58 protein-coding genes (2 of these 58 cut by a window edge) are annotated in these 56,488 nt (G+C 72.6%); 33 read left to right on the forward strand and 25 right to left on the reverse strand.

Annotation, left to right across the window (positions count from 1 at the left end; all coding sequences use genetic code 11):
• The 7 genes from QCD66_RS23165 to QCD66_RS23195 form a co-directional block, all read right to left on the reverse strand.
• Positions 1-172 carry the beginning of a phosphate ABC transporter substrate-binding protein PstS gene (locus QCD66_RS23165; protein ID WP_375736851.1) on the reverse strand. The gene continues 1,463 nt to the left of window position 1, outside the view, so 172 of the gene's 1,635 nt are visible here — the first part of the coding sequence; its start codon is at positions 170-172; the stop codon falls past the left edge of the window.
• Positions 165-1,418: a phosphate ABC transporter permease PstA gene (gene pstA, locus QCD66_RS23170; RefSeq protein ID WP_364212574.1), complete on the reverse strand. Its 1,254-nt coding sequence runs from the start codon at positions 1,416-1,418 to the stop codon at positions 165-167. The genes QCD66_RS23165 and pstA overlap by 8 nt, the downstream gene beginning before the upstream one ends.
• A 1-nt stretch (position 1,419) precedes the next feature.
• A complete protein-coding gene (gene pstC, locus QCD66_RS23175) occupies positions 1,420-2,502 on the reverse strand; it encodes a phosphate ABC transporter permease subunit PstC (protein WP_375735412.1) in 1,083 nt (360 codons plus the stop codon).
• Positions 2,499-2,993, reverse strand: a complete 495-nt coding sequence (locus QCD66_RS23180; protein ID WP_364212577.1) for a hypothetical protein — start codon at positions 2,991-2,993, stop codon at positions 2,499-2,501. The genes pstC and QCD66_RS23180 overlap by 4 nt, the downstream gene beginning before the upstream one ends.
• 181 nt (positions 2,994-3,174) lie before the next feature.
• Positions 3,175-3,951 (reverse strand): hypothetical protein, encoded by a 777-nt coding sequence (locus QCD66_RS23185; protein ID WP_375735413.1) that lies wholly within the window; start codon positions 3,949-3,951, stop codon positions 3,175-3,177.
• Between the two features lie 85 nt (positions 3,952-4,036).
• Positions 4,037-4,729 carry a response regulator transcription factor gene (locus tag QCD66_RS23190; protein ID WP_364212583.1) on the reverse strand — a complete coding sequence of 231 codons (693 nt, stop codon included), beginning with the start codon at positions 4,727-4,729 and terminating at the stop codon, positions 4,037-4,039.
• Complete coding sequence (locus QCD66_RS23195) at positions 4,726-5,904, reverse strand: histidine kinase (protein ID WP_364212586.1); 1,179 nt, start codon at positions 5,902-5,904, stop codon at positions 4,726-4,728. The genes QCD66_RS23190 and QCD66_RS23195 overlap by 4 nt, the downstream gene beginning before the upstream one ends.
• Before the next feature lie 130 nt (positions 5,905-6,034).
• Here QCD66_RS23195 and QCD66_RS23200 point away from each other — a divergent pair, with 130 nt between their 5' ends.
• The gene (locus QCD66_RS23200) at positions 6,035-6,712 is read left to right on the forward strand and encodes a class I SAM-dependent methyltransferase (RefSeq protein ID WP_375735414.1); all 678 of its coding nucleotides are present in this window, start codon (positions 6,035-6,037) and stop codon (positions 6,710-6,712) included.
• A 100-nt stretch (positions 6,713-6,812) separates the two neighbouring features.
• Here the strand turns inward: QCD66_RS23200 and QCD66_RS23205 are convergent, their stop codons facing one another.
• Entirely contained in the window at positions 6,813-6,995 is a 183-nt protein-coding gene (locus QCD66_RS23205) for a hypothetical protein (protein ID WP_364212591.1), read from the reverse strand.
• A gap of 166 nt (positions 6,996-7,161) precedes the next feature.
• On the opposite strand from QCD66_RS23205, the gene QCD66_RS23210 reads away from it, so the two are divergent.
• From QCD66_RS23210 to QCD66_RS23220, 3 genes are all read left to right on the forward strand, one after another.
• Complete coding sequence (locus tag QCD66_RS23210) at positions 7,162-8,223, forward strand: hypothetical protein (protein WP_364212594.1); 1,062 nt, start codon at positions 7,162-7,164, stop codon at positions 8,221-8,223.
• Between the two features lie 164 nt (positions 8,224-8,387).
• Positions 8,388-10,268 (forward strand): AMP-binding protein, encoded by a 1,881-nt coding sequence (locus tag QCD66_RS23215; RefSeq protein WP_375735415.1) that lies wholly within the window; start codon positions 8,388-8,390, stop codon positions 10,266-10,268.
• Positions 10,261-10,536, forward strand: coding sequence for an acyl carrier protein (locus tag QCD66_RS23220; protein WP_364212600.1), 276 nt, complete (start codon positions 10,261-10,263; stop codon positions 10,534-10,536). Before QCD66_RS23215 ends, QCD66_RS23220 begins: the two co-directional genes overlap by 8 nt.
• A gap of 5 nt (positions 10,537-10,541) precedes the next feature.
• Here the strand turns inward: QCD66_RS23220 and QCD66_RS23225 are convergent, their stop codons facing one another.
• A complete protein-coding gene (locus QCD66_RS23225; protein ID WP_375735416.1) occupies positions 10,542-12,248 on the reverse strand; it encodes a condensation domain-containing protein in 1,707 nt (568 codons plus the stop codon).
• 152 nt (positions 12,249-12,400) lie between these two features.
• On the opposite strand from QCD66_RS23225, the gene QCD66_RS23230 reads away from it, so the two are divergent.
• The 6 genes from QCD66_RS23230 (at position 12,401) to QCD66_RS23255 (ending at position 20,292) form a co-directional block, all read left to right on the forward strand.
• Entirely contained in the window at positions 12,401-13,528 is a 1,128-nt protein-coding gene (locus tag QCD66_RS23230; RefSeq protein WP_375735434.1) for an SRPBCC family protein, read from the forward strand.
• On the forward strand, positions 13,525-14,946 hold the full coding sequence (locus tag QCD66_RS23235) for a flavin monoamine oxidase family protein (protein WP_375735417.1): 1,422 nt from the start codon (positions 13,525-13,527) through the stop codon (positions 14,944-14,946). The genes QCD66_RS23230 and QCD66_RS23235 overlap by 4 nt, the downstream gene beginning before the upstream one ends.
• Positions 14,943-15,830, forward strand: coding sequence for an LLM class flavin-dependent oxidoreductase (locus QCD66_RS23240; RefSeq protein WP_375735418.1), 888 nt, complete (start codon positions 14,943-14,945; stop codon positions 15,828-15,830). Before QCD66_RS23235 ends, QCD66_RS23240 begins: the two co-directional genes overlap by 4 nt.
• Positions 15,831-15,894: 64 nt before the next feature.
• A complete protein-coding gene (locus QCD66_RS23245; RefSeq protein ID WP_375735419.1) occupies positions 15,895-17,820 on the forward strand; it encodes an ATP-binding cassette domain-containing protein in 1,926 nt (641 codons plus the stop codon).
• Positions 17,817-19,673 (forward strand): ATP-binding cassette domain-containing protein, encoded by a 1,857-nt coding sequence (locus tag QCD66_RS23250; protein WP_375735420.1) that lies wholly within the window; start codon positions 17,817-17,819, stop codon positions 19,671-19,673. The genes QCD66_RS23245 and QCD66_RS23250 overlap by 4 nt, the downstream gene beginning before the upstream one ends.
• Positions 19,674-19,743: 70 nt before the next feature.
• A complete protein-coding gene (locus tag QCD66_RS23255) occupies positions 19,744-20,292 on the forward strand; it encodes an AAA family ATPase (RefSeq protein WP_375735421.1) in 549 nt (182 codons plus the stop codon).
• 130 nt (positions 20,293-20,422) lie between these two features.
• Here the strand turns inward: QCD66_RS23255 and QCD66_RS23260 are convergent, their stop codons facing one another.
• Positions 20,423-21,418, reverse strand: coding sequence for an NAD(P)-dependent alcohol dehydrogenase (locus QCD66_RS23260; RefSeq protein ID WP_375735422.1), 996 nt, complete (start codon positions 21,416-21,418; stop codon positions 20,423-20,425).
• A gap of 254 nt (positions 21,419-21,672) precedes the next feature.
• Between QCD66_RS23260 and QCD66_RS23265 the strand changes: the two genes are divergently transcribed.
• Positions 21,673-22,551 carry a helix-turn-helix transcriptional regulator gene (locus tag QCD66_RS23265; protein ID WP_364212621.1) on the forward strand — a complete coding sequence of 293 codons (879 nt, stop codon included), beginning with the start codon at positions 21,673-21,675 and terminating at the stop codon, positions 22,549-22,551.
• Between the two features lie 24 nt (positions 22,552-22,575).
• On the opposite strand, the gene QCD66_RS23270 is transcribed toward QCD66_RS23265, so the two are convergent.
• From QCD66_RS23270 to QCD66_RS23280, 3 genes are read right to left on the reverse strand one after another with little or no spacing between them, the layout of a single operon-like run.
• On the reverse strand, positions 22,576-23,334 hold the full coding sequence (locus tag QCD66_RS23270) for a hypothetical protein (RefSeq protein ID WP_375735423.1): 759 nt from the start codon (positions 23,332-23,334) through the stop codon (positions 22,576-22,578).
• 5 nt (positions 23,335-23,339) lie between these two features.
• Positions 23,340-23,846: a SigE family RNA polymerase sigma factor gene (locus QCD66_RS23275; RefSeq protein ID WP_375735424.1), complete on the reverse strand. Its 507-nt coding sequence runs from the start codon at positions 23,844-23,846 to the stop codon at positions 23,340-23,342.
• Between the two features lie 4 nt (positions 23,847-23,850).
• Complete coding sequence (locus QCD66_RS23280; RefSeq protein WP_375735425.1) at positions 23,851-24,096, reverse strand: hypothetical protein; 246 nt, start codon at positions 24,094-24,096, stop codon at positions 23,851-23,853.
• A 308-nt stretch (positions 24,097-24,404) separates the two neighbouring features.
• Here QCD66_RS23280 and QCD66_RS23285 point away from each other — a divergent pair, with 308 nt between their 5' ends.
• Complete coding sequence (locus QCD66_RS23285) at positions 24,405-26,015, forward strand: glycosyltransferase (protein WP_375735426.1); 1,611 nt, start codon at positions 24,405-24,407, stop codon at positions 26,013-26,015.
• A 27-nt stretch (positions 26,016-26,042) separates the two neighbouring features.
• Here QCD66_RS23285 and QCD66_RS23290 read toward each other — a convergent pair whose 3' ends face one another.
• The gene (locus QCD66_RS23290; RefSeq protein WP_375735427.1) at positions 26,043-27,026 is read right to left on the reverse strand and encodes a glycosyltransferase family 2 protein; all 984 of its coding nucleotides are present in this window, start codon (positions 27,024-27,026) and stop codon (positions 26,043-26,045) included.
• Positions 27,027-27,270: 244 nt separating this feature from the next.
• On the opposite strand from QCD66_RS23290, the gene QCD66_RS23295 reads away from it, so the two are divergent.
• Complete coding sequence (locus QCD66_RS23295; protein ID WP_375735428.1) at positions 27,271-28,221, forward strand: TIGR03557 family F420-dependent LLM class oxidoreductase; 951 nt, start codon at positions 27,271-27,273, stop codon at positions 28,219-28,221.
• 115 nt (positions 28,222-28,336) lie between these two features.
• Positions 28,337-29,521 (forward strand): zinc-dependent alcohol dehydrogenase, encoded by a 1,185-nt coding sequence (locus tag QCD66_RS23300; RefSeq protein WP_375735429.1) that lies wholly within the window; start codon positions 28,337-28,339, stop codon positions 29,519-29,521.
• On the opposite strand, the gene QCD66_RS23305 is transcribed toward QCD66_RS23300, so the two are convergent.
• The 4 genes from QCD66_RS23305 to QCD66_RS23320 all read right to left on the reverse strand — a co-directional run bounded on the left by QCD66_RS23305 (position 29,522) and on the right by QCD66_RS23320 (position 32,757).
• Entirely contained in the window at positions 29,522-30,370 is an 849-nt protein-coding gene (locus QCD66_RS23305) for an SDR family oxidoreductase (protein WP_364212639.1), read from the reverse strand.
• A 57-nt stretch (positions 30,371-30,427) separates the two neighbouring features.
• Entirely contained in the window at positions 30,428-30,904 is a 477-nt protein-coding gene (locus QCD66_RS23310; RefSeq protein ID WP_364212641.1) for a hemerythrin domain-containing protein, read from the reverse strand.
• 183 nt (positions 30,905-31,087) lie between these two features.
• Positions 31,088-32,041 (reverse strand): cation diffusion facilitator family transporter, encoded by a 954-nt coding sequence (locus tag QCD66_RS23315; RefSeq protein ID WP_375735430.1) that lies wholly within the window; start codon positions 32,039-32,041, stop codon positions 31,088-31,090.
• Positions 32,038-32,757 (reverse strand): transporter substrate-binding domain-containing protein, encoded by a 720-nt coding sequence (locus QCD66_RS23320; protein ID WP_364212647.1) that lies wholly within the window; start codon positions 32,755-32,757, stop codon positions 32,038-32,040. The genes QCD66_RS23315 and QCD66_RS23320 overlap by 4 nt, the downstream gene beginning before the upstream one ends.
• A gap of 419 nt (positions 32,758-33,176) precedes the next feature.
• On the opposite strand from QCD66_RS23320, the gene QCD66_RS23325 reads away from it, so the two are divergent.
• Both QCD66_RS23325 and QCD66_RS23330 read left to right on the forward strand, forming a co-directional pair.
• The gene (locus QCD66_RS23325) at positions 33,177-34,529 is read left to right on the forward strand and encodes a glutamine synthetase family protein (RefSeq protein WP_407566782.1); all 1,353 of its coding nucleotides are present in this window, start codon (positions 33,177-33,179) and stop codon (positions 34,527-34,529) included.
• Positions 34,517-35,311, forward strand: coding sequence for a DUF6885 family protein (locus tag QCD66_RS23330; protein WP_375735431.1), 795 nt, complete (start codon positions 34,517-34,519; stop codon positions 35,309-35,311). The genes QCD66_RS23325 and QCD66_RS23330 overlap by 13 nt, the downstream gene beginning before the upstream one ends.
• Positions 35,312-35,331: 20 nt before the next feature.
• Here the strand turns inward: QCD66_RS23330 and QCD66_RS23335 are convergent, their stop codons facing one another.
• The 3 genes from QCD66_RS23335 to QCD66_RS23345 all read right to left on the reverse strand — a co-directional run bounded on the left by QCD66_RS23335 (position 35,332) and on the right by QCD66_RS23345 (position 37,786).
• On the reverse strand, positions 35,332-36,537 hold the full coding sequence (locus QCD66_RS23335) for a cytochrome P450 (protein ID WP_375735432.1): 1,206 nt from the start codon (positions 36,535-36,537) through the stop codon (positions 35,332-35,334).
• 57 nt (positions 36,538-36,594) lie between these two features.
• On the reverse strand, positions 36,595-36,906 hold the full coding sequence (locus tag QCD66_RS23340; RefSeq protein ID WP_357539245.1) for a TraR/DksA C4-type zinc finger protein: 312 nt from the start codon (positions 36,904-36,906) through the stop codon (positions 36,595-36,597).
• A gap of 76 nt (positions 36,907-36,982) precedes the next feature.
• Entirely contained in the window at positions 36,983-37,786 is an 804-nt protein-coding gene (locus QCD66_RS23345) for a cell shape-determining protein MreB (protein ID WP_375735433.1), read from the reverse strand.
• A gap of 468 nt (positions 37,787-38,254) precedes the next feature.
• On the opposite strand from QCD66_RS23345, the gene QCD66_RS23350 reads away from it, so the two are divergent.
• The 3 genes from QCD66_RS23350 (at position 38,255) to QCD66_RS23360 (ending at position 39,679) form a co-directional block, all read left to right on the forward strand.
• Positions 38,255-38,458 (forward strand): hypothetical protein, encoded by a 204-nt coding sequence (locus tag QCD66_RS23350; protein WP_364212663.1) that lies wholly within the window; start codon positions 38,255-38,257, stop codon positions 38,456-38,458.
• 183 nt (positions 38,459-38,641) lie between these two features.
• Entirely contained in the window at positions 38,642-39,403 is a 762-nt protein-coding gene (locus tag QCD66_RS23355) for a rod shape-determining protein (RefSeq protein WP_375737286.1), read from the forward strand.
• Positions 39,404-39,436: 33 nt separating this feature from the next.
• Positions 39,437-39,679: a potassium transporter TrkA gene (locus QCD66_RS23360; protein ID WP_357539248.1), complete on the forward strand. Its 243-nt coding sequence runs from the start codon at positions 39,437-39,439 to the stop codon at positions 39,677-39,679.
• 28 nt (positions 39,680-39,707) lie between these two features.
• Here QCD66_RS23360 and QCD66_RS23365 read toward each other — a convergent pair whose 3' ends face one another.
• A complete protein-coding gene (locus QCD66_RS23365) occupies positions 39,708-40,922 on the reverse strand; it encodes a PucR family transcriptional regulator (protein WP_375737285.1) in 1,215 nt (404 codons plus the stop codon).
• Positions 40,923-41,358: 436 nt separating this feature from the next.
• Between QCD66_RS23365 and QCD66_RS23370 the strand changes: the two genes are divergently transcribed.
• The 10 genes from QCD66_RS23370 (at position 41,359) to QCD66_RS23415 (ending at position 52,162) form a co-directional block, all read left to right on the forward strand.
• On the forward strand, positions 41,359-42,513 hold the full coding sequence (locus QCD66_RS23370; protein ID WP_407566783.1) for a dipeptidase: 1,155 nt from the start codon (positions 41,359-41,361) through the stop codon (positions 42,511-42,513).
• On the forward strand, positions 42,510-44,135 hold the full coding sequence (locus QCD66_RS23375) for an ABC transporter substrate-binding protein (protein ID WP_375737036.1): 1,626 nt from the start codon (positions 42,510-42,512) through the stop codon (positions 44,133-44,135). Before QCD66_RS23370 ends, QCD66_RS23375 begins: the two co-directional genes overlap by 4 nt.
• A gap of 30 nt (positions 44,136-44,165) precedes the next feature.
• On the forward strand, positions 44,166-45,119 hold the full coding sequence (locus QCD66_RS23380; RefSeq protein ID WP_357539252.1) for an ABC transporter permease: 954 nt from the start codon (positions 44,166-44,168) through the stop codon (positions 45,117-45,119).
• A 115-nt stretch (positions 45,120-45,234) separates the two neighbouring features.
• A complete protein-coding gene (locus tag QCD66_RS23385; RefSeq protein ID WP_357539253.1) occupies positions 45,235-46,116 on the forward strand; it encodes an ABC transporter permease in 882 nt (293 codons plus the stop codon).
• Between the two features lie 3 nt (positions 46,117-46,119).
• Positions 46,120-47,301: a Xaa-Pro peptidase family protein gene (locus QCD66_RS23390; protein ID WP_364212682.1), complete on the forward strand. Its 1,182-nt coding sequence runs from the start codon at positions 46,120-46,122 to the stop codon at positions 47,299-47,301.
• Positions 47,298-48,134, forward strand: a complete 837-nt coding sequence (locus QCD66_RS23395) for an alpha/beta hydrolase (RefSeq protein ID WP_364212685.1) — start codon at positions 47,298-47,300, stop codon at positions 48,132-48,134. Before QCD66_RS23390 ends, QCD66_RS23395 begins: the two co-directional genes overlap by 4 nt.
• Positions 48,131-49,114 carry an ABC transporter ATP-binding protein gene (locus tag QCD66_RS23400; protein ID WP_364212688.1) on the forward strand — a complete coding sequence of 328 codons (984 nt, stop codon included), beginning with the start codon at positions 48,131-48,133 and terminating at the stop codon, positions 49,112-49,114. The genes QCD66_RS23395 and QCD66_RS23400 overlap by 4 nt, the downstream gene beginning before the upstream one ends.
• Positions 49,098-50,087, forward strand: coding sequence for a dipeptide ABC transporter ATP-binding protein (locus QCD66_RS23405; RefSeq protein ID WP_364212691.1), 990 nt, complete (start codon positions 49,098-49,100; stop codon positions 50,085-50,087). Before QCD66_RS23400 ends, QCD66_RS23405 begins: the two co-directional genes overlap by 17 nt.
• Positions 50,088-50,121: 34 nt before the next feature.
• Entirely contained in the window at positions 50,122-51,324 is a 1,203-nt protein-coding gene (locus tag QCD66_RS23410; protein WP_357539258.1) for a membrane dipeptidase, read from the forward strand.
• A gap of 88 nt (positions 51,325-51,412) precedes the next feature.
• Complete coding sequence (locus QCD66_RS23415; RefSeq protein WP_364212697.1) at positions 51,413-52,162, forward strand: GntR family transcriptional regulator; 750 nt, start codon at positions 51,413-51,415, stop codon at positions 52,160-52,162.
• A gap of 84 nt (positions 52,163-52,246) precedes the next feature.
• On the opposite strand, the gene QCD66_RS23420 is transcribed toward QCD66_RS23415, so the two are convergent.
• Together QCD66_RS23420 and QCD66_RS23425 are read right to left on the reverse strand one after the other, a co-directional pair.
• Entirely contained in the window at positions 52,247-52,906 is a 660-nt protein-coding gene (locus tag QCD66_RS23420) for a hypothetical protein (RefSeq protein ID WP_364212700.1), read from the reverse strand.
• An 85-nt stretch (positions 52,907-52,991) separates the two neighbouring features.
• Positions 52,992-53,255: a helix-turn-helix domain-containing protein gene (locus tag QCD66_RS23425; RefSeq protein ID WP_364212703.1), complete on the reverse strand. Its 264-nt coding sequence runs from the start codon at positions 53,253-53,255 to the stop codon at positions 52,992-52,994.
• A gap of 95 nt (positions 53,256-53,350) precedes the next feature.
• On the opposite strand from QCD66_RS23425, the gene QCD66_RS23430 reads away from it, so the two are divergent.
• Positions 53,351-54,094 (forward strand): SDR family NAD(P)-dependent oxidoreductase, encoded by a 744-nt coding sequence (locus QCD66_RS23430; RefSeq protein ID WP_375734624.1) that lies wholly within the window; start codon positions 53,351-53,353, stop codon positions 54,092-54,094.
• 108 nt (positions 54,095-54,202) lie between these two features.
• On the opposite strand, the gene QCD66_RS23435 is transcribed toward QCD66_RS23430, so the two are convergent.
• Positions 54,203-54,637: a DUF6766 family protein gene (locus QCD66_RS23435; protein ID WP_375734622.1), complete on the reverse strand. Its 435-nt coding sequence runs from the start codon at positions 54,635-54,637 to the stop codon at positions 54,203-54,205.
• A gap of 198 nt (positions 54,638-54,835) precedes the next feature.
• On the opposite strand from QCD66_RS23435, the gene QCD66_RS23440 reads away from it, so the two are divergent.
• The 3 genes from QCD66_RS23440 to QCD66_RS23450 all read left to right on the forward strand — a co-directional run.
• Complete coding sequence (locus QCD66_RS23440) at positions 54,836-55,297, forward strand: DUF6098 family protein (RefSeq protein ID WP_375734621.1); 462 nt, start codon at positions 54,836-54,838, stop codon at positions 55,295-55,297.
• Positions 55,298-55,485: 188 nt separating this feature from the next.
• Positions 55,486-56,121 (forward strand): hypothetical protein, encoded by a 636-nt coding sequence (locus QCD66_RS23445; protein ID WP_364212712.1) that lies wholly within the window; start codon positions 55,486-55,488, stop codon positions 56,119-56,121.
• Positions 56,121-56,488, forward strand: partial view of a phage holin family protein gene (locus QCD66_RS23450; RefSeq protein ID WP_364212715.1) — the 5' portion only. The gene runs 46 nt beyond the window's last position; 368 of the gene's 414 nt are visible here — the first part of the coding sequence; the start codon lies at positions 56,121-56,123; its stop codon lies off the right edge, out of view. Before QCD66_RS23445 ends, QCD66_RS23450 begins: the two co-directional genes overlap by 1 nt.

Raw genomic sequence — 56,488 nt, forward strand, 5'->3', positions numbered from 1 at the left:
TGCCGCGCTGCTCGACGTTGCGCCGCCAGTTGTCGAGCGCGTTGGCGCTCCACGACGAGCCGGTGCCGCTGATCTGCACCAGGGTCGGGGCGGCCCGGGCGGGCACCGGCGCCGCCGCCAGCACGACCATGACCGCCGCGAGGGCGGCCAGGAGGGAACGGCTGCTACGCATCACTTACCTCGCTGTCACTTGCGTGGACTCCGGGTGCCTGACGGGCCCGGGCGCGGGCGGCGAACCGGGCCGCGTCGCGGCGGGACGCCCGGGCCCGGGCGCGGGCCGCGCGGCGGCCGAGCTGGCCGGGCGCCCGCCCGCCGACCAGTCGGGCGATCGCGAACAGGATCAGGACCAGCCCCATCAGTACGGCGGCCGCCCCGAAGCCGCGCGCGATCATCGCCTCGTCCGGGCGACGTACGGCGTCGAAGACGAACAGCGGCAGCGACGTCTGGGGGCCGCTGGTGGGGTTGGCGTTGGTGTAGGCGGCGAAGCCGGCGGTGAGCAGGACCGGGGACGTCTCGCCGATGCCGCGTGCGGTGCCGAGGATGACCGCCGTGGTCAGGCCGGAGCGGGCGGTCGGCACGACCACGTGCCAGATGGTCCGCCACTGCGAGGCGCCCAGCGCGAGCGACGCCTCCCGCAGGGTGCCGGGCACCAGCCTGATCACCACGTCGGCGGCCCGGATCATGATCGGCAGCATCATCACGCCGAGCGCGAGCGACGCGGCGAACCCGGACTTGCCCATCCCGAGGGCGAGGACGACGGTGGCGTAGACGAACAGCCCGGCGACGACCGACGGCAGCGCGGTCATCGCCTCGGCGATCGTGCGGACCAGCCGGCTGAACGGGCCGGGGAGTTCGCTGAGGAAGACCGCGCAGACCAGGCCCAGCGGTACGGTGACCGCGAGCGCGATGGCGATCTGCATGAGGGTGCCGATGATCGCGTGCCGGATCCCGCCGACGCTCAGCGGCTGCAACGGCCCGGCCCGCCCCATGTCGTCGGCGAAGAAGTTGAGGTAGACGAGGGCCTCGCGGCCCCGCCACAGGGTGAACACGACGACCACGACCAGCGCCAGCAGCATCAGGGCGGCGAGGCTGTGCACCACGGCGGCCGCGAGCCGGTCGCGGACCGTCGGCCCGCTCTCGTCGAACGAGACGAGCAGGGTGTAGAAGCCGAGGAACGCCAGGTAGGACACGACCACGAAGCCGAGTACGCCGTCGAACGGCGCCAGCCGGGTGAACAGCAGGGCGGTCAGGCTCACGCCGGCGACGGCGGCACCGGCCAGCGCGAAGCCGTCGGTGCGGCGCGGCCGTCCGATCACCCGGCGCCGCTCGGGGACGTCGGGGCGGGGTTCGGCGGCCGGCAGCACCGTCGACCCCGGCACGGCCGGTCCGGCCTTGGTCAGATCAGGCGATGTCGACACGTCACACCTCGCTCGCGGCGCCGGAGCGGCTGCGGCTGATGACGATCGACGCCACGAAGTTGACCACGAGGGTCATCAGGAACAGCACCAGACCGGCGGCCATCAGGGCGGCGATCCCCAGGGCGGTCGAGTCGCCGTACCGCAGCGCGATCAGCGCGGAGATCGAGCCGGCACCGTTCTGCAGGATGTGCGGCTGCACGACGAAGACCATCGACACGATGAGGTAGACGGCGATCGTCTCGCCCAGCGCCCGGCCGAGCCCGAGCATGGTGCCGCCGATCATGCCGCCACGGCCGAACGGCAACACGACCGACCGGATCATGCCCCAGCGGGTCGCGCCGAGGGCGTACGCGCCCTCCCGCTCGCCGACCGGTGCCTGGGAGAACACCTCGCGCATGACCGAGGTGATGATCGGGGCGACCATCATCGCCACGACGACACCCGCGATGAACGTCGACGAGGTCAGCGCGGTCGGGCTCGCCACCGGGTCACGCGGGTCGTAACCGTCCACCTTGAACAGTGGTATCCAGCCGAGGTAGGTGGCCAGCCAGCGGGGCAGCCCCTCCCCCTGGTCACCGGCGACCAGCAACCGTGGCTGGAGCAGGAAGAAGCCCCAGATGCCGTAGACGACGCTCGGCACGGCGGCCATCAGGTCGACCAGGTTGACCAGCAGCGGCCGGATCCGCCGGGGCGCGTACTCGGAGATGTAGAGGGCGGCACCGGTCGCCAGCGGCACCGAGATGGCGATCGCCACCAGGGCGATGAGCACCGTGCCGGTCAGCACCCCGGCGACGCCGAAGTTGTTGCCCGCCGGGTCCCAGTCCTGCACGGTCAGGAACCGCCAGCCGGCCACCTCGATCGCCGGCCACGCCTGGATGGTCAGGAAGAGCCCGACGAGCACCATGATGAACAGCACCGCCGCGCCCCCGGCCCGGGCGATGCCGCGGAACACCAGGTCGGACGCGCCGCGCCGCTGCACGATGCGGCGGGGGCCGGGGGCGCCGTCCGGCTGGTCGGCGGGCGGGCCCGCGACGGTGGGCGGCGGCGGGGCGGCGTCGGGTCCGCGCAGCGTCGTGGTCGTCACCGGGGTGTCCTGGTCGGCTGCCCGGGGCGGGACACCGGGCGGATGCCCGTCGGCGGGGTACGTCCCGACCACTGCGGCCGGAGGTCGTCGTCGCGGCCGCGCCGGCCGTCCCGTCCGGTGCCGCGGGTCCCGTCGACGATCGCGGCCTGCGGGACGGCCTCGAGGAACCGCTCGACGTTGTAGGCGCACTCCCGGCCGCGCAGGTACGACCGGCTGGAGACGGCGACGACGGCCCGGTCGAGTTCGGCCCACCAGCACCACTGGCCGTTCTGCTCTACAGTGGACTCGTTCACCCGCAGCCGGTCGTGTCCCTGTTGGAGACACACCACGGCGTCCCGGCACTCGCCGTACGTCGGATGACAGCCGCTGCCCCGCCCGAGCGGGCGGTTGTTCGGCGACACCAGCATCCAGAAGACGCCGGCCTGCGGACCGTCCCCGTCGATCCCCCGCTGCGGCGGCACGGCGAAGAACACGAAACGTGATCGCTGCATCCTGATGCCTTTCCTGGCCCGTACCGAGGCACGTATCGCCCGGCTCCCCAACTCGGCCCCCGCCGTCGGTCAGCGTGCGCAGGCTCGATGACCGGACCAGCAGACCGGGACTCACGCCAGACATGCGCAAGGTGAACAGAAAGTACGCGGACATCAACCATCCGTATGACCGATGCCCCGCTTACGGATGACCTCCGGATCGGGAACGGGGGTGGTTCGCACCGCCCGTCCGGGCGGCCGCCGCGGCCGGCCGGGTCGCCAGCCACCCGACTCCCACCAGCGCCAGCACACCGACGACACCCGCCAGCCACCACAGGCTCACCCCGAGGGAGGCCGACCCGGTGCGGGCCACGGGTAGCGGCGTGGGAGCGCCCGGCGCCGCCTCCGTGCCGGGGCCGGCTTCCGGTACGACGTCCGGCGCCGACGGTTGCGGTCCGGCCGACGGCGACGCCGCCCCCGCCGGGTTCGCGGTGGCCGCCGCTGCCGCCGTACCGCCGCCCGGGCTGAGGCGCCAGCCGCTGCCGGCGACGGTGATCGAGGTGACGAACCGGCCCGGATGCTGCCCCTGCGTCTGGCTGAAGCACTCCGCCACCACCCACCACTCGCCGGCCTGCGGAGCGGTGCCGCCGAGGGCGGTCATGAAGGACCGGTTCGGCGTGGCGGTCACCGCCGCCCGGTCGTAGCCGCCGGAGGTGAGAGGGCGGGCGAGATTGGTGTACGGCCCACCGGGCCGGCCGATGCGCAACAACGCGTCGGAGCCGTACCCGGCCGGGCAGGACGCCGACGTCACACCGGAGGCGAAGACGGGAGTGGTGTCGACGGACCCGCTGCCCGGGTCGAGCCGGACGGTCCCCAGGAACACGGTCTGGTCCGGCGCGGTCCGCGCGACCGGATACACGGCCGCACCAACCGCCAGGACGGCGTGGACGAACAGGCGAAGGACTCGGATTGGCTTCACCAGACGGTCGTACGGACGACCGGCGACGGCACGTCCACGCCGGACCACGCGCCAGACGGACAACGGGTGAACGGGAGCCGGACCCCTACGGTGCGCCCGCTTCCGGCACCGGGTTGAACTCGTCGTCGACCAGGCCGAGCCGGTGCGCCAGCACCGCCGCCTGCACCCGGTTACGCAACTCCAGCTTCTCCATCACGGCGGACACGTGCGTCTTGACGGTGGTGACCCCCAGGTGCAGCCGCACACCGATCTCGGCGTTCGACAGCCCGGCGCCGACCAGGGCCAGCACCTCCCGCTCCCGGGCGCTGAGCGACCGCAGCGCCGCCCACGACCGGTCGGGCCCCCGTTCCCGGTCGTGGGCGGCGAGCGCCCGGCGCAGGACGCGGGCCAGCACCGGCGGCGCCAGCAACGTCTCGCCCCGCGCCGCCCGGCGCACCGCGTCCACCAGTTCCTCCGGGGCGCCGTCCTTCACCAGGTAGCCGATCGCGCCCGCGCCGATCGCCCCGTAGATGTTGACGTCGTCGGCGAAGGTGGTCAGCACCAGCACCCGGGCGGACGGCTGCCGGTCCAGGATGCGTCGGGTCGCCTCGATGCCGTCCGTCCGGGGCATCCGGAGGTCCATGAGGATCACGTCGGGCCGCAGGCGCTCGGCGAGGCGTACGGCCTCGTGGCCGTCGCCGGCCTCGCCCACCACCTCGAAGCCGCCGGCCGTCTGCAACAACAGGCCGACCCCGGCCCGGACGAGTCTCTGGTCGTCGACCACCAGCACCCTGATCACGCGTTCTCCCTGATCGGCAGCCGGGCCGACACCCGCCAGCCACCGCTGTCCGCGGCCGCGGCGGTGAGCGTGCCGCCGAGCAGGCCGACCCGCTCCCGCATCCCGGCCAACCCGTACCCGGACGCGGGCAGCACGGGACGCTCCCGCACCGCCCCGCTGTCCACCACCTCCAGCAGCAGCGTGCCGTCGGCCACCCGGATGTCGACCGTGGCGGTGGCTCCGGGCCCGGCGTGCTTGAGGGTGTTGGTCAGCGCCTCCTGCACCACGCGGGCGGCCGTCGTCCCCACCGACAGCGGCACCCGGGACAGCGTCTCGGGAACGCTCACCCGGACCGTGACACCGGCCTCGCCCACCCGGCGGGCGGCGTCCCCGATCATCTGCTCCAGCTCCACCTGCGGGCCGTCCCGCTCGACCGTCTCCGGGTCCCGCAGCACCTCCAGCAGTTCCCGCAGCTCGTCCAGCACCTGGCCGGCCGTTTCGCGCAGCTCACCGAGGGCGGCCACCGCCGGCTCGGTCCGGCCGGTGTGCTGCACGGCGTACCGCGCCGCGCCGGCCCGCAGGGCGATCGCCGCGATGTGGTGGGCCACGATGTCGTGCAGGTCCCGGGCGATGGCCGCCCGTTCGGCGAGACGGGCGGCCCGGGTCTCCGCGGCGCGGCGTTCCCTCATCTCCCGGGCCCGCTCCTCGGCCGCCGCCGCGGCGAGGCGTACCCCGCGCAGGTAGCGGCCGAACGCCACCGGCGCCGCGGCGACGCCGGCCAGCATGATCAGGCTGAGCACCCCGGTGACGCTGAACCGCACCGCCGCGTCGCCCTGGAGCAGGACGTTGGCCAGCGCCACGCCGAGGAACAGCGCGTACGCCGCCGCGGTCGACGCACGGCCGGACCGGTACGCGACGTAACCCAGCGCGACCGCGGCGGCGAGCAACGAGGTGCCGCCGCCGGCCGGAGTCGCCGCCACGGCGACGAGCAGCAGTGCCGACTCCACGACCAGCACCGGCCAGGGCCGCCGCCGTACGGCGATCAGGGCGAGCCCGGTGAGGACCGCGACGACGATCCCCGCCCAGTCCCCACGTGCCGCCCCGGGCTGGACGATCCAGGTGCCGGCCAGCCCCAGCCCGGCGGTGACCAGCCCGAGCAGGACGTCCGGCCACCAGCGGCGTCGCGCCTCCGTCACCGGCCCACCATACGGCGGCCGGCGCCGGCCACCGGCCCTCCCACCGGCCACCTCGCCTCCTCCGGGTGGCCGGGACACCGACCACCGGCACGACGGTGGCGCCCCGGCCGCGCGCCTAGCGTCGACCGCTGTGATCAGCGACGCCCCGACCTTCCTCGCCCAGTTCGTCCGGCACCCGTTCACCACCGGCGCGGTGCTGCCCAGCGGGCCCGGGCTCGCCGCGGACATCACGGCGGCGGTGCCCCGTACGGGACATCCGGTCGTGGTCGAACTCGGCCCGGGGACCGGGGTGTTCACCCGGGCGATCCAGCGGCGGCTGGCCGGCCGGGGACGCCACGTGGCGGTCGAGGTCAATCCGGCCTTCGCGGCCGGACTGGCCCGCCGGCACCCGGCGGTCGAGGTGGTACGCGCCGACGCCGCCGCGCTCGGCCGGGTGCTGCTGGACCGCCGGCTGCCGTCCGTCGACGTGGTGGTCAGCGGACTCCCCTGGGCCGCCTTTCCCGCCGGACGCCAGCGGGCGATCCTCGACGCCGTGGTGGGAGCGCTCGACGCCGGCGGTGTCTTCACCACCTTCGCGTACCGGCACGCGCTGCCGGCCCGGCCCGCGCGCCGCTTCCGCCGGCTGCTCGACGGGGCGTTCGAGGAGGTGACCGTGGGCCGGACCGTCTGGGGCAACCTGCCGCCGGCCCTGGTCTACCACTGCCGCCGGCCGGCCGGCGCCGGGAGTCCTCCACCCGCCCCGGCGGGCACAGGCTCCGGGTGTGCACCGGCTGCGACACGTTGCGGGGCGGGCGTCGCCGGGACGTGAGCGGTACGTCGTCTTCCGTAGCCGGGACCAGGAACGACCCGCGCGCACGCCGTTGACACGTACCCCGTCGAGCGGCCGGGCGGGCCGGCCGGTGGGCGGGTCAGGCGTGGCGGCGGGAGCGGGCGACCAGGTATCCGATCGCCACCCCGACCGCCAGGACGGCCAACATCCGCGAGGGGAAGTTGGTACGGAGCCGGTCGAGCCCCGCACGCGGGTCGGCCACCGTCCCGGCGGCGTCCGCCACGGCGTCGACCACCGTGTCCCCGAGCTTGCTCACGTTCACCACGCCCACCGTCCCTCCGCGTCCTCGGTTGCCGCGAGCCCCGTACCCGCCGGCACGCCGGTGAAACGGCCGGGACAGCGGGTCCGGTACGGTCGCGCCGTCGTCACCACGGCCGTCATCGTCGCCCGGGTCCGGGTGCCCGGCCACGGTGCAGCGAGGAGATCCGATGCGGCAACCGCCCGGGCCGCCCGCCGACGGCGACCGCGTCACCGCACCGGGGTTCGGGCACGGTGACTGCCACGACACCGCACTCGGCACCCTGCTGGGCCTGGCCGGCGTCGCCCATCCCGAGGACCTGATCCTCGGCGAGCTGGCGTTCGGTGTCACCGTCGACCGGGGCGTCGCCGACGGGCTGTCCCTGTCGTACCGCAGCGGGCCCGCCCTGCCCCCGGCCACCGGCCCGGCCGGCACCGGAATCACGCCGACCCGGTGGCGGGCCACGGACCTGCCGGACCTGTGCCGGCACCTGCGCGACCGGACCCGCGACGGGCGGCCGGTCGCGGTGACCGTCGACCAGTACGACTACGAACCCGCGCCGTTCCACCGCGTCGCCCACGTGCCACACGACCTGGTGGTCACCTCCGCCACCGGCAGCGGGCTCGACGTGCTGGACAGTTTCCCCGCGTCCCGGTTCGCCGGCACCGTCGAGCCGTCCCGGTTCGCCCGGTGGGCCGACTCGCCACATCTCGGCGCGGCCCGGTACGCGACCGTGGAACTGGCGGTGCGGCCCGGCGCGGCCGAGGAAGCGGCCGGCTGGCTGGCCCGCAACTGGCGGGACCGGATCCGGCGCAACGTCGCCGCGATGCTCGACCCGTCCGACCGGCACGGGGTCGCCGCGATCGGCCTGGTCGCCGACCGGCTGGCGGACTGGCTGGCCGGTCCGGACTTCCAGCCCGACGCCGGCCGCCGCCGGGAGCTGGCGGTGAGCAGCTTCACCGACCTCGGCGCGATGCGTCGCGGGCACGCGCTCTGGCTGTCCCGGGTCGCCGGGCTCGGCCGTCCGGCGCTGGGCGAGTGCGCCGACCGGGTCCGCGCGGTGTCGCGGCAGTGGGACGTCGCCGCCTCGCTGTGGCTCGCCGGTGCCCGGTCGGGTCAGGTGGTCGATCCGGCCGCCGCCGACCTGGTCGCCAGGGGCCTGCACCAGGTGCCGAAGCTGTTGCGGCTGATCGCCGCCGCCGAGCGGCGGATGGTCGAGCAGATCGACGCCGCTGTCCACACCGGAGGATGACCGGACGCCATTGACCGGCCGGCCGGCGACCGGCTACTTTCTCGCTGGTCGAAACGCTTCGACTCCCCATCCGGGCGGGCAGCGCGCGAAGAGGCGCGCCCGCGCGTCCCGGCCCGCACGGCCACACCCCGCCCCGTCGCCCCCGGCGGCCGGGAAGGAGTCCGATGCCCACGAACCAGGCGCCGGTCCACGAGGAGGCGCCGTCGGTCGGCCCGGCCGCGGCGGTCGTCATCGACCTGCTGGAAGAGGTGGTGGCCCGGACCCCGGACGCCGTCGCGCTGGTCGAGAACGGGACGGTCATCGACTACCGCACCCTGTGGCGCGACGTCACGGCGACGGCGTCGGCGCTGCTCGACGACGGCGTCGCGGCCGGCGAACCGGTCGGAGTGGCCGTACAACGCTCGGCCACCGGGATCGGCGCACTGCTCGCGGTGCTGCGGGCCGGTGGCGCGTACGTGCCGCTGGATCCCGCCGACCCGCCGGACCGGCTGCGCGACATCGTGCGGACCTGCGGCCTGCGGCGGATCGTGCCCGCCGCGCCACTCCCCCCGGCCGTCACCGCCGGCCTGCCGCTGCGGATCGTCGAACCCGCGCCGGCCCCCGGACCGGGCACCGCCGCGGCACCCCTCCGGCCGGCGACCGGCGGGCTGGCGTACATCATCCACACCTCCGGGTCCACCGGCCCCGCCAAAGGCGTCCTGGTCGGGCACCGGGCCCTGGCGACGGCCGCCACCGCCCTGCTCGAGTCCTGGCGGATCGGGCCCGGCGACCGGTTCCTCAGCTTCGCGGCACCGACCTGGGACACCAGCGGCGAGGAGACCTACCCGACGCTGCTCGGCGGGGCGGCCCTCGTCATCGACCGGCGGGCCACCGACGGCACCGTGACCGGGCTGCTCACGGCGGTCGAGCGGAACGGCGTCACCGTCGTCGACCTGCCCACCTCGTTCTGGTACGAGGTGGTGGACTTCCTCCGGACGACCGGTCGGCCGCTGCCGCCGTCGCTGCGTCTGGTCGTCATCGGCGGCGAGGAGGTGGCCGCCGGACCGGTCCGCGCCTGGTGCGAACTGGTGCCCGACCGGGTCCGGCTGGTCAACACGTACGGCCAGACCGAAACCGTCCTGGTCACCCACCAGGCCGAACTCGGCGGCGCCACCGGCCGCCGACTGCCCGACGACGTGCCGGTGCCGATCGGCCGGCCCCTGCCGCACGTACGTCAGGTACTCGTCCCGACGGCACCCGGCTCCCCGGTCGCCGAACTGTACGTCGGCGGGCCGGGGCTCAGCCTCGGATACCGGGCCCGGCCGGGGGCCACCGCGCGGCGGTTCGGCCCCGTACCGGGCGCCGGCGGTGACCGACTGTTCCGCACCGGTGACCTGGTGACGGCCGGCGCCGACGGCCAGCTCGCCTACGTCGGCCGGGTCGACCGGCAGCTCAAGATACGCGGCCACCGGGTGGAGCCGGAGGCGGTGGAACGGGCCCTGCTCGGCCATCCGGGGCTGGTCGCCGTCGCGGCGTACGGGATCGACGCGGCCACCGGCGGCCGGCGACTCGCGGCCGCCGTCGTGCCCCGGTCGGGGACGGCCGTGACCGGGCCGGAGCTGGCCGCCTGGCTGCACGACCGGCTGCCCGCCCATCTGGTGCCGACCCGCTGGTCGGTGCGTACCGCGCTGCCGATGCTGCCGAACGGCAAGGTCGACCACGCGGCGCTCGCTCCCGACGACGCTGGTGACGGCGGCGGGCCGGAGGTGGTCGGCGACCCCGTCGTCGCCGACGTCACGGCGATCTTCAGCCGGGTCCTCGACCGCTCCCACGGCCCGGACGACGACTTCTTCGACGCCGGTGGCGACTCGATCCTCGCCGCCCGGCTCATCTCCCGCCTCTACCGCCGCTTCGACGTCGAACTCACCTTCGTCGACCTGTTCGAGTGGCGTACGCCGCGCGGCCTGGCCGACCTGCTGCGGCCCGCCGGCTCGGCGGCCGCCGGCCCTACCGGTTCCGGCCCCACCGGTCCCGCCGACGGTCGGACGGAGCCCCGTCATGGGTGAGCCGGCACCGGACCGCCACCTGGCGGAGCTCCTCGCCATCTGCGCCGACGTGTTCGGCCGCGACGTCGCCGCCGGGGAGAACTTCTTCGACCTCGGCGGCGACTCGGCGCAGGCCACGGACCTGTTCCTGCGGCTGGAGGCCCGGCTCGGCGTCGAACTCGACGTCACCGTGTTCTTCGAGGCCGCCGACTTCCGCGACCTGGCGTCCCGGCTGGCCGGATCCACCACGCCGGCGGTGGACGGGTCCGGGCCCGGTACGCCGGCATGACCGGGTCAGCCGACCCGACGCAGCCGCCCCGCGAGCCGGGTCAGTGGTTGCGGCGTGGCGAAGTCGTCCGGTACCAGGCCCGACCAGCCGTCGGCGGCGAGCCGGTCGAGGACCGCCGGCACCAGCAGCAGCCGGCCACCGGCCGCCAGGTAGCAGTGCCGCGGGTCGGCGTCGTCGAGCCCGTTGAACCGGGCCACCGCACCGCGCAGCGCCGCCAGCGCCGGCCGGCCCGGGTCGCCGTCGACCCGGGCGTCCGCCGGCTCCTCCCCGGGGCGCAGGTCGGCCCGCACCGGATCGCCGATGTCCGCGCCGAGCCGGGCCGCGACCTGGTCCAGGGTCAGGTCCGGGCCGTCGAGATGGGTCCGCAGGATCCGTTCCGGGCCGGCCAGCAGGGCCCGCATCTGCGCCGGGTCGAAGACCATGCCGTTGAAGCTGGCCAGGACCCACATCGCACCCGACTCGACGGTGGTCATCAGGTAGGAGTCGAAACCCTCCCGGTCGATCCTCGTCTCGTTGCGGCCCATCCCCAGCTCCAGCTCGCCGGCCGTGGCCAGCAGGCCGGTCAGCTCCCGGTCGTCGCGCCGCTGGAGCTCGGTCAGCTCGGGGCCGTGGTCGAAGTTGACCGTCGTCCCGGACGCGAACGCGACACCGCGCCGCCGCTCCTCCGTGGCCAGGATCTCGCGCAGCGTCAACTGTCCCAGCCGGTACCGGCTCTGCACCCGCAGCATCCGCAGGCGCAGCCGCTCGATCAGCGTGCCCACCGTCGGCCGGTCGGAGACATCGACCGTGGTCGGCAGGATGCAGTGGTAGCAGCCGACCACCTCGCGCTCCCGGCCGGTCCGCCCGCCGAAGTGGTCGCGTACGACGGTCGACGGGGCACCGGACATGATCGCCAGCAGGGCGTGCACCAGCGCCGAGTAGACCACCGCCGGACTGGTGCGGTGCCGGCGGGCGGCGAGGACCAGGGCCGCCGGCAGGGTGGCGGAGCGGTAGCTGGCGCCGTACCGCTGCAACACGTCGGGGCGCAGCGGCACGAACAGGCGGGCCGGGATCCGGCGTACCTCGTCGCGCCAGAACCGTTCCGCGGCCTCGCGGCCGGGCACCAGCTCGCCGGACCGCTCGTCCAGTGCCGAGTCGGCGGGCTGGTGGCCGCCGGGGCGTACGGCGCCGGCCGGCGGCGGGTCGGCGTCCGCACCGGCGGTGCCGGTGTCCGGCCGGTCCCGGCCGGCCGGGTCGGCGGGCACCGCCCGGCACGCCGCCGCCAGCCCGGTGAGCACGAGCCGTTCGCTGTGCCCGTCGAAGACGGCGTGGCTGACCACCACCAGCAGTTCCACGGCGCGACCGCCGGAGCGGACCACGCCGAACCGGACCAGTTCGGTGTCGGCGGCGGTGAACGGCGGCTCGGCCAGCGCCCTGCGGAACGCGTCCCGGGCGGCGTCGGAGTCGTCGTCGCAGAACCGGACCGCCGGCTCGGCTGCGGCGTGCACGACCTGGACCGGCGAGCCGGCGTCGTCGAGCCGGAACGTGGTGCGCAGCGCCTCGTGCGCGGCGACCAGGTCGCGCAGCACCGCCACCGCGTGCCGGTGCGGGATCGGCGGATCGGGCCGGTAGGAGACGGTGATGGCGTTGCAGCTTCCGGTGAGCAGCTTCCACCACTCGAACTGCTGGGCGCCGCCGAGCGGTGCCCGCCGAACCTCCACGCCTCCGGCCACCGGACGATGATGCCACGGCCGGCGACGGGGAGCCGACGGTGACGGCCGGCGCGGCTGCCGCCGACGGTCCTGACAGGACGGTGCCGGCGGGATCCACATTGGGCGGATCCGCGGGGCCGCCGCTGCTGCCACCGGAGGAGCTGGCGGCGACGCTGCGCCCGGCCGGCCGGGCGCGCGGGCTGCCCGCCGCCGCCTACACCAGCGACCGGGTGTTCGCCTTCGAGCGCGACCGGTTCTGGCGCGGCGGCTGGACCTGCCTCGGCCGGGCCGACCGGCTCGCCGAGCCCGGCGACCAGGCCGGCCTCGACGTCGCCGGCGCCGGCGTGCTCGTCGTACGCGACGCCGCCGGGCGGCTGCGCACCTTCCGCAACACCTGCCGGCACCGGGGTCACGAACTCGTCGCCCGCGACTGCGTGGTCCGCCGTCCGACCGTCTGGTGCGCCTACCACGCCTGGGTCTACCGGCTCGACGGCACTCTGCGCAACGCACCCCGGTACGACCCGCCGCCGGACGCCGACCTCGACCTGCTGCCGGTCCGGTCGGCACAGTGGCGGGGCTGGCTGTTCGCCGACCTGTCCGGCGACGCGCCACCGCTGCCCGACGTGGTCGGCGATCTCGACAGCGTGCTCGCCCCGTACCGGCCGGAGGAGCTTCGGGTCGTCGCCAGCCGGAGCTACGACGTCGCCGCGAACTGGAAACTGGTCGTGGAGAACTACCTGGAGTGCTACCACTGCCCGAGCACCCACCCGCAGCTCAGCCGGGTGCAGCGCACCGAGGGCGGGGAGAGCTTCACCCCGACCGATGGCTGGCTCGGCGGGCACCTCGACCTGCGTAACTCGGCCAACGCCATGTCGCTGGACGGGACCGGCCCCGGCTGGACCTTCCCGCGACTCGACGAGGACGCCGCCCGCCAGGTCCGCTACCACCTGCTGCCGCCCGACCTGTTCGTCACGGCGACCCCGGACCACCTGGTCACCCACCGGCTGGTCCCGGTGGCGACGGACCGGACCCGGGTCGAATGCGAATGGCTCCTCCCGGCCGAACTGGTCGCCGCCGGCACCGACCCCGGCTACGCCGTCGACTTCTGGCACACCACGAACCGGCAGGACTGGGCCGCCTGCGAATCGGTGCAGCGCGGAATCTCCGGCGGCGGCTACCGGCCCGGGCCGCTGGCCCCGCACGAGGACCTGCTGCACACCTTCCTCGTCCGGGTCGCCACCGCGTACCGGACCGGCGGGCCGCTGTCACCGGCCAGACCCACCGTGGAGCCGGCGCCGTGACCGGCGGCCTTCCGGCCGGCACCGGCCCGGTGGAGCCCACGGTGGACGTGGTTGACGTAGTGGACGTGGTGGTCGTCGGTGCCGGCCTCGCCGGCCTGGCCGCCGCCACCGAACTCGAAGCCGCCGGACGGCGGGTCCAGGTCGTCGAGGCACTACCGCGGGTCGGCGGGAGGACCGCCAGCCACCACCGGTACGGGCAGGCGCTCGACGCCGGCGGCGCCTACGTCGGCACCCGCCACACCCGGGTACGGGAGCTGGCCCGCCGGTTCGGGCTGCCCCTGATCCCGACCGCCGCCCCCGGGGTGAACCTCTACGACCTGCGCAGTGAACCGGTCCGGGCCGACGCCGGCCGCCCGGCGTTCAACGCACTCGCCGTCGGCGACGCGCTCGACCGGCTCGACGACCTCGCCGCCGACGTACCGCCCACCGATCCCCGGACCGCCGCGGACGCCGCCGAACTCGACCGGCTGACCGTCGCCGGATGGGCCGCCCGCGAACTCGCCCACCCCGACGCCCGGCTCCTGGTCGACCTGCTGGTCCGGCAGATGCTCGCCGCCGACCCGGCCGACGTCAGCCTGCTGCACCTGCTGTTCTACCTGTCCTCCGGTGGCGGGCTGCACTACCTGACCGCGTTCTCCGGCGGCGCCCAACAGGACCGGATCGCCGGCGGCGCCCACCTGCTCGCCGACCGGATGGCGGCGGCGCTGGCCCGACCGGTCCGGCTCGGCACCCCGGTCACCGACCTGCGCCCCGGCGACGGTTCCCACCCGGTCCGGGTCGTCGGCCCCGGCCTCGCCGTCCGCTGCGCGTGGGTGGTCGTCGCGGTGCCACCCGGCCCGGCGGCCCGGATCCGGTCGCTTCCGCCCGGTGTCCGGCAGCCACCGGCCCCGGCCCGGACCATGGGCGCCACGGTCAAGCTGCACCTGGTCTACGACTGTCCGTTCTGGACCGACGCCGGCCTGTCCGGCTGGGTGACCGCCGGCACCGGCCCGCTGCGGTACGTCGTGGACGACTCGGCCGGCCGCGCCGGGCTCGGAGTGCTCGTCGGCTTCGTCACCGGCCCGGACGCCCACCGGTACGCCGCCCAGGCCCCGGCCGTCCGCCGGGCGGCGGTGCTCGACCGGCTCGCCGGCTGGTTCGGTCCCGCGGCCCGGCGGCCACTGGCCCTGCTCGAACGGGACTGGCAGGCCGAGCCGACGGTCGAGGGCTGCTACGCGGCCGTACCCGAGCCGGGCTGGTGGACGACGGCCGGCCGGCCAGCGTGGTCGGCGACCGCGCCGGACGGGCCGGTGCTCTGGGCCGGCACCGAGCGCAGCCCCGAGTTCTACGGCCACCTGGAGGGTGCGGTCCGGTCCGGGCAGCGGGCGGCCCGGCAGATCGTCGCCGCCGACGCGGCCACCGGCCGGGTGGTCCGGTGACCCGGGACGTCCCGCCGCCGGTGGCCGACGGGCTGCGGTTCGGTCTGCTGCTGCCGAACGCCGGCTACTACGCCGACCCGGGCCGGCTGCTCCAGCTCGCCCGGGCCGCCGACGATTCCGGGTGGGACGGCGTGTTCCTCTGGGACCACCTGCTGCTCGACCGGGCCACCCGGCTGCCGCTGGCCGACTCCTGGACGGCCGTCACCGCGATCCTGGCCGGCACCCGGCGGATCCGCGGCGGCCCCCTGGTCGTCCCACTCGCCCAGCGGCAGCCGTGGAAGGTCGCCCGGGAGACGGTCACCCTCGACCACCTCTCCGGTGGCCGGCTCGTCCTCGGTGTCGGCCTCGGCGCCAGCGCCGACACGGACTTCGCCGCCTTCGGCCTCGACCCGGCCCCGGCCGTACGGGCCCGGCGGGTCGACGAGTCGCTGGCGCTGCTGGACCGGTTGTGGAGCGGGCAGGAGGTCAGCCACCACGGCGACCGGTTCCGGCTGGACCGGGTCACGTTCCTGCCCCGCCCCGTGCAGCGGCCCCGGATCCCGGTCTGGGTCGCCGCCACCTGGCCGGCCCACGGCCCGGGTCCGCTGGCGCGGGCGGCCCGCCGGGACGGCGTCGTCCCGATGGTCCGCGAGCCCGGCGGCGGGCTGCGTGGACCGGACCGCGCCGAACTCGCCGCCATCCTGGCCGCGGTGCCCGACCACCCGCCCGGATGGACGGTGGCGGTGCCCGGCCGGCTGCCGCCCGACGACCGGCCCCGCGCCCGGGCCCTGGCCGCCGGCTACCGCGACGCCGGCGCCACCTGGTGGCTGGAGTCCTTCGACCCGTGGCGCCGCGATCCCCGGCAGGCCTGGTCGTGGGCCGGCCAGGAACCGCCCCGGCCATGACCCCGGCACCCCGCCGTCGCGGGCAGCCCCCGGCCCCGGCCGGCGAAGGACGAGGAGGCACCCGGTGACGATCCTGACCGACGCCCGGCTCCTGGCCGGCGCCCTGCGCACCGCCCGGGCGCCGCTGACCGCCGTACTGGTGCTGCTCCTCGTCCTCGGCGCCCTGTTGCCGCCGGCGAGCGCGGTCGCGATGGCCCACCTCGTCGGCCGCATCCAGGCCGCCGTACCCACCGGCGCGGCGCTGTCGGTGCTGGCGCTGCCGCTGCTCGCGTTCGTCCTGGTGCTGCTGCTCGGCCACGTCGTGGACACCGCGGTGGCGCCGCTGGCGTTCCTGGCCACGGCCCGCGTCGACGGCGCCCACCGGGCCCGCGTCGCCGGCCTCGCCGCCGCCGGCGAAACCATTGCCCCGCTCGAGGATCCGCAGGTCCAGGCGCTGATCCGGGCGGCCCGCGCCGATCCGGAGAACTGGACCGAACACACCCCCGGCGCGGGCGCGGTCGCCGGCCTGCGGCTGGCCGGCAACCTCGTCGGCGTCGCCGGTGGCTGCCTGGTCCTGGCCCGCTACGCCGGCTGGCTGGTGCCGCTGCTGTTGCTTCCCGCCGTGGTGAACGGGTTCTTCCGGCAGCGGGACGCGGCCCGGGCGGTCGCGGTCTGGCGGGAGGGGGCCGTCGCCGGGGCCCGCCAGCAGCGGTGGCAGGACGCGGCGACGTCGCCGGCCGAGGGCAAGGACATCCGGATCTACGGCCTCGGCGACTGGCTGACCCGGCGGATCCGGCGGCACGCCCTGGCCGGCGACGCTCCGGTCTGGGCATCGCTGGCCCGGGCGATCCCGCGCGAGGCCGGCCAACTGCTGCTGGTCGGCGTACCCCTGGTAACCGGCTACGCGGTGGTCGCCGCCGGCGCGGCCGGTGCACCGGCGGGACCGGACCGGGTCGTCGCCGCCACCGCGGTACTGGCCGCCGGCGTGGCGATCTTCCAGGCGCTGGGCTGGAGCGAGGACCTGCGGGTGGCGGTCTCGGCGGCCGGATGCCTGCGCGCCACCGTGGACCTCGCCGAGCGGCTGCCCGCCCCGGCCCCGCTCCCGGCGGCGGGCGCGGATCCCGCCACCCCGGTACGCCCCGCCCGGCCGGCGCTCGTCCGCTTCGAAGGGGTCTCGTTCGGCTACCCGAACGCCCGGCGGCCGGTGCTCGACCATCTGGACCTGGAGATCCGGCCCGGTGAACTGCTCGCCGTGGTCGGCCTGAACGGTGCCGGCAAGTCGACCCTGATCAAGCTCCTGGCCGGGCTGTACGAGCCCGACGAGGGCCGGATCACCGCCGACGGCGTCGACATCGCCACCATCGGCGCGACCGCCTGGCGGCGCCGGCTGGCCATCGTCTTCCAGGACTTCGTCCGCTACCACCTGCCGGCCCGCGACAACGTCGTACTCGGTCGCGGCGACCAGCCGCCCGATCCGGCCGTGCTCGACGCCGCCGCCGGCGACGCCGGCCTCGCCCCGGTGCTGGCCCGGCTCCCCGCCGGCTGGGACACCCCGCTGGCCCGCACAGCGACCGGCGGGGTCGACCTCTCCGGCGGCCAGTGGCAGCAGGTCGTGCTCGCCCGCGCCCGCTACGCCGTACGGATGGGTGCCGACCTGCTGGTCCTCGACGAGCCGACCGCGCACCTCGACGTCCGCACCGAGTTCGAGGTCTTCAACCGGCTGGCCACGAACCGGGGCGGGGCGAGCGTGGTGCTGATCTCGCACCGCCTGTCCACGGTCCGCCAGGCCGACCGGATCGTGCTCCTCGACGGCGGCCGGATCACCGAGAGCGGCAGCCACGACGAACTGGTCGCCCGGCGGGGCCGGTACGCCGAACTGTTCGCGATCCAGGCCCGCCGGTTCGCCACCGAACCGGCGACCGGGCCGGCGACCGGGCCGGCGACCGGGCCGGCGACGACGACGGCCGGATCCGGCGCACCGACCGCCACCACGAGCGGCGGCCACGGATGACCGGCCGGCCGGGGACGGACCGCACCGGGTCCATCCGCCGCTACCTGCTCCTGTGGGCCGAACTGCTGGTGGACTCCTGGCGCCGCGCCCCGGTGTTGACCGCCATGCAGTTCGTCATCCCCGCCGGGATGGCGGCCGCGGTCACCGGCGGCGCACTCGCCCTGCGGGCGGCCGTCGATGCCCTGATCGCCGCGGATCCCCCCGCCGCCGTCGTCGCCGCCATCGCGGCGGGGCTGGCCGGCGCGGCGGGCATCGTGCTCGGCGCACTGGACTCGCACACCGCCGGGATCCTCATCGGCAAGGTCGCCGTCCTCGACCTCAACCCGCGCATCCACCGCGCCATCACCACCCTCGACGGCCTCGAACACCTGGAACGGACCGACTTCCAGGACCGGCTCACCCTGCTCCGCAACGCCGGCTGGGAGATCGTCCTGAGCCTGTGGTCCGCCAACGGCGTCCTGTTCGCCGTACTCGAACTCACCGTCATGCTGCTCCTGCTCGGCACGGTGAACCCGTGGCTGCTGTGCCTGCTGGCGTTCGCCGCCGTACCGCTGTGGTTCGACCAGCGCGGCAACAACGCCGTCATCCGGGCCGACCTCGCCACCGCCGAACCGATCCGTCGCCAGCGGCACCTGTTCGACCTGGCCACCGACCCCGCCAGCGGCAAGGAGATCCGCGTCGCGGGTACGGGCGACGAGATTGCCCGCCGCCAGGCCGGCGCCTGGGACGAGGCGATGCGCCAACGGTTCCGGGCCCGGCTGGTCGCCGCCGGCTGGCGGACGACCGGCTGGCTGCTGTTCACCGCCGGCTTCGGCGCCGCCCTGGCCCTGGTCGTGCACCAGGCCGCCAACGGCACCGGTTCCGCCGGCGACCTCGTGCTCGCCGTCACCGTCGCCGCCGCGCTGCGGCAGTCGGTGTCGACCGGGGTCCACTACACCACCAACGTCGCCAGCGCCGGCCGCGTGATCGAACCGTACCTGTGGCTGCGTGACTACGTACGCGCCAACCGGGACCGGACCGGGGCGACGACGCCCGCACCGGCCCGGCTGGCCCACGGGATCACCCTCGACCGGGTCGGCTACCGCTATCCGGGCGCGACCGGCCCGGCGCTGGCCGAGGTCAGCGTGCACCTGCCGGCCGGGTCGGTGGTCGCCCTGGTCGGCGAGTACGGCTCCGGCAAGACCACCCTCGTCAAGCTCCTCGGCAAGCTCTACCGGCCGGACAGCGGACGGATCCTCGTCGACGGGATACCGCTCGACGAGTTGGAGACCGCGGCCTGGCGCACCCGGATCAGCGCCACGTTCCAGGACTTCGGCCGGTTCCCGACCCGGTTCGGCGAGAACGTCGGCGTCGGCGACCTGCCGCACCGCACCGACCGGGAACGGATCGCGGCGGCGGTACGGGAGGCCGACGCGACCGGTCTGGTCGACCGGCTGCCGGACGGTCTCGACACCGAACTCGACGCGTCCTTCGGCGGCACCGACCTGTCCGAGGGGCAGTGGCAGAAGACCGCCCTGGCCCGGGCCGCGATGCGCCCGCGACCGCTGCTGTTCCTGCTCGACGAACCGACCGCGTCCCTCGACGCCCCGAGCGAGCAGGAGATCTTCGACCGGCAGATGGAACGCTCCCGCCGCCGCGCCGCCGAGACCGGTGCCGTCACGGTCATCGTCTCGCACCGGTTCTCCACCGTCACCGGTGCGGACCTCATCCTCACCCTGCACCACGGCCGGCTCGTCGAGGCGGGCAGCCACCGGGAGCTGACGGCCATCCCCGACGGCCGGTACGCCACGCTCTACCGGATGCAGGCCGAGGCGTACACCCGGCGGGGCCGGCCGGCGGGCGCGGACGACTGATGCACGGCGGCTTCCGGGCCACCGACCATGGTTATGATCGCGCGAAATCGTCCGAAGGGCAGGAGCGCGGATGCGGGTCGGGATCTCCGGGACGCACGGGACCGGGAAGACGACGCTGGTCGAGGCGCTGTGCGCGCACCTGCCGGGTCACGTCGCGGCGGACGAGCCGTACTACCTGCTCGAGGAGGAGGGATACGAGTTCCAGTTCCCGCCTTCGCCGGAGGACTACCGGGCGTTGCTGACCCGCTCGGTACGGAGTCTGTGCTCGCCGCCGGCACCCTCGGGAACGATCTTCGACCGGACCCCGCTGGACTACCTCGCATACCTGGCCGCGACCGGCGCGGACCCCGCGGAGGAGGGCGACGCCGCGCTGCTCCGCCCGGCGTTCGCGAGTCTCGATCTGCTCGTCGTCACGGTGATCACGCCCGAGACGGAGCGGGTCATGCCGGCGGCGGAGCTGCCCGGCCTTCGTAGCCGGATGAATGACGCGCTGCTGGAACTGGCCTACGACGACCCGCTGAACGCCTGGGAGGACACCCCGGTGCTGGAGCTGAGCGGACCGCTCGACGGCCGGCTGGGCACGGTCCTCGCCGCCCTGGAGCAGACCCGGCACGGCTAGGCCCCGCGGCGAGGTCGCCGTGGGACGCCCTCGCGGGGCCGGCCGCCGTGACGGTGCACCGGACGGCCGACCCCTTTGGGCGGGCGGGGGCCTGCGCGGCCCCGGATGTTCCCTTGCTGCCGGTGCCGGGTCAGCGCAGGGTGTCGATGTCGATGACGAACCGGTACCGCACGTCCGAGGCGAGCACCCGCTCGTACGCCTCGTTCACCGCGTCGGCGCTGATGATCTCGACCTCGGGCGCGATGCCGCGCTCGGCGCAGAAGTCGAGCATCTCCTGGGTCTCGGCGATGCTGCCGATGCTGGAGCCGGCGAACGAGCGGCGGTTGGCGAACAGCGTGAACACGGGCACCGGCAGCGGCTGCGGCGGGGCGCCCACGCTGACCAGGGTGCCGTCCAGGCGGAGCAGGCTCAGGTAGGCGGCCATGTCGATCGGCGCGCTGACGGTGTTGATGATCAGGTCGAAGCTGTTCCTCAGCGCCTCGAAGGTCGCCGGGTCGTTGGTGGCGTGGTAGTGCCCGGCGCCGAAGGCGAGGCCGTCGTCCTTCTTGCCCAGCGTCTGCGACAGCACGGTGACCTCGGCGCCCATCGCGGCGGCGATCTTGACGGCCAGGTGACCCAGGCCGCCGAGGCCGACCACGGCGACCTTCTTGCCCGGACCGGCGTTCCAGTGCGCCAGCGGCGAGTACGTGGTGATGCCCGCGCACAGCAGCGGGGCGGCGGTCTCGTACGGGATGTTCTCCGGCACCCGCAGCACGAAGTCCTCGTCGACGACGACGTGCGTGGAGTACCCGCCCTGGGTGACGGTGCCGTCGCGGTCGACGCCGGCGTACGTCTGGGTGTTGCCCTTCAGGCAGTACTGCTCCTGCCCGGCGCGGCAGTTGTCGCACTCCCGGCAGGAGTTGACCATGCAGCCGACGCCGACCCGGTCGCCGACGGCATGCCGGGTGACCTCGGCGCCGACCTGCGCGACCCGCCCGACGATCTCGTGGCCGACGGTGAGCGGGTACGGCACGGCGCCCCACTCTCCGCGGACGGTGTGGATGTCGGAGTGGCAGATGCCGGCGTAGCGGATCTCGATGAGGACGTCGCGCGGCCCGACGTCGCGCCGCTCGATCGTGGTGCGCACGAGCGGTTCGGTGGCCGAGGTCGCGGCGATGGCGTTGACGAGGCGGGTGTTGACGGTGGAAATGGTGTTCCTCCAGTTACATGGTGATGACCGGTCGGTCTTAGCTGATCACAGGTGCGGTGGTGCGGCCAGTTCAGTGGGGACCCGGATCCTCATCCAAGGAAACCGCGCCGGGCGTTCGGGCGGGAGTCTCTGTTGAGAGGTGTACCGGCAGTACATCCCAGTTCAGCGAGGTGCGTCGTACGGTCGGGGATGTGAACAACCGAGTCGAAGTGCACGAGTTCCTCACCTCGCGCCGCGCCAAGATCACCCCGGAACGGGCCGGGATCCCGGACACCGGGCGGCGCCGCGTACCCGGGCTGCGCCGCGGCGAGGTCGCCGCGCTGGCCGGGGTGAGCGTGGAGTACTACGCCAAGCTCGAGCGCGGCTCGCTGGCCGGGGTCTCGGCCGGTGTGCTCGAGGCGATCGCCCGCGCCCTGCAACTCGACGACGCCGAACGCGCCCACCTGTCGCGCCTGGCGCAGGAGGCCAACGGCAGCAACGCGCTGCTGCGGACGAGTCGACGCCCGAAGCGGCGGACCGTGCGGCCCAGCCTGCAGTGGTCGCTGGACGCCATCACCACTCCGGCGATCGTGGTGAACAACCGGTCGGATCTGCTCGCCGCGAACCTGCTCGGCCGGGCCATGCACAGCGACTTCTACACCGACCCCACCGCGGCGCCGAACTTCGCCCGGTTCACGTTCCTCGACAGCGCCGCCCGGCGCTTCTACCCCGACTGGGACCTGTTCGCCGACATGACGGTGGCCAACCTGCGCACCGCGGCCGGGATAGACCCCCATGACAAGGGCCTGCACGACCTGGTCGGCGAGTTGTCCACCCGCAGCGACGACTTCCGCCGCCGCTGGGGCGCGCACAACGTGCGCATCCACGGCACCGGCGTCAAGCACTTCCACCACCACATCGTGGGCGACCTCGCGCTGGCCTACGAGAGCATGGAACTGCGTGCCGAACCGGACCTCACCATGACCATCTACGCCGCCGAACCCGACTCGTCGACCGCGCACGCGCTCACGCTCCTCGCCTCCTGGGCCGCCAGCGCCAGCGACGCCAGCCTCTCGGCGTCGGATCGTTAGGGTCACCGTGCGTCGACGGTGGCCCTAGCCTTCGATGACGCCTCCCGGCGGGATCGGCAACACGTACGCCTGGCCGGGGGCTGTGGCGATCTCAAGCCGGATCTGCCACGGATGCTTCGTGGCCACCTCGACTATGCCGCCCGTGGGGATCGGCCCCACGTTTTTCGTTTCGCCTTCGGCGGTTCGAATGGTGACCTCGTGGCTTCCCGTCGCCGCGACGACGACGAAGGTGCGACCGCTCGGCTGCCGTCTGATCGCGGCGAATCCGAGGCCAGCCGGCCTCATCCCCGGGCACATGGAGTCATCTGCCGTACAGCCGAGGTCGTAGGAGATGTAGTCGACCGCGCGGTGGAACATCCCAGGGCCGCGGGCCATCCACACCTCGGCGGCGCGTCCGCCGACGTGTGCTTCGTCTGGCCGCGCGTCCCGTCGAAGGACGGCGACCGTCTCGTCGCCCGCAGCGCCGACCACGAGTAGCCGATCGGTCGCGAACTCCGCACCGACACTCTGCCGCAGGCGCCTCACCAGGTCACCCGTCAGATCACCCGTGGGGGTCCCCGCCACCCCGTGACCTGACGGGAACCCGCCCGGTTCGGAGGGCCGCACCGCGTAGCCGACACCGACCGCGACGATGATGGCTGCGGTCGCAGCCGCGGCCGACGGCGCCCAGCGGCGTCGGGCCCGAGCTTCGCCGCGCGTGACGACGCGCTCCACGAATCCTGGCGGCAGTTCGCCCGACCCGGCGGCCCGATCAAGCAGGTGCGACATGTCCCGTTCGCTCATCCGATTCACCCCTCGCCACGCCTGCTGCCGGTTTTCAGGTGATCCACCTGTAGGGCGGCACGGAGTCGCTGCAGCCCTCTGGAGGCCTGGCTCTTGACCGAGCCCGTCGAACAACCCAACTCGGCCGCCGTGTCCTGCTCACTGAATCCCAGCCAGTACCGCAGCACCACCACGGACCGCATGCGTGGCGGAAGTGAACTGAGCGCGGCGAGGATCACTTGTCGATCATCCGCGCGCGCGACCGCATCTTCCGGCTCCGACATCTCCCCCGGATAGGGCACCCGGCGTCGACTCCACGGCGACCGCCACCAGCTGATCACACTGTTGCTCAGGGCACGTCGCAGATAGGCCTCCGGGTTGTCCGTACTCACCCGACCCCACCGCGGATACGCGCGTGCCAGTACATCCTGTAGCAGGTCTTCGGCGTTCGCGGCGTTCCCGCACAGCAGGGTTGCGTACCGGAGCAGACCTGGCCCACTCGTCCGGACGAACACCTCGAAGCTGTCAGGCAACGCTTCATCCTCCACATACAGCCAACGCGTTTGCGGGTCGAATGGTTGAGCGGCAGCCTGGCGCGTTCTCCGCCCACGCTTTGGCGAGGATCAGGTCGCAGCGGCGTAGCCGGTCGGCGACGGCGGTGTAGAAGGCCGGCTCGCCGATGTGCACCATCGGGAACACGTCGAACCGCAGCGGGGTGTCACGCCGGGTCAGCCGCAGCACGCTGGCGCGGACCCCGAGCATGCCCACCTCGATGATCTGCATGCCACCACTGTGCGGGCCCACCGCACGTCGGTCAGGAACCGTCAGGGTGTTCCACGAGGTCTCCGGCTCGCTGGGCCGCCCGCCGGGTACAGCCCGACCGGACCCCGCCGGAGGGTGTTGTTGATCCCGGGTTCCGGTTCCGTACACGTGGGGGTGCTAGCGTCCGGCCGGCGCGGGCAGGGCGCGGCATCCTGGCCGCCGGGGTCCACCCGGCGCCTGCGGTGTTCCCGGCCCGCCCTGTCGGCGTCGGCCCGGTCGACCATGGGTTCACCGGCCGGCATTCCCTCGTAGGTCGGGTCTGGTGTCCAGTGAGTCGTACTCCCCGCGTACTCCGTAACGACTGGTCGTCGGTGACCCCGCCCGGCCTGGACGGATGGCGGCCGGAGCTGACGGTGAGCGTGGTCATCCCCGCCTTCCAGTGCCAGCCCACGCTCGACCTGACCCTGGCGTCGCTCAGCCGGCAGACCTACCCCGCCGACCTGCTCGAGGTCGTCGTCGTGGACGACGGGTCCGATCCACCGCTGGCCCTGCCCCCGATCCGGCCCGAGCGGACGGTGCTGTTGCGGGCCGAGTCCGGCTGGGGGCGGGCGAACGCGCTGCGCCTCGGCGCGGCGCACAGCAGCGGGCAGATCCTCCACTGGCTCGACGCGGACATGGTGGTGTATCCGGAGCACGTCGCGGCCCAGGCCCGGTGGCAGCACGTGCTGCCCTACGCGGTGACACTCGGCTACAAACGGTTCGTCGACCCGGACGTGGACGGGCCGTGGCCGTCGCCGCGGGTGGTCGACGAGGCGGCGGGCCGGGGGGCGCTCGGGGACCTGTTCGGTGGGCGCACCGGCGAGCCCCACGTCTACGTCGAGCGTTACGTCGCGCAGACGGACCAGCTCCGGACCGCCGACCACCACGCGTTCAAGATCCATGTCGGGGCCACCGCCGCGCTGCGCCGCGAGTTGTACGACGCCGCGGGCGGCCTCGACCCGCGGCTGCGCCTGGGCGAGGACACCGAACTCGGCTACCGGCTGGCCCAGGCCGGCGCGGTGTTCGTACCGGAACCACAGGCCCGCAGCTGGCATCTCGGGCGCACGCACGTCATGAAGGCACGCGAGCAGGTCGCCCGCTACAACCGTCCGTTCCTGGCCGACCGCATCCCGTTCCCCCGCAACTGGCGCAAGGTCGGCGGACCGACCTGGACCGTTCCGCTGGTCGAGGTGGTGGTCGCGGTCGAGGACGAGCCGCTGGAGCGGGTACGGGCGGCCGTCGACTCCGTTCTGCGCGGCGCGGAGCACGACGTCCGGGTCAACCTCGTCGGCCCGTGGGACCGGCTCGACGACTCGCGGGTGCGGGTGCTGGCCGACCCGTTGCTCGACCTGCGGCTGATCGCCGCCACCTATCACGGCGAACCCCGCGTCCGGCTGGTCACCGAACGGCCCACGTCGGCGTTCCCGGCGCCGTACCTCCTCGAACTGCCGGCCGCGTACGGCCTGGCGCCGGACGCCCTGCGGCACCTGGTCGATCTCGCCGACCGCCACCAGGTCGGTCTGGTCCGCGTCGGCCCACCCCGGGGCGACGGGCCGGGGGCGCCCGTCATGCTGTGGCGGACCGCCGCGCTCGGGCGGGCGCGGTGGGTACGGGCCGACGGTGAGTCGCTGTTCGACGCGGTCGACTCGGTGTACGGCCACCGGGACGTCACCGCCACGGAGGTCGGCGTCACCGACCTGTCCGGTCCCGAGCCCGGGCAGCCCGGTGCCGGCGGTGCGACCGCCGGCAGGCGGCCCGTTCTGGTGCCGTCGACCGTCGAGGTGGAGGGGGTGCGGTCGCTGGCCAGGGCAACCGTCGTGGTCGCCTGGCTGGCGGGGCGGCGGCTCAAGACCGTGCTGCGCGCCCCGGTCCGGGCCACCCGCCGACGCGCCGACGGCTGACCGGCCGAGCGGCCGACGTCCCGACGGCTACGCCGCCGGGACGCCCTCCGCCATCTCGGGCCGGCCGGCCGGCGACCGGCCGCGCCGCTTGAGGATCAGGTCCCGCACGCTGCGCCGGAGCTGCGGCGGGATCAGCCAGACCTGAAGGAAGGTCACGTAGTCGAGCGGTCCGGGCCGCCCGTGCCGGCGGGCCTCCCGCAGCAGCGTCCGGAACACGCGCGGGCTGCGGGTGTGCGCCGCCATCGAACTGACCACGCTCATCGTGATGGCCGCGTACGCCCGTGGCGTGAGCAGCGGCCGGCTGCGCCGCAGCCATTCCAGTTGCTCGTTCCACGGTGAACTCAGGCTGATCCGCGGCCGGTTCTCGTCCTGGTGCCAGATGACCAGCGGCTCGTCGGCGAACACGAGGTCGACGTCGTCGTGGTCGAGCGCCCGCAGGGTCCAGTCGAGTTCCTGCATCCGGGGCACCGCGGGATCGAACGGTACCCGGCGCAGCAGTTCGGTCGGAGCCATGATCGTGGACGTCTGGATGAATCCGTCGCCGTGGAACAACCCGCGCCGCACCGTCAGGTACTCGCTCAACGGCTCACCGTCCGCCGGCAGCCGGCGGGGTATGACGAACTCCCCGCGAGGTGTGCGGTTCACCAGCCGGCTCGCGACGATCGGCAGCGGAACCCGCGTCCGCCCGGCGAGGTCGAACTGCACGGCGAGCTTGTGGGCGAGCCACTCGTCGTCGTCGTCGAGCAGGGCGGTCCAGGGCGCCCGGGCCACCCGTACGCCCTCGTTGCGGGCGTACGGCGCACCCCCCTGTGCGGCCAGTTCGACCACCCGGAGCCGGGCATCGGTGATCGCCGCGAGCGCGGCACCGGTCTCCCCGTCGGGCCCGTCGACCACGACGATGACCTCGATGTTCCCGAGGGTCTGCGCGAGTACACTGTGGACCGCGCGAGTCACCAGTGCCGGCCGGCCCCGGGTCGGGATGACCACGCTGACGTCAGGTGTAGAAGACATTTCGGACCCGCTATCAGTTCGAAAGACGAGGCATGCAAGGTCGAGCCCGTCCGGCACTGTCGGGCGAGGTGCCGTCGCGGTCGGGCAGGGCGGACGCTATGCGCCCTGGGCGGCCACCGGGTGAAGCCGAGATGGGGAACGGTCGTACAACTGGTCAGCAACAATCAATGCCGCACGGCGGTGTCCCGGAAACGCGTCGCGGGATCGCCAGGTTTGCCGGCTTACGGCCAGGGAAGCCGCCGCCATGCGGATCGGATACAAGCTCGCGGCCGAGGGATTCGGCCCGAAGGAACTCATCCGGCAGGCGATCCGTGCCGAACAGGCCGGTTTCGACTTCGTCGAGATCAGCGACCACTACCACCCCTGGCTGGACGTGCAGGGGCATTCGCCGTTCGCCTGGAACGTCCTCAGCGCGATCGCGCCCCAGACCACGACACTGGGGCTGGCGACCGGGGTCACCTGCCCCAGCATCCGATATCACCCGGCCATCGTGGCCCAGGCGGCGGCCACCCTCCAGATCATCTCCGACAACCGGTTCACCCTCGGCATCGGCGCCGGTGAGCGGCTAAACGAGCACGTGGTCGGCACCGGCGTCCCCAGCGTGCACGGCCGGCACGAGCGGCTCGGCGAGGCGCTGGACATCATCAACCTGCTCTGGAAGGGCGGCTACCGGTCGTACGAGGGCAAGCACCTGCGGCTGGAGGACGCGCGGATCTTCGACCTGCCCGAACAGCTGCCCGTCGTCGCGGTCGCCGCCGGCGGAAAGAACGCCGCGACGCTGGCCGCCACCCACGGCAGCGGGATGTTCGCCACCGAGCCACGCGGCGACCTGGTCGGGACGTACACGGCCGCGGGCGGCGCCGGACCGCGCTACGCCGAGGTGCCGGTGGCGTGGGCGGCCACCGAGGACGAGGCCGTGCGGGAGGCGCTGCGGACCTCGCGGTGGGCGGTGCTCGGCTGGAAGGTGATGAGCGAGCTGCCCAATCCGGTCAACTTCGACGCGGCCTCGCGGCCGGTCACCGCCGACGACATCCGCGCGCAGTTCGCCGTCGGGCCGGCCCCGGAGCCGTACGTCGAGGCGGTGAAGAAGTTCACCGACGCGGGCTTCGACCACATCGTGTTGCAGAACGCCGGCCCGGATCCGGACGGCTTCCTCGACTTCTTCGCGCGTGAACTCCGGGGCCGTCTCACCTAGGCGGCCCCGCCCGGCTCGCGGCGCGGGTGCCGGCGAGGTCGGGGTGCCGGCGAGGTTCGGGAACGTGATTCCGGGTAGCAGATCTCCGACGGCGGCGACTCGGAGGTGCACCGGCATGAAGGCTCTGACCTGGCAGGGTAAGCGGGATGTCCGGGTGAGCGACGTCCCGGATCCGCGTATCGAGGAGCCCACCGACGCCGTCGTACGCGTGACGTCCACCGCGATCTGCGGCTCCGACCTGCACCTGTACGAGGTGCTCGGGGCGTATCTGAAGCCCGGCGACATCCTCGGGCACGAGGCGATGGGCATCGTGGAGGAGGTGGGGCCGGGGGTGGACCGGCTCCGGCCGGGCGACCGGGTCGTCGTACCGTTCAACATCGCGTGCGGTTCGTGCTGGATGTGCGAGCGCCAACTGTTCGCCCAGTGCGAGACGACCCAGGTCCGGTCCGCGGGCAAGGGAGCCGCGCTGTTCGGCTACACCTCCTTGTACGGGTCGGTGCCCGGCGGGCAGGCCGAATACCTCCGGGTTCCGCAGGCACAGTTCGGTCCGGTGAAGGTGCCGCCCGGCGGCGCGGACGAGCGCTACCTGTACCTGTCCGACATCCTGCCGACGGCATGGCAGGCGGTGCGGTACGCAGATGTACCGCCCGGCGGCAGCCTCGCCGTCTTCGGTCTCGGGCCGGTCGGGCAGTTCTGCGCCCGGGTGGGTCGGCACCTCGGCGCCGGGCGGGTCATCGGGCTGGATCTGGTGCCGGAGCGGTTGGCGATGGCCCGCCGCCATGGTGTCGAGGTCGTCGACGTGACCGGCCTCGACGACGTTCCCGGGGCACTGATCGACATGGTCGACGGAAGGGGCCCGGACGCGGTGATCGACGCGGTCGGCATGGAGGCGCACGGTTCGCCGTGGGGCAAGGCCGCCCAGGCCGCGGTCGGGCTGCTGCCGGACCGGGTGGCGCAGTCGATGACCGACCGGTTCGGGGTCGACCGGCTCAGCGTCCTGCACGCCGCGGTGAAGGCGGTCCGGCGGGGCGGCACGGTCTCGCTCTCCGGCGTCTACGGCGGTGAGGTCGACCCGATGCCGCTGATGGAGATGTTCGACCGGGGCGTCCAGGTGCGGATGGGGCAGGCACACGTCCGCCGGTGGACCGAGGAGATCCTGCCGGTCCTCGCGCGGGACGCCGACCCGCTCGGGGTGGAGGACCTGCGGACCCACCGGCTGCCGCTGGAGCGCGCCGCCGAGGGCTACGAGATCTTCCAGAAGAAGACGGACGGCTGTGTGAAGGTCGTGCTCGCGCCGTAGCTAGAGGATGGGCTTGCCGCCGGTCACCGGGATCATCGCTCCGGAGATGTAGCTGGCCTCGTCGGAGGCGAGCAGCACGTAGGCCGGGGCGACCTCCTTCGGCTGTCCGGGGCGGCCGAGCGGACCGTTGCGGCCGAACTGTTCGACCTGCTCCGGCGGCATCGTGGACGGGATGAGCGGGGTCCAGATCGGGCCCGGGGCGACGCTGTTGACCCGGATTCCCCGCTCACCGAGCATCTGGGCCAGCCCCGCGGTGAAGTTGGCGATCGCGCCCTTGGTCGTGGCGTACGGCAGCAGGGTGGGGCGGGGCATGTCCGAGTTGATCGAACTCGTGTTGATGATCGACGCGCCGGGGCCCAGGTGTGGAAGCGCGGCGTGGACCAGCCGGAACATCGAGGTGATGTTGACGTCGAAGGTGTGCTGCCACTCGTGGTCGGTGATCTCCTCGATGGTCTCGTGGGTCATCTGGTAGGCCGCGTTGTTGACCAGCACGTCGATGCCGCCCAGTTCCTCGACGGCCCGGGCGATGACGTTCCGGCAGTGTGCCGGGTCGGCGAGGTCGCCGGGCACCGGCACCGCCCGCCGGCCGGCCCGCTCGACGAGCTTCGCGGTGCTCTCGGCGTCGTCGTGTTCGTCGAGGTAGGAGATCAGCACGTCGGCGCCCTCGCGGGCGAAGGCGATCGCGACCGCGCGGCCGATGCCACTGTCGCCGCCGGTCACGATCGCCCTCTTGTCCCGCAGGCGTCCCGAGCCCTGATAGGAGTCCTCGCCGTGGTCGGGCTTGTGCCGCATGGCGGCCAGGGTGCCCGGTGGCTGTTGCCGGTCCTCGAACTGCTGTTGCCCGCTCATGTCACGGTTCCTTCCCGCCGTCCGGTGGGGCCGTGACGCACGCCGGGTGCCGGGCGGTCAGGCCTTCGCCGAGGTGAGTGCCAGAGGGTCGGCCGGCGCCTTCGACCTGGCGGCGGTCATCTGCTCGCCGAGTTCGACGAGGCGGTTACGACCGAGGTTCTTGCGAACCTCCGGAAACCACTCCTTCTCCTCTTCCTCCACGTGGTGCCGCACGTTCTCGATCAGCACGGTGACCTTGGCGTCGAAGGTCTCGTCACCCGGGTCGAGGTCACGCAACTCCGACAGCAGCCAGGCGACCACGTGATGTTCCTCCACCGATTCCAGCACGTGCTCGGTCGTGTCGGGTGCCTCTTCGCGGACCGCCGGGTAGAAGATGGTCTCCTCGATGAACGCGTGTGTCGTCAACTCCTTGATCATGTTGTCGACCAGGGCACGCTTCGCCTTCGGCGTGGCATCCTTGTGCGTCTTCTCGAACTTCTTGAACAGGTCCTCGACCGTCTTGTGGTCTTCACGCAGCATCACGATGCCGTCCATGTCGATCCCCTTCTCCGGTGTCCATCCGGGCAGCGTCCGCTCACCCGGCTCTCACCTGGGCAGATGCCCGAGGCGGATCGATCGCAAACCGCTCCGCGCCGCCCTCACCGCGGGACCGGGACCGCACGATCCCGCCGCACCGCGTCCCGACCCGCCCAGGAGCGGCTTCGTCCTCAGACCGGCTCAGTCGTGCTCGATGCGGGAGACCGGGGCGACCACCAGGTCGTGCATACGCCAGTCGAAGTCGCGTACGAACGCCGACAGTTCCCCGAGGCGGTGCACCAGCCGGTCGGTGTCGGTCCGGGGGACCACGAGAAGTTCACCGACGAAGACGTGACCCTCCTCGCGGACCCGCAGCCAGGCGTCGTTGATCCAGTCGTGGTCGCGGACCGCGGCCAGCAACCGGTCCGGCAGTGGATGGGGGCGACTGCCGTCGACGACCCTGGGACGTTCGTCCATCAGGTCCCCCACCGCGCTGCGGGTCGTACGTATCCCGTCGCGGACGATGTCCCCGCCGATGACCAGGGCTGCTACGGCGTCGGCCCACCAGAGTCCGGCGCCGATGCCGAGCACGCCCAGGATCGCGGCACCGGCGGTGAGCCAGTCCGCCCGGTTCATCTCGGCATCGGCGTAGAGGACCTTGTCGTGCAGTTCGCGGGCGATCCGCTGCTTGATCCGGCCGAGCACGATCGCCGGAACCATCGTGACGAGCAGCACCGCCACCATCAGCCAACCCAGCCAGAACTGGAACCCGAGCACCTCGACCAGACCGATCGGTGCCCGCTCGCGGGCGATCAGGCGGGTCAGCGAGTCGTAGACGACGTACCCGCCGAGCCCGAGCAGGGCGACGGAGCCGGCCAGGAACGCGGCGCTGACCGACCGGTGGTAGCCGTACGGGAATCGCCGGTTGGGTCTGCGGTTGCGGTACCGGGCGGCGATCAGGAACACGACCGGCGGCACCAGCCCCAGCATGTCCTCGATCCACGCCGCCTTCATCGCCTGCGACTGCCCGAGCGTCACCGCGAGCAGCGACACCGCGACGACGAAGAACGCGATCGTCACCCACTCCAGCCGCACCGCGCGGCGGTGCAGCTCGGCCCGGTCCGGGGGCATCTCGAACCGGTCGTAGACCCTCACGAGCCGGCCCCCGGCCGCTCCGCCTCGACCAGCAGCCGCGTCACCTCGGCGTGCGACAAACCAAGCAGGAACCGCTCCACCTCGACCTGCCAGCCGTTCTCCCCCGGCGGGACCGCCCACACGTGGTCCTGCCCGCCCAGGTCGTGCCCGGATTCGTCCAGTCCGAGCGCGGCGACCCGCCACTCGCCGACGACGACCGGAATCGTCTCCGCGCCGGTCACCTCCGGAACCGGTACGACCACCGCCCCCTCGCCGGCCAGCGCCGCGACCTCGGCGGTGCCGGCCGGGACGGCTACCCGTACGTCGTCGAGATCGTCGGGTACGGCCACCCCGGGCCGGGCCGCCACGACCGTCCGCGTCGTCACGTAGGGGCGGGTGAACGAGGCGGACCCGGTCCACGGCGCCTTCGCGTCCAGCCCGCCGATGACCAGGTCGAGCACCCGGTCCTTGACGGCGGCCATCAGCGTCGACTCCGAACCCGGATACCACTCGACCCGCGCCCCGAGGCGCCCCGCCAACCGGCGTACCAGTCGGGCCTCGGCACCGGCCACGACGCCGTCGTCGGCCACGGTCGTCCACGGCGGGTTCTCGGTCACGCCGACCCGCAACACACCGTCACGCACGTGTGCCAACGTGTCGCCGGCGTCAGCCGGCCAGCCCCGACATCCGGTGGCCAGCAGCAGGAGGGCCACCAGGACCGCAACGAGCCGTCGCATGCCGCCTCCCAACTCCGGCACCCCGATGACCAGCTCCTACCCAATCCGGGGACCAACCACGCCGGCATCGCCCGACGGATGACCCGGTCGTTGGACCCGACCCGCGGTCCCACCTCGCACGGCGGCCGGCGCCGGCCGGTAGATGTCCGTCCACTCCGGACAGATCGGCGGGTCGGTCCGGCGGGATGATGCCGGGAGGGAGCGGTGGGCCGATCCTGACTATCATCCGGTTCGAAGGTGATCGCATCCTTGCCGCGGATAGTTCAGATCTCTACCCTAACCTCCTAAAACCATAGGAGAAGTTGGTCATGCGGTGGCCGAATCCGCACATCGCCGCACCGGGCGCATCCTCCACCGGGACCCGGCTCCCCCGCCCTCCCGCCCGCTGACGAACGCACACGATCGAAGGAGCGAACCGTATGCCCGACAACCCGCCCGATCTCGCCGCCCGGGCCAGCGAACTGCGCCGGCAGGGCATCGTCGGTGTCACGATCGTCTGGGCCGACAACAACGGCATCCCACGCTCGCGAACCGTACCCATCGCCGCGCTGGAACAGGTCGCCGAGCGCGGTGTCGGCGTCACCACCCTCCTCTCGGTGTTCGACTCCCACGACAGCATCACCTTCGGCCACGAAGGACTGTCCACACCGTCCGGAGACGTCCGGCTGATGCCGGTCATGGAACGGCTCGTCGCCCTGCGCGGCCAGCCGGCCTTCGCCTGGACGATCGGGCAGCACGTGGCCGCCGACGGCACGCCGTGGCCCTACGACCAGCGTTCGATCCTGGCGAGGCAGGTGGAAGCCGCGGCCCAGCGCGGGCTCCGGTTCCAGGCCGGCTGGGAACTGGAGTTCGTCCTCTCCCCGGCGGACGGCCGGCCCCTGCCGACCGGTCCGGCCTACGGCCCGGTGGCGCTGCTGTCGGTCGACGAGTTCGCCGCCGACCTCCTCCAGGATCTGGAGGCGAACGGTCTGCGCATCGGGCAACTGCACGCGGAGTACGGTCCGGCCCAGTTCGAGCTGAGCCTCGCGCCGGCCGACCCGCTGCGGGCCGCCGACGAACAGTTGCTGGCCCGCCAGACCGTCCATGCCGCCGCCCGTGCGCACGGACTACGCGCCAGCTTCGCGCCGCTGGTCACCACGACCGGCGTGGGTAACGGCTGGCACCTGCACACCTCGGTGTGGCGGGACGGCCGGAACCTCCTGCCCGGCACGGGCGACCACGGCCTCTCGCCCGAAGGCGAGGGATACCTGGCCGGCCTGCTCCGGGAACTGCCCGCGCTGACCGCGCTGACCGCACCCAGCGTGCCGTCGTCCGCCCGGCTGCGGCCCGGCTACTGGTCCAGCGCGTACGCGATCTGGGGTGTGCAGAACAGGGAGGCCGCGCTGCGCTACATCCCCGGCACCCCGCTGCTCGGCGCCGACCAGGCCAACGTCGAGCTCAAACCGTCGGACGCCTCCGCCAACCCCTACCTGGCGCTGGCCGCCGTGATCGCGGCGGGTCTCGCCGGGGTCGAGGAGAAGCTCTCGTTGCCGGCACCGGTCCAGGACAATCCGGGCACCTGGTCGGAGGAGCAGCGGGCGGCCGCCGGTGTCCACCGGCTTCCCGCCACCCCTGCCGAACAGGCGGCCGCACTGGAGCGGAGCACCCTGCTCCAGGCGGCGCTGGGCCCGGCCGCCTACGGGGCGTTCCGCGCGGTGCGGGACGCCGACCGGGCCTGGGCCGCCGAACGCTCGGCGGAAGAGGTCGTCGAGGCACATCTGTGGAAGTACTGATCGAACAGGTGGAGTGGTTCCCGGGCGTGGCCGGTGTTCTCGAACGCCACGCCCGGGCGCTGCCCCAGCCCGACCAGCTCTGCGGCCCGTTCTGGGCGGCACTCGCCACCGGCACCGACGTACGGACCTGTGCGCTCGCCGCCGGCACCAGGATCTGGCCCCACGACCTGCCGGGGAGCCGGCCGGCCGGGGAGCCACCGGCGACGTCGGCCTGGCCCGGCCTGCCCCGCGCGGGCTCGTCCGGCCACGCCGGCACCTCGGCGCGGGGGGTCGGCGCCGCCGTCGTCGCGGCGTCCCGGGGCGCCCTGGCCGCGGTCCCGGTCACCGGGCAGTGGACGGTGCCCCGGCTCGCCGCCGTGCTGGCGATGTTGGCGAGCGGGCTGCCCGCGACACCCGTCGCCAACCTCGACACCGCCGAACTGACCGGGAGCACCGATGCGGCCGGCCTTCAGCGCTACCTCGACGCGGGAGACGACAGCGGACTGACCCCACACCCGTGGCGCACCGGGCACTTCGCGATGCCCGCGGGTCTGCTCCGTGGCCGGCGCGGGACGCTGGTCGCCATCGCCGACACCTATCCCAGCCTCGGTCACCGGGGGATCCACCTGCAACCGGTGGAGCGCCTGACCGGCGCACTCGCCCGCCGGCAACCGGGAACCGGCGGAATCCTCCTGGCGGTCGGAGCCGGCCTGGCCGACGACACCGCCGCACGGATCCAGGACCTCGGACTTGAGGCGAGGTGGTGGGACAACGGCACGCCGTACCCGGCCGACCGCCTTTGAGGAATGACGGTGCGGCCGGGTCAGCCGGTGGTGACCGGTAGCGCGGCGAAGCCGCGTAGCACCAGCCGGTCACGGCGCTTCGCCGGGCCGGCCAGGCTCAGCCGGGGCAGCATCGCCAGCAGCAGCGGAAACGCGACCTGGGCCTCCAGCCGGGCGAGTGGCGCGCCGAGGCAGTAGTGGGCGCCGCCACCGAACGAGACCGGCTGGATGTTCGGCCGGTCCGGGTCGAAGCGGTGCGGGTCGGGGTAGCGTGCCGGGTCCCGGTTGGCGGATCCGAGCAGCATGGTCAACTCCGCGCCGCTGTCGACCCGCAGCCCGTCGCCGAGATCCAGCGGGCTGGTCGTGAACCGGGAGGTCAGCTGCACCGGGGAGTCGTACCGGAGGATCTCCTCGACGAACGCGGGCGCGAGGTCCGGGTCGGCGCGCAACCGGTCGGCCTGCTCGGGATGCGTAAGCAGGATCCGGATGCCGGTGCCGAGCAGGTTGGTGGTGGTCTCGAAACCGGCGACCAGCAGCAGCACCAGATTGGCGAGCAACTCCTCGCCGGTCAGCGCGGCACCGGCGGTGTCGTCGTCGCGCGCGGCGACGAGCGCACTGGTCAGATCCTCCCGTGGGGCCCGGCGGCGCTCCCCGATCAGGCCGGTGAAGTATGCCTCGAGTTCGCGGCCGGCCACGTCGGCGAGCCGCATCTCCTCGTCGGTGCTGATCGGCTCCAGCACCACGGTCAGGTCGGCGGCCCGCTGCCGGAACCACGCCCGGTCCGCCTCCGGGACGCCGAGCAGCGCGCAGATCACGCCGACCGGCAGCGGGTACGCGAACGCGCTCATGAAGTCCGCGCTGCCCGGCATCGCCTTGATCAGATCCTCGGCCTGGCCGGCGATGACGTCGCGCATCGCGGCGACCCGGCGGGCGGTGAAGGTGGCCGCGGCCGCCCGGCGCATCCGGGTGTGGTCCGGTGGATTCGTCTGCAGCATGGACAGCACGATCGAGGCGACGCCGCGGTTATGCCGCCAGTCCGGCCAGAAGGCGTCGTAGTCGGTGGCGTCCGCGACCCGCAGACTCGGTTCGCGCAGCAGGCGGCTGGTGAGCGCGTGGGTGGTGACGAACCAGCGGCCGTCGAACGCCTGGAAGACCGGCGCGTGCGCCCGGACGACGTCATAGGCCGGGTACGGGTCGAGGCGTCCCTCCGGCAGGAACAGCGACGCGAGCGCGGCCTGATGGTCCATCCTCTGCTCCCCCGGTAGACGAACGCGGTGCTCCCATCATGCCCCGGAGTTCCTGGGCTACGCCCGCTGGCAGGTGACGCAGTACCGGGCGTGCGGCAGGATCTCCAGGCGTCCCATCGGGATCTCCCCACCGCACCGGTCGCAGCGGCCGTAGGTGCCTTCCGACATCCGGCGCAACGCTTCGGCGGTCCCGGCGAGCCCGTCCCGGGCGGTGGTCAGCAGCCCGTTGAGGGTGTCCGGGTCGTGTCCCCCACGCCCCGGCTGTCGACTGTGCACGGTCAGTTCGGTGAGCTGTTCGGTGTATTGCTGGAACTGTTCCTCGAGCCGGACCCGTAGGCGCTCGACGGGGTCCTGGACGGTGTCGGTCACGGCGTACTCCTTGGATGGGACTGGTGGTCTTCGGCCTCGGGGGCCGGAGCCTCGGGTTGCCGGGTGGCCAGGTGGGTCAGCCGGCGGTCGGGTGGCGCATCGCGGCCATCGCCGCGAGGCTGGCGCCGGTGAGCGCCACGGTGTGCGGTGCCGCGGCAGGGTGCACCGAGGTACGTAGCCGGCTCACCAATTGGGTGGTGAGGTCCGGCCGGGTCGCTCCGTCGCCGACGAGAACGAGGCCGCGGGTCAGCGCCCGTGAGGCGAAGCGGTGCGTGTCGGCCTGCTGACACACGTCGCGCAGTGCGCGCACGACGGTGTCGGCGAGCATGTCCACTCCGGCGCCCCGGGCCAGGTCGCGGGTTCCGAGGTCGGCCCGGCGGGCGGCGACGACGTGGCCGCCGTCCAGCATCGCGACCTCGGTCAGTTCCGCCCCGATGTCGGCGATGAGCAACCGGCCGGTCGCCGCGCCGGCGCCGATCGCCGCCGCACGCAGGGTGTCGATGAACAGCAGCCGCGACGGGGCGAACACCTGGGTGAGCACCCGGCGGGTCAACTGCTGGTCGGCCGGGGTCGCCAGCACCGGGCGGCAGGCCACGACGACCGCGCCGGCCGGTACCGGGTCGTGGTAGTCGAGCAGCAGGCGGGACAGCAGCGCGACGCTTCCGGGTCCGTCGATGATCCGGGCCCGGCGGATCAGGGGCGTCCGGCCCTCGTTCGTCGGCGCCGCGGTGACCCCTCGTTCTCCGGCCCAGAGCGTCAGGTACGCGCTACCGAGGTCGACCGCGACCGGGGTAGGCGACGTCATGACGGCCGCTGCCGGGCCGTGCGGCGCGGATCGCCGGGCGGCGGCCGGGCGGCGGGTGCCGAGGTGTGTCGTCATGCCGATCCCCTCTCGACTTCGGGTACGACGGCGGTGGTGGAACGCGGGGCCACGGGCGGATACGCCCGCCGGGCCGTCGGCGCGAACCGGAACGGCTGGAATCAGTTGCCGGACACGACGGCGCGGCGGACGCGCCGACGGTGACGCGGTCCCGGACCGGGCGGACCGCCTGCCGCGCGCCCTATCGGGCGGCGGGCGCGGGACGGCCCCGGTCCGGGACCGCCGGCGGGGCGACCGGGGGCAGCGGGCCACGGCTTCGCCACACGGGTCGTCATCACCGCCTCCTGGCAGGGTCGCAACAGCACCTGGAGCCACCAGCGTGGCCGGCGGTCACCCCGGTCGACAGGGGTGGCCGCCGGCCAACAACCCGGTCCGCTCGTTGCCGGGGTCCGGCAACGATCGGTCGGGCCGACGCCCATCGCGCCGAGATCGGTAGGCAGGGTCCGGCAACCGGGCTATGGTGGCGCCATGCCTGGCCGGAAGCATCGGACAACCATCGACGAGCAGCGGATGCTGTCGATGTTGTGGGTGCTGTCCGTGCTCGTGTCGGCCGCCCCGGCCGGCCGCGCGCCGTGGTGTCGGGTCGGGTCACCACGGCACCGGTGGACAGCCGGCCGCCGGCCGGTCTGGTCCGCCGACCGGGCTCCACCGGGGTACGCCCGCACCGGCTGACCGCGGTCGCCGGACCGGACCACGTCTTCCTCGGCCGGTTACCGGCCGCCTTCCCCATCCACCGATACGTGCCGCCCCGGCCGGTGACCGGCGGGATCGCGCCCGCGCGCGGTCCGGCCCACTCCCCTGCCGGTGGTGACTCTCGTGTTCGGTGCTGTCGTCGAACAACGGAGGCCGAACAAAGTGCTCGCTCCCGGGGCGTACGCCCGCGCGCGGGGCCGCTGCCCGATCGCCATCGACCTGGGCACCCTCAACGTACGGATCTGGCTGGCCGGTCACGACACGCTGGTCGCGCCGACCGTGGTCGCCCGGGCCTCCGCCGGCCGGTACCTGGCGGCCGGGCGGGACGCCCTGGACCTCGCCGAGCGGGCCGGTACCCCGCTGGTGTGGCCGGTCCGCGACGGCGTCATCGCCGATCTGCCGGCCTGCGCGTATCTGCTGCGCAGCATGCTCGGTGCCGGGCCGGATCCGAAGCCGTCCCCGGTGCTGGTCGGGGTGCCGGCCACCGCCACCCTGATGCAGCGCAACATGCTGATCGCGACGGCCGGGCGGGCCACCGGTGGGCGGGTGTCCTGGGTGGAGGAACCCCTGGCGGCCAGCCTCGCCTGCGGCCCGAGTCTCGACGCGGACGACGAACTGGTCACCGTCGACATCGGACACGGGCGGACCGAGGTGGTCCAGGTCCACGGTGGCGAGGTGCTGGCCGCCCTGCGGGTCGACACGGTCAACCACGTCGACCAGGTCCCGGCGATCGCCCGGGCCGTACGGGGTTTGGCCGGTCCGCCCCGGCGACGGGGACGCCGCCGGCTACTGGTCACCGGGGGCGGCGCCGCGACCGTCGGGGTCGCCGGCCGGCTGGCGGCGTTGACCGGCCGGTCGGTGACCGTGCCCGAGAACCCCTGGCTGGCCACCATCCGGGGGCTCGGCCTGCTGCTCACCGCCTGATCCGCGGCACCTTCCCCACCGATTGGAGTTCCCATGCACGTCGAACGGACCGAGTTGCCCGGGATCGGGCTGCGTCAGGTCATCACGACCGCCGACGGCCGGCAGGTCGGTGTGGTCACCCACCTCGCCGGTGGCCGACGGGACCTGCTCTACGACGATCCGGGCGACCCGGACCGGATGTGGAGTCTCGCGTTGACCCGGGCCGAGGCGCTCACCCTCGCCGGGCTTCTGGGTCTGCTGGATGTCGTCGACCTGCCCGGCGAGGTCGCGTCGTGAGCAGGTGTCTCGACGGGGCGCTGCGGACTCAGGCGCCGGCGGGCAGCGGCTGGTTCGGCCAGTCCAGCGCCCGGGCGCCGAGCACCGCCGCCTGGAGGGTGAACCGGTCGGTCGGGTCGGCGGCGTCGTAACCGCTCAGCGCCCTGATCCGGGCCAGCCGGTAGGTGACCGCGCGGACCGACACGTGCAGGCGGCGGGCCGCCACCGTGGCGGTGCCGCCACTGGCGAAGTACGCCTCCAGCGTCTCGAGCAGCGGGCCGGCGCCGCCGCGGGCCCGATTCAACGGGACGAGTACGGCCTGGATGAGGTCGATGATCGCCGGTTGGTCGCGCAACAGCACGCGGTAGATCAACAGGTCGCGGGCGTCGACCACCGGTGTTTCCACCCGCAGCCGCCGGGCCATCGTGAGCGCGTCCCGGGCCTCCTCGTAGGAGCGGGCGATGCCGTACACCCCGGGGTAGGACCGGCCGACCGCGATCTGCCACGGCCTTCCCCGGGGCAGGCGGTCGAGTTCGGCGAGCATCAGCCGCCCCAACCCGGTCCCCGGACCGGCGCCGGCGTTCTCGGCGGCCCCGCCCGGCGCCGGTGCCAGCACCACGAGCAGCCCTTCCTTGGTGGCCACCAGTACGTCCCGGTCCCCCAACCGGTCGAAGATGACCCCTTCGAGCGCGCTGATGGCCGTCTCGGTGTCCGGAAGCCGGCGGCTCGGCGCGGCCAGCGCCACCTGGTGCACCCGCGCCAGGTCCAGGCCGAACGGCTCGGCCCGCTGGACCAACCCGCCCAGGTCCGACTCGCCGCGCAGCAGGTCGTCGACGAGTTCACGGCGTAGCGCCTCTTCCCGCCGGACCAGTTCCCGGCGCGCGACCGCGTACCCCTCGGCCAGGGTCGCCACCGCGTCGTCGAGCACGTGCAGCACCGCCTCGGCGGCGGCGCGGACCGCGTCACTGTCACCGGAACGCGTCAGCCGGGGCAGGTCCTGCCACATCCGGCGGGCGGCCGACAGGTAGAGCTGCACCACCCGGCCGGCGGAGACGCCCTGCTCGGCGGCGCGTCGGCCGAGCAGGCCGACGGCCTCCAGTTCGGCTCGCCTGGGGCGTCGGCCGGTCACCGCCGCGTCCACCAGCAGCCCGAGGTAGTCGCCGAGCAGTTCCACCGGCACGTCACCGGCGTCCCGGGCGGCCGCCCGCGCGACCCGGTCGAGCCAGGCGACGTCCGCGTCGCCGGCTCGTCGCCCGCCACCCATGCCCGCTCCGTCCTCCCGGTGCCCACTCCGACGTGACGCGGTCGGATGGTCACCCGCGGGCGGGCGCCCGACCGGGTCAGGATACCGCCGCGGCCCCGGACGGGTGCCGAGAGCGGCCACTGGCGGACGGCGTAGCGGATCGCCGACGAAATTGGTCAGACCACTCCCCGAGGGAGGGTGGTCGAGGCTTGGACCCTCGCGAGGCTGACTTAACTTCATCCGGCATGACAAAGTTCCGCAAATAGGTCTAACTTACCCTTGACACTTGCCCTCTATAACAGTCAGGTCACAGCCATTACGAGGACGGCCACCCCTGGACTAGGTTCCCAGCAGGCATGAGGTCAGACCTCATTCCTCATGCCTCTACCCTGACGAGGTGAGTTGACGAGTGCAGGAATCTGCCCCCCGCTATGCCGGATACCGGTCCTTCGATTACTTGACGCCGCACGCCGACTACAAGGTGTTCGAACTCGCGCCGCAACTCGGCCGGGTGCCCGAACACGACCTCGGCCTGAGCGACGACCAGCGAACCCGGGTGGCCCGGCTGCTCCGTGAACACATGGCCATCTCGCTGCACGAGCACCCGAAGATCCTGCCGGCCGACGTGTCGCAACTGCGCGACTACAACCGCACCGGCCGCAACTCCTTCGGCTTCGAGGGCCTGGCCCGCTCCGGCATGACCGCGGTCTTCGACAACTTCATGAACGGCACCGGCTGCGTGACCAGCGAGCACGCCTGGAAGTGGGACGACGTCATCTACGACATCGGCCTGCGTTTCGCCGACGTCGCCAAGCAGGACCACGTGGTCGTGGCGACCACGCTGGAGCAGATCTTCGAGGCCAAGCGCAACGGCCAGATCGCCCTGGTGGCCGGTCTGGAGGCGGCCACGATGATCGAGAACGAGCTGGACCGGCTCGACATCCTCTACGGCTTCGGCGTCCGCCAGATGGGCATCGCGTACAGCCAGGCGAACATGCTCGGTTCCGGCCTCTCCGAAGACCGCGACGGTGGGCTGACCCACTTCGGCCGGCGTGCGGTGGACCGGATGAACAAGCTCGGCATCGCCATCGACATCTCGCACTCCGGCGACCAGACCTCGCTGGACGTGATCGAGGCCAGCCGGGTACCGGTGTTCATCACCCACGCCGGCGCCCGCTCGGTCTGGAACACCCCTCGGATGAAGCCGGACGAGGTGATCCGGGCCTGCGCCGACCGGGGTGGGGTGATCGGCATCGAGGCCGCTCCGCACACCACCCTCTCGGCGGACCACCCGCACCACTCGATCGAGTCGGTGATGGACCACTTCACCTACTGCGTGGAGCTGGTCGGCATCGACCACGTGGCGTTCGGTCCGGACACCAACTTCGGTGACCACGTCGGGCTGCACGACAGCTTTACCCAGCACCTGGCGATCGGGAAGGCCCACGGCGTGGTGGACCACCCACGGGTGCCCTACGTGAGCGGCATGGAGAACCCGGCGGAGTGCTTCAGCAACATCGTCGGGTGGCTTGTCACGCACGGTTACTCCGACGACGAGATCGCCAAGGTCATCGGCGGCAACATCATCCGGGTTCTTCAGGAGGTTTGGTGAAAAAGACAGTCAAGGGTCGGTGGCGGCTCGCTGTCGCACTCGGCGTGGCGGCCACGCTGGGTATCTCCGGCTGCGGCCTGAACGAGGACAACGGGTCCTCCAGCGGCTCGTCGTCGGACGCGGTGCTGCGGATCGGCACCACCACCGACGTGAGCAACTTCAACCCGCTCCAGTCGCTCAGCAAGACCGACTCGTGGATTCTCAACGCGATGTACCCGCACCTGCTGCGGATCGACGAGAACGCGAAGAAGGCGCCGGAACTGGCCAAGGAGTACCGCTACGAGGACGACGGCAAGACGGCCGTCTTCGACCTGCGGGACGACTTCAAGTGGACCGACGGCAAGCCGGTGGTCGCCGAGGACGTCAAGTTCAGCGCCGAGATGATCATGAAGTACAAGCTCGGCAACGTCGCGGCGAAGCTGACCTGGGTCGAGTCGATCGAGGCGCCGGACGCGACCACGGTCAAGTTCAAGCTCTCCCAGCCGTACGCGCCGTTCGCCGAGGGCGTCGGGTTCTGGATGTCGATCGTGCCGAAGCACATCTTCGAGAACGCCGGGGACCTGTCCAAGTTCCCGAACGACTCGAACTGGGTCGGCGCCGGTCCGTTCGTGCTGGACAGCATGACCAAGGGCCAGCGCTACGTGATGAAGCGCAACGACAACTACCCGCTGGCGCCGGAGGGCAAGGCGGCGGTCAGCCAGGTCGAGTACCGCGTCTACCCGGACGTGAACACGATGATGCTGGCGCTGCGCAACGGTGACATCGACATGATGGGCACCCCGGTGCCGGTCTCGGCGGCGAAGACCTTCGAGAACGACGAGAAGATCAAGCTCGAGAAGGTCGGGGCGCTCGGCTTCGCGCACCTGACCTACAACATGAAGAACGAGTACCTCGCCGACCAGCAGGTCCGGCAGGCGCTGTCGATGGCGGTCGACACCAAGGCGATCATCTCGGCGGTGCTGCAGGGTGACGGCCAGCAGATGGCCGGTCCCATCTCGCCGATCTTCTCCGAGTACGACAACACCGAGATCCAGCCGTACGCGTTCGACCCGGCGGGCGCGAAGGCCAAGCTGACCGCGGCCGGCTACCAGGACGCCAACAACGACGGCTTCTTCGACGAGCTGAACTTCGGCGTGGCGTGCGACCAGTCCAACGCGAACATGACCCGCGTGGTGCAGCTCTTCCGCGAGAGCGCGGCCCAGGCCGGCATCAAGCTGGAGAACGAGTGCGTGGAGCGGAACACGTTCCTCACCCGCACCAAGAACGGCGAGTACGACATCGACGCCTCGCAGTGGGGCGTGTTCGACAACCCGATGGACCAGCTGCGCAGCACCTACCTGTCCAGCAACCCGGGTGGCATCAACTACAACCTGCTCGAGTCGGCGGAGATGGACGCGCTGATCAACGACGCGGCCGGCACCACCGACCCGGAGGCGTTCAAGACCAAGATCAAGAACATTGACAAGGTCGTGCACGAGCAGGCGTACCTGACCCCGCTGTACGTGGAGAACTTCCAGTTCGCCTACAACGCCAGCAAGTTCACCGGCTTCGTTCCGTCGCCGTCGGACCTGCTCGGCATGGTCACCGCGTACTCGCTGGCCCAGGTCACCCCGGTCAAGTAACCCGAACCAGAGGGAAAGGAGGGGTCCCCCATGGCGCGTTTCGTGCTCAGCCGGGCACTGAAGGCCGTCCTGACCATATGGATTGCAATCACTTCGACGTTCTTCCTGCTCCGGCTCCTGCCGGGGGACCCCACGACCCTCATGGTCGAGGGCGACATGACGCCGGAGATGCAGGCGGCACTGCTCAAGACGTACGGCCTCGACCGCCCGTTGTGGGAGCAGTACGTGTCGTACCTGCGCGAGTTGGTCCAGGGCAACCTGGGCATCTCGTTCCGGCAGATCCAGCCGGTCACCGACATCATCCTCGACCGGCTGCCCTGGACGTTGCTGCTGGCCGGCAGCGCGTTCGTCCTCACCGTCGCCGTCGGTATCCCGATCGGTGTCGCCGCCGCGGTCAACCGCGGCAAGTGGCTCGACCGCGCGTTGCAGGGCTTCGGGATCAGCGCGAACGCCCTGTTCGTGCCGAGCGTCGCCATCCTGCTGCTGGTCTTCCTCGGAGCCCAGCTCGGCTGGTTCCCGATCGGCGGGGCGATCGACCCCGACACCCGGGGCGCCGCCGCCTACCTGAGCCTGTTCCACCACCTGGCGCTACCGGTGCTGTCCCTGGTCCTGGTCCAGCTCGGCCCGTACGCGCTGACCCTGCGTACCAACATGATCGAGGTCCTCGGTGAGGACTACATCCGCGCGGCGCAGGCCCGTGGTCTCTCGGCCCGGCGTCGGGTCTGGAAGCACGGCCTGCGCAACGCGATCCTGCCGGCGCTGACCCTGATGGGTCTGCAACTGGGCACCCTGGTCGGCGGCGCGGTGCTGACCGAGACGGTCTTCGCCTATCCCGGGGTCGGCCGGCTGATCTACGAGGCGGTCGGGCAACAGGACTACCCGGTGATCCAGGGCGCGTTCATCATGCTCGCCGTCACCGTGGTGATCGCCAACGCGCTGACCGACATGCTCTACGCGGTCCTCAATCCCAGGATCCGCCTGTGAGCGCGAGGAGTGCGGCGGAGCGAAGCCCCGCAGTCGCGAACTCAGGAATCACCGCGAGCGCGAGGAGTGCGGCGGAGCGCAACCCCGCCTTCGTGAAGACAGAAGGGAGGGCGCCGTGAGTGCCCCCGTGCTGGCCGAGCAGGCACTGCCGCCGGTCCCGGCCGCGCCCAAGCGGTCCTCCTGGTCCAACTACCTGCGGCAGCCCACCGTGGCGTTGTCGCTGCTGGTGCTGCTCGTGATGGCGCTGATGGCGATCTTCGCGCCACTGATCGCCGACGAGCCCGCCGGCGCCGGCCCTGACGTGCTGCAACCGCCGTCCGGGGCGCACTGGTTCGGCACCGACGACCTCGGGCAGGACATCTTCGCCCAGGTGGTCTGGGGCACCCGGACCAGCATGGTGATCGGCCTGGCCGCCTCGCTGATCGCGATCGTGCTGGGAACCGCGATCGGACTTGCCGCGGCGTACTTCCGCCCGATCGACGCGGTCGCCACGGTGATCACCGACGTGATGCTGGCGCTGCCCACCCTGCCGTTGATGATCATGCTGGCCGCGGTGGTGAACCCGAGCGTCTGGACGCTGACCCTGATCATCGGGTTCTTCGCCTGGCCCGAGGTGGCCCGGCTGATCCGGTCGCAGGGCCTGGTGATCAGCGCGATGCCCTACATCGACGGGGCCCGGGTGCTCGGCGCCACCGGCTGGCGGATCGTCACCCGGGAGATCCTGCCCGCGGTCGTCGCGCTGATGGTCGTCAGCGTGCTGCTCACCGCCTCCCGGGCGGTGATCTCCGAGGCCGGTCTGAGCTTCCTCGGCCTCGGCGACCCGGACGCCTGGTCCTGGGGGCGCATCCTGCTCAACGCCCAGCGCAGCGGCACGATCGCGATCGCCTGGTGGCAGACGCTCTTCCCGTCGCTGGCGATTTTGTTCCTGGTGCTGGCGGCGACGCTGGCCGGTACGCGGTTCAACGACTCCCGTGACCCCCGCCGCAACGGAGGCTGACCCATGCGACTGCCCGAAAGCTTCTACACCAGCGTCCGGAGCCGACTCGGCGAGGCGCTCGACGAGCGCGGCCTGGACGGGTTCCTGGCCACGTCCCCGGCGGACGTCGCCTTCCTCAGCGGCTTCTTCTACATCGCCACCGAGCGACCGGTCTACCTCTGGATGCCGCGGGAGGGAGATCCGCTGCTGGTCATCCCCCGCCTCGACGAGGAGTACGCCGCCCAGCAGGGCGTGACCATCCCGACGGTCAGCTACTTCGAGTTCCCCGGCGTGGTCACCGCCGAGCAGACCCTCGCCTCGGCGCTGTCCCGTCCCGGCGGCCCGGTCCGCCGGATCGGGGTGGGCGCCGGGGTGTCGGTCGGCGCGTTCAAGGCGCTGTCGCGGGCCATCGCCGGGGCGACGCTGGAGACCACCGACGCGGTGGCGAAGTTGCGGCTGCGCAAGTTCCCCGAGGAGATCCCGTTCCACGAGGCCGCCGCCCGGATCTGCGACGAGATGCTCGGTGCCGGCCGGGCGCTGATCGAGGAGGCGCTGGCCAGCGGCGGGCCACTCCCCCGCGAGGACGAGATCGCCCGGCACGTGATCGGCTACGGCACCGACCGGATGTACGCCGAGTACGACATGGTCGTCTACACCACCAAGCTGGCCGGCGGGCTGGTCTACGCCGGCCCGAACTCGGCGCTGCCGCACGGCCTGCCGACGCGTCGGCGGATCCAGGCGGGCGACACGCTGATCCTCTCCCTCGGTGCCGCGGTGGCCAGCCGGTTCGTGGAGAGCGAACGCACCTTCATCATCGGTGAGCCCACCGCCGAGCAGGTGCGCTACTACGAGGCCGACCGGGAGGCGCAGGAGGTCGGTACCCGGGCGATGACCGCCGGCCGTACCTGCGCCGAGGTGAACAAGATCTGCCTGGACGTGCTGCGGGAGCAGGGACTGGGCGACTACATCCGGCACCGGCAGGGGCACGGCATCGGGCTGCAGAACCACGAGGCGCCGTGGGTCGAGGACGGCGACGACACCGTGCTCGCCCCCGGGATGCTGCTCTCCAGCGAGCCCGGTGTCTACGTTCCCGGCCACGCCGGCTACCGCATTTCCGACACGGTCCTGGTGGAGGAGACCGGCCCGCGCCGGCTCACCGGCTACCCACGCGACCTGGCATCCAACGTCATCGAGGGGGTCCGATGAAGATCAACGGAGCGGAACTGGTCGTCGAGGCCTTCGGCCCGACCGACGCGCCGGCGATGATCGTGCACCACGGCGCGCCCGGCCTGGGCTCGCGCAGCGAGCCGAAGCGCTCCTTCGGTCCGTTCTCCGACCGGATGCGGGTCATCGTCTTCGACGCCCGCGGATCCGGCGAATCCAGCGACGACGAGCCGTTCACCCACGAGCAGTGGGTGGCCGACGTGGACGCGATCCGGGAGCACTTCGGCTACGAGAAGATCGTCATGGCCGGCGGGTCGTACGGCGGGTTCATCGCCCTGGAGTACGCGATCGCGCACCCGGACCGAGTCTCCGCGCTGGTGCTGCGGGACACCGCGGCGGACACCGCACACGACCACCTCGCGGTCGAGCGGGCGCGCAACACCGACCGTTCGGTGATTCCGGAGTGGGTCATCGACCGGATCGGCACCGGTCGGTTCGAGAGCAACGAGCAGTTGCGGGACTACTGGCGGGCCATCCTGCCGCTGTACGACCACCAGCACGACCCGGCCAAGGACGAGGCGCGGCTGGCCGCCACCCGCTTCCACTACCGGACCCACAACGCGGCCTTCGGCCAGAACATGCCCAGGTACGACCTCAAGCCGAAGCTGCCGTCGATCACCTGCCCGACCCTGGTCACCGTGGGCCGGCACGACTGGCGTACCCCGGTCGAGGCCTCACAGGTGATCGCGGACCTGGTCCCCGACGGTGAGCTGGTGGTCTTCGAGAAGTCCGGCCACTCGCCGCAGTTGGAGGAGCCGGAGAAGTTCCAGCGGGTCGTGCGGGACTTCCTCGGCAGAGCCGGAGTGCTGCGATGACACTGCTGGAGATCGCCGACCTGCGGGTCGCGTTCCCCGGCCCGTCCGGGCCGGTGAACGCGGTCAACGGGGTGTCGCTCAAGGTCGACTCCGGGCAGACCCTGGCCATCCTCGGCGAGTCCGGCTCCGGCAAGAGCGTCACCGCGCAGGCGGTGATGGGCATCCTCGACGTCCCGCCGGCGAAGATCACGGGTTCGGTACGGCTACGCGGCCGGGAGCTGCTGACCCTGCCGCGTAAGCAGCGCGACCGGGTCAGCGGCGAAGAGATCGGCATGGTGTTCCAGGACGCGATGGCCGCGCTCAACCCGGTCTTCACCGTCGGGGACCAGATCACGGAGGTGCTCCGGGTCCGTCGGGGCATGTCCAAGGCCGACGCCCGCCGCCGCGCGATCGAACTCGTCGACCGGGTCCGGATCCCGGCCGCCAAGGACCGGATCCGCGACTACCCGCACCAGTTCTCCGGCGGTATGCGCCAGCGCATCATGATCGCGCTGGCCATCTCGCTGGAACCGGACCTGCTGATCGCCGACGAGCCCACCACCGCCCTGGACGTGACCGTGCAGGCCCAGGTGATGGAACTGCTCGCGGAGATCCAGCGGGACAGCGGGATGGGTCTGCTGCTGATCACCCACGACCTCGGCGTGGTGGCCGAGGTCGCCGACGACGTGGCGGTGATGTACGCCGGCCGGATCGTCGAGCGGGGCACGGTCGAGCAGATCTTCGCCGGTCCGGCGCACCCGTACACCGAAGGGCTGCTCGCCTCGATGCCCCGGGTGGACCGGCGCGACGAGCAGCTCTACGCGATCCCGGGCGCCCCGCCCAACCCGGCCCGGCTCCCCGCCGGCTGCCCGTTCCACCTGCGTTGTCCCCGGGCCACCGACGAATGCCTGGTGACCCTGCCGCCGCTGCGGGCCGTTCCGGCCAACCGGAGCAGCGCCTGCCACCATTACGAGGAGGTGCTCGGTGCCACCCAACGATGACGTGGTGCTACGGGTCGAGAACCTGGTCAAGCACTTCCCGCTCAAGGGGCGGATCCCGTTCACCTCCGGCGGCGTGGTCAAGGCCGTCGACGGGGTCTCGTTCGACCTGCGCCGGGGCGAGACGCTCGGTGTGGTGGGCGAGTCGGGCTGCGGCAAGACCACCCTGGCCCGCATGCTGGTCGGCCTCGAACAGCCGACCTCCGGCGCGGTGCGCTTCGGCGAGTCGGTGGTGCACCGGGCCAAGGGACGGGAGCTGCGGGCGCTGCGCCGGCGGATCCAGATCGTGCTGCAGGACCCGTACACCTCGCTGAACCCGCGCCGCACCATCCGGGAGATCCTGCTCCAGCCCTTCGAGATCCACCCGGACGTGCTGGACCGCAAGCGCCGGATCGAGCGGGTGAAGGAACTGCTCGACCTGGTCGGCCTCGACGCCAGCCTGCACCTGGACCGCTACCCGCACCAGTTCTCCGGCGGGCAGCGCCAGCGCATCGGCATCGCCCGGGCGCTCGCGTTGAACCCCGACGTGATCGTCTGCGACGAGCCGGTCTCCGCGCTCGACGTGTCGGTCCAGGCGCAGGTGGTCAACCTGCTGGAACGGCTCCAGGACGAGCTCGGCGTGGCGTACGTCTTCATCGCCCACGACCTGTCCGTGGTGCGGCACATCTCCGACCGCGTCGCCGTGATGTACCTCGGCAAGCTGGTGGAGACCGGCCCCGAGCAGAGCCTCTACGAGTCGCCGCGACACCCGTACACCAGCGCGCTGCTGTCCGCCGTACCGGTGCCCGATCCGGTCGGACGCCGGGAACGCAAGCGGATCCTGCTCGCCGGTGACCCGCCCAGCCCGGTCAACCCGCCGTCGGGCTGCCGGTTCCGGACCCGCTGCTGGCAGGCGACCGATACCTGCGCCACCACCGAACCGCCGCTGGCCGCCGGTGAACATCCGGTCGCCTGCCACTACCCGCTGGCCGCATAGGGCCCGGCGATCCGTCCCAAAAGGAGAAGGTGCCTTGCTGCAAGAACCCGCTGCCCGCTACAAGGGCCACCGGTCGTACTCGTACCTGGAGCCGCACTCGGACTACCGGGTGTTCGACCTGGCCAAGGAGGTCGGCCGGGTACCGGAGCACGACCTCGGCCTGACCGGCGACCAGCGCGCGCGGGTCACCCGGCTGCTCACCGAGCACACCGCGATCTCCCTGCACGAGCACCCGGTGATCCTGCCCGAGGACGTCCGCGAGCTACGGACCTACAACCGCACCGCGCGCCAGCGCACCGGCTACGAAGGGCTCGCCCGCTCCGGCCTGACCGCGGTCTTCGACAACTTCATGGCCGGTGCCTCCTGTGTGACCAGTGAGAACGGCTGGAAGTGGAACGACCTCATCTACGCCCTCGGGATGCGGATGAGTGACCTCTACAAGCAGGACCACGTCTTCCTGGCCACGTCACTGGCCGACATCCGCGCCGCCAAGCAGGACGGCCGGCTGGCCCTGGTCGCCGGGCTGGAGTGCTGCAGCCCGATCGAGAACGAGCTGGACCGCATCGACATCCTTTACGGCTTCGGCGTCCGCCAGCTCGGGATCGCGTACAGCCAGGCGAACATGCTCGGCGGTGGTCTCTCCGAGCGGCACGACGGTGGGCTGACCCACTTCGGCCGGCGTGCGGTGGACCGGATGAACAAGCTCGGCATCGCCATCGACATCTCGCACTCCGGCGACCAGACCTCGCTGGACGTGATCGAGGCCAGCCGGGTACCGGTGTTCATCACCCACGCCGGCGCCCGCTCGGTCTGGAACACCTCCCGGATGAAGCCGGACGAGGTGATCCGGGCCTGCGCCGAACGCGGTGGCGTCATCGGTATCGAGGCCGCTCCGCACACCACCCTCTCCGAGACGCACAAGCACCACTCGATCGAGTCGGTGATGGACCACTTCCAGTACTGCGTCGACCTGGTCGGCATCGACCACGTCACGTTCGGTCCGGACACGATGTTCGGTGACCACGTCGGGGTGCACAACACGTACGCCGGCAACTACGCCCACGACGCCGGCAACCGGCCCGAGCACCCCCGGGTGGAGTACGTGTCCGGGCTGGAGAACCCGGGCGAGGCGTTCGGGAACATCGTCGGCTGGCTGGTCAAGCACGGCTACTCGGACGACGAGATCGCCAAGGTCATCGGCGGGAACACCATCCGGGTGCTCGAGCAGGTCTGGTAATGCCCTTCCGGCCGATCGGCCGATCGGGCACCGACGAACTACACTCCGTACGCCGCTGACAGCGGCGGGAGCGATGAGGTGAGGGCGGATGGCTCGGCGCGAAACCGCGCTACAGACCGCACACGGTCGGCTACGGCAACTGATCAGCAGTGAGTTCCGGTCGGGCGACAAGCTGCCCAACGAACGGGACCTGGCCGACCGGCTGGAGGTCAGCCGGGCCACCGTACGCGAGGTGCTGGGCCGGCTCGCCGTCGAGGGCGTGGTGACCCGCACCTGGGGCATCGGCACCTTCGTGCACGGCGGCGCCGAGCGGGTGCCGGTGTCGATCGGTGACGTCACCGCCCTGCGCGACCGGATCACCGCCTCCGGCCACCGGCCGACCCTCCAGGACGCGGCGGTCAGCCGGGCAAGATGCCCGGCTGACTGCGCCAAGGTGCTCGGGGTGGAACCCGACTCGCTGGTGTGGCGGGTCGACCGGCTCTTCGCCGTGGACGGCGTCGCGGCGGCCTGGATCCGCGACCACCTGCCGCTGCGCTTCGACGGCCGCGACCTCGACCCGTCCGGACTGGTCAGCATCGACCTGGACATGTTCGAGTTCCTGGCCAGTGCGACCGGCATGCCGGTACGGCGGGCGGAGATCGAACTCGCCGCCGTACTCGCCGACGAGGAGGCCACCACCCGGCTCGACGTGGCGGTCGGGCATCCGCTGGTCACCGCGACCCAGATCGGCTACGGAGCGAGCGGCGCGGCTCTCTTCCACGGGCACATCACGGTCCGCACCGACGTTCTGACCCTGAAGATCAGTCGGGGTGGGGAGCCCGAGCCGGTGCCGAACTGAAGCGGCGGCGCCGGTCACGGCGCCGTCCGCTGCCGCCTCGCACGCCCCGACGTCCCCGGGCGAGCGGTGATACCCGCATGATCGCTACCGGAGCGGACCGTACCCGTAGCCCTGGGCCGCCGCCCGCTCCCGCAGAAGACGCTTGCGGTGCGAGTTGCGGTAGAGAGCGACCGCCATGGCCAGGACAGCTCCGGCGACCACACCGAGGCAGGGCAACAGGTTCAGGGCACCGACCCCGGCGGCCATCGCGCCGAGAGATCCGAGCGTATCGCCCGCCGTGGGCGCGTCGCCGAGCGCGAGCGCGACCGGTGTTCCGTCGCCGTCCGCACGGCAGGTCAACTCGTAGCTGCCGGCGGTGCCGGTGGAGATGTTGTAGACACTCCGCCATTCGCCGGCCGCGTTGGTCAGGTTCCATATGGTCGCGGACACAATCACCCGGGCCGGTTCGACGCCCGACACCGGGTGTGCCTCGCAGGTCGGGTCGCTTCCGGCGGCGGAGGCGTCGACCCAGACGAGCTTCCCGGCGTCGTCGAGGTCGACCCGTACGGTGTCACCGGTTTGGAAGACCTGGTCGGCCACGAGGTTGTCGGCCAGGCCATCGGTCCGCTCGTTGGCGCTGTAGATGCCGACCAGGAAGAACACCGGGCCGGCGACCAGTCCGATGAGGACGATCAGGGCGGCGACGAGGTACCAGATCCGGCCGGGGCGCACTTCGGCGGAGGAAACGGTGGGGCTGGGATACATGTCGGCGATCTTGACCGACTGTTGCGGACGCTACCGCAGTCTGCCGCTTATCCGACGCATCCCGGATCGGTGCGGGCACCACCGGTCAGTCGGTGTTCCGCGGGTCGTCGGCCGGCCCGGGGCCGAAGCGGCGCCGGTACGCCGATGGGGCGAGCCCCGTCTCGCGGCGCAGCAGGGCACGTAGGTTGGCGGCGGTGCCCAGGCCGCTATGCCGGGCGACAATCTCGAAGCGTGACTCACCTCGCTCGATCAGTCGGGCTGCCAGAGAGAGGCGTTCGCGGGTCAGCCACGCCAGCGGCGTCGTGCCCAGTTGCGCCCGGAAGCGCCGGTGCAGGGTGGCCGGGCTCACCTTGCTGCCGGGCTCGCGGGCCGCTGTGGCCGGTGGCGAATGCGTCGTCCGATTACCGCCAGACCCTCCGGCGCTTGTCGAGCAGGCTTTCGGTCATGAACGACGTGCTTGATGGCAAGGTGGCTCTGGTCACCGGTGGTGGTCGCGGCATTGGCGCCGCGGTGGCGTTGCGTCTGGCTCAGGAGGGCGCCGATGTGGCGTTCACGTTCCAGCGAAACCAGCAACGCGCCGACGACGTGGTGGAACAGATCAAGGCCACGGGGCGGCGGGCGGTCGCCGTACAGGCGGACAGTGCCGACCCGGCGGCGGTGGTTGCCGCGGTCGATCGGGCCGCCGGTGAGCTGGGCCGGCTGGACATCCTAATCAACAACGCCGGGGCGTTCCTGCTCGGGCCGCTGGAGCAACTGAGCCTGGAAGAGTTCGAGCAGACCGTCGCGGTCAATGTCCGGGCCCCGTTCGTCGCCGCACAGGCAGCGGTGTGCTACATGTCGGCCGGTGGGCGGATCATCAACATCGGCAGCAACATGGCCGAGCGGGTGGTCTTCCCCGGCTTCTCGCTGTACGCGATGAGCAAGGCCGCGCTGATCGGCCTGACCAAGGCACTCGGACGCGAACTCGGTGGCAGGGCGATCACCGTGAATCTGGTGAATCCGGGGGCCACCGACACCGAACTGAACCCGGCCGACGGCCCCAACGCCGATACGATCAACGGCTTCACCGCCCTCGGCCACTACGCGAGGCCGGCCGACGTGGCCGCCACGGTGGCGTTCCTCGCCAGCCCGGACGGCCGTTACATCACCGGCGCGACCGTCAACGTCGACGGCGGCTTCAACATCTGACCGTTCCTCGCCGGTCCACCCTTTTGCGCGGCGGCCCGTCCTGCCCGTCCTACGGGGACGGGCCGCTTACCGGAACAACTGGGTGTACCAGCGTGCGGTGCGGTGTGGTCAAGGTCGAGCCGGGTCGATGTTCCGGTCTCGTAGCAACGCGTCGAGTTTGGCCTCGATCCGCTCGTCGGATTCCCGCGACTGCGACGAGCCCCAGTAGTAGAAGATGGCGAGGCCGGCAGCCTGCCAGACCAGTTGCAGGAATTCGGACTGCCAGTTCTCGAAGGTGGACGCCAGGAACTGTGCCAGGAAGTCACCCCAGGAGAACGACTGGCCGTGCTGCTCCGCCTGACTGGTCTCGGCCATCAACTGGAAGACGAACTGGCCGGCCCATGCGAACAGGAACATCGCCCCGGTGACGAGCCCGAACGCGTACGCCTTCGACCAGCGGGGCTTGCGGAACGGCGGTCCGCCGTCCACCGGGCCGCGACGATGACCGCCGGAGCGTGGTCCACCTGGTAACACCGGCTCCTTCGCCGGCACTGAACGTGTCATGCTGCTCACCTTCTTCGTCCCGCCGTGACGTCACGGGCCGGACAGCAGTCTCCTCCCGGCGAATGTGCCCTGGTCAGAGCGCCGCGAAACACCGTCGGGGCCGCGTACGCCGGCCGGATCCGGGTCGGCGAACGGGGATTGAGGCCGGTCGGGCCGGGCAAAGATGACGGAATGGATCACGGGGCCGAAGAAGTGGGCATGGACCGCCTTGATGATCTCGACCAGTTGGCCGAGTTGGTTCGACGCCAGGATCAGGAGTTGTACGTGCGGTGGTCGCACGGGCCGGTCGCGGACGGTGTCGGTGGTGGGGAGCAGACGCAGACCAGCCGGGACGGGCTGACCGGGGTGCCGCTGCCCGGTCTGTCGGCCAATCCGCTGCGACCCGAGCCGTGGTGGGGCGATCGGTCCATCCGCCTGTGGGTCGCCCGCCGCCTGTACGACTACTGCCACATGCGGGAACTTCGCGGAGCCGGCACCTTCCCCTGGGTCTTCGTCGGGGAACGGTGCGGGCGCGGGCCCGACAACGAGCCGCTGGTGCAATGCCGCCGGCCGATCGCCCGCGTCGGCGAGAAGGCACTGCACGAGGCGGAACTGGTCATCCAGGAGCAGCACTCCGACGAGTGGGGCCCACTGCACCGCACCGACCAGGCTGATCGGTAACACCGTCGCGGAACGGCATGGCGGTCCGCGGAATGCCGCCCTCGTACTGCTTCTTGGCATCTCCTGTCCCGTCCTGTCGGTGGTACCCGATTCCGGCTCCTCGGCGGGGTGAATGCCTCCGGTGCGTTCGGGTAGACGCTGCCGTCGCCGCGGCGACGCCTGAACGGACCCGACATGGAGGAGTTTGGATGACGACGCGAAGTGGCTCGGGATCGCCGCCCGGTCCGGCGACCCAGAAATATCACCAGGCCCAGGACGAGGCCACCCAGGTCGGCCACGAGGCGGCGCACACCGGGCGGGAGGTCGCCCAGCAGGCGGCGGATCAGGGCGGGCAGGTTGTCGCCGAGACCCGACGGCAGACCCGCAACCTCGCCCGGGAAGCCACCGAACAGATGCGGGAGCAGGCGGAACAGCAGCAGAAGAGGGCCGCGGGAGGGCTCCGGGCGCTCGGGACACAACTCGAGTCGATGGCGAACAGCAGCGGGCAGGACGGCGTGGCCAGCGAGGTGGTCCGTCGGGGAGCCGATGCCGCGAACCAGGCCGCGGGTTGGCTGGAGGACCGTGAGCCCGGTGCCCTGGTACAGGAGGTACGCGACTACGCGCGACGGCATCCCGGCGTCTTTCTCGCCGGCGCCACGGTGGCGGGGTTGATCGTCGGCCGGTTCGGTCGGGCACTCACCTCCGGTGACGACGGCGCCGGCCGGCAACCCTCCCCGGACCATCAGCCACCCGTCGGGCAGCGGACCGAGGGCCCGCACGCGCGACCGCGGGTGACCGGCGGCGCGCAGACGACCACCGGCGTCACCGGCGGGGAGGCGGGTTGATGAGCGACTCTGCTCGCCAGGGTTCCAGCCACACCGCCGAACGGTCCGAAGCGTCGATCGGCGAGTTGATCGGCGAGGTCAGCCGGGACTTCTCGACGTTGCTGCGGCAGGAGGCCGACCTGGCCAAGGCCGAGCTCCGCGAAGAGGTACGTTCCGCCGGCACGGTCGGTGCGATGTTCGGCGGCGCGGCACTGGCGGTACTGCTGACCCTGTTCTTCCTGTCCTGCGCGCTGTGGTGGGGCCTTTCCAACGTCATGGACCAGGGGTGGGCGGCGCTGATCGTCGCGGTGATCTGGGCGCTGATCGGAAGCGTCCTGCTCAGCAGAGCCCGCGACCGGATGAGGAAGATGCACACCCTGCCGCGCAC

This window comes from Polymorphospora sp. A560, assembly GCF_045781765.1.
In the GTDB taxonomy this organism is placed as follows: Bacteria; Actinomycetota; Actinomycetes; order Mycobacteriales; family Micromonosporaceae; genus Polymorphospora; species Polymorphospora lycopeni.

Bases quoted from the DNA above. Each gene is read 5' to 3' on its own strand.
- QCD66_RS23325 (WP_407566782.1), top strand. From the start codon at position 33,177: ATGCCCGACAACCCGCCCGATCTCGCCGCCCGGGCCAGCGAACTGCGC.
- QCD66_RS23270 (WP_375735423.1), bottom strand. From the start codon at position 23,334: ATGAGCGAACGGGACATGTCGCACCTGCTTGATCGGGCCGCCGGGTCG.
- QCD66_RS23445 (WP_364212712.1), top strand. From the start codon at position 55,486: ATGACGACGCGAAGTGGCTCGGGATCGCCGCCCGGTCCGGCGACCCAG.
- QCD66_RS23215 (WP_375735415.1), top strand. From the start codon at position 8,388: ATGCCCACGAACCAGGCGCCGGTCCACGAGGAGGCGCCGTCGGTCGGC.
- QCD66_RS23400 (WP_364212688.1), top strand. From the start codon at position 48,131: ATGACACTGCTGGAGATCGCCGACCTGCGGGTCGCGTTCCCCGGCCCG.
- QCD66_RS23180 (WP_364212577.1), bottom strand. From the start codon at position 2,993: ATGCAGCGATCACGTTTCGTGTTCTTCGCCGTGCCGCCGCAGCGGGGG.
- QCD66_RS23300 (WP_375735429.1), top strand. From the start codon at position 28,337: ATGAAGGCTCTGACCTGGCAGGGTAAGCGGGATGTCCGGGTGAGCGAC.
- QCD66_RS23255 (WP_375735421.1), top strand. From the start codon at position 19,744: ATGCGGGTCGGGATCTCCGGGACGCACGGGACCGGGAAGACGACGCTG.
- QCD66_RS23420 (WP_364212700.1), bottom strand. From the start codon at position 52,906: ATGTATCCCAGCCCCACCGTTTCCTCCGCCGAAGTGCGCCCCGGCCGG.
- QCD66_RS23415 (WP_364212697.1), top strand. From the start codon at position 51,413: ATGGCTCGGCGCGAAACCGCGCTACAGACCGCACACGGTCGGCTACGG.
- QCD66_RS23360 (WP_357539248.1), top strand. From the start codon at position 39,437: ATGCACGTCGAACGGACCGAGTTGCCCGGGATCGGGCTGCGTCAGGTC.
- QCD66_RS23210 (WP_364212594.1), top strand. From the start codon at position 7,162: ATGCGGCAACCGCCCGGGCCGCCCGCCGACGGCGACCGCGTCACCGCA.
- QCD66_RS23440 (WP_375734621.1), top strand. From the start codon at position 54,836: ATGGACCGCCTTGATGATCTCGACCAGTTGGCCGAGTTGGTTCGACGC.
- QCD66_RS23335 (WP_375735432.1), bottom strand. From the start codon at position 36,537: ATGGACCATCAGGCCGCGCTCGCGTCGCTGTTCCTGCCGGAGGGACGC.
- QCD66_RS23430 (WP_375734624.1), top strand. From the start codon at position 53,351: ATGAACGACGTGCTTGATGGCAAGGTGGCTCTGGTCACCGGTGGTGGT.
- QCD66_RS23435 (WP_375734622.1), bottom strand. From the start codon at position 54,637: ATGACACGTTCAGTGCCGGCGAAGGAGCCGGTGTTACCAGGTGGACCA.
- QCD66_RS23250 (WP_375735420.1), top strand. From the start codon at position 17,817: ATGACCGGCCGGCCGGGGACGGACCGCACCGGGTCCATCCGCCGCTAC.
- QCD66_RS23345 (WP_375735433.1), bottom strand. From the start codon at position 37,786: ATGACGACACACCTCGGCACCCGCCGCCCGGCCGCCGCCCGGCGATCC.
- QCD66_RS23320 (WP_364212647.1), bottom strand. From the start codon at position 32,757: ATGCGACGGCTCGTTGCGGTCCTGGTGGCCCTCCTGCTGCTGGCCACC.
- QCD66_RS23380 (WP_357539252.1), top strand. From the start codon at position 44,166: ATGGCGCGTTTCGTGCTCAGCCGGGCACTGAAGGCCGTCCTGACCATA.
- QCD66_RS23310 (WP_364212641.1), bottom strand. From the start codon at position 30,904: ATGGACGGCATCGTGATGCTGCGTGAAGACCACAAGACGGTCGAGGAC.
- QCD66_RS23395 (WP_364212685.1), top strand. From the start codon at position 47,298: ATGAAGATCAACGGAGCGGAACTGGTCGTCGAGGCCTTCGGCCCGACC.
- QCD66_RS23350 (WP_364212663.1), top strand. From the start codon at position 38,255: ATGCCTGGCCGGAAGCATCGGACAACCATCGACGAGCAGCGGATGCTG.
- QCD66_RS23290 (WP_375735427.1), bottom strand. From the start codon at position 27,026: ATGTCTTCTACACCTGACGTCAGCGTGGTCATCCCGACCCGGGGCCGG.
- QCD66_RS23220 (WP_364212600.1), top strand. From the start codon at position 10,261: ATGGGTGAGCCGGCACCGGACCGCCACCTGGCGGAGCTCCTCGCCATC.
- QCD66_RS23305 (WP_364212639.1), bottom strand. From the start codon at position 30,370: ATGAGCGGGCAACAGCAGTTCGAGGACCGGCAACAGCCACCGGGCACC.
- QCD66_RS23295 (WP_375735428.1), top strand. From the start codon at position 27,271: ATGCGGATCGGATACAAGCTCGCGGCCGAGGGATTCGGCCCGAAGGAA.
- QCD66_RS23280 (WP_375735425.1), bottom strand. From the start codon at position 24,096: ATGCAGATCATCGAGGTGGGCATGCTCGGGGTCCGCGCCAGCGTGCTG.
- QCD66_RS23390 (WP_364212682.1), top strand. From the start codon at position 46,120: ATGCGACTGCCCGAAAGCTTCTACACCAGCGTCCGGAGCCGACTCGGC.
- QCD66_RS23365 (WP_375737285.1), bottom strand. From the start codon at position 40,922: ATGGGTGGCGGGCGACGAGCCGGCGACGCGGACGTCGCCTGGCTCGAC.